General features: G+C 68.9%; 48 protein-coding genes (1 of these 48 running past the window's edge). 15 read left to right on the top strand and 33 right to left on the bottom strand.

Annotated features, from left to right (window positions below; translation table 11 throughout):
- The 6 genes in view from tkt to MSZK_RS25870 are tightly spaced (at most 32 nt apart) and all read left to right on the top strand, a layout consistent with a single transcriptional unit that may run on beyond the window.
- Positions 1-1,497, top strand: the 3' portion of a protein-coding gene (tkt, locus tag MSZK_RS25895; protein ID WP_099251393.1) for a transketolase. The gene continues 597 nt to the left of window position 1, outside the view; only the last 1,497 of its 2,094 coding nucleotides appear in the window; its start codon lies beyond the left edge, outside the window; it ends in the stop codon at positions 1,495-1,497.
- 32 nt (positions 1,498-1,529) lie between these two features.
- A complete protein-coding gene (tal, locus tag MSZK_RS25890) occupies positions 1,530-2,648 on the top strand; it encodes a transaldolase (protein ID WP_099251392.1) in 1,119 nt (372 codons plus the stop codon).
- On the top strand, positions 2,645-4,216 hold the full coding sequence (zwf, locus tag MSZK_RS25885) for a glucose-6-phosphate dehydrogenase (protein ID WP_099251391.1): 1,572 nt from the start codon (positions 2,645-2,647) through the stop codon (positions 4,214-4,216). The genes tal and zwf overlap by 4 nt, the downstream gene beginning before the upstream one ends.
- Positions 4,213-5,124: a glucose-6-phosphate dehydrogenase assembly protein OpcA gene (opcA, locus tag MSZK_RS25880; protein ID WP_099251507.1), complete on the top strand. Its 912-nt coding sequence runs from the start codon at positions 4,213-4,215 to the stop codon at positions 5,122-5,124. Before zwf ends, opcA begins: the two co-directional genes overlap by 4 nt.
- 12 nt (positions 5,125-5,136) lie before the next feature.
- Positions 5,137-5,880, top strand: a complete 744-nt coding sequence (gene pgl / locus MSZK_RS25875; protein WP_099251390.1) for a 6-phosphogluconolactonase — start codon at positions 5,137-5,139, stop codon at positions 5,878-5,880.
- A 4-nt stretch (positions 5,881-5,884) separates the two neighbouring features.
- Positions 5,885-6,268 (top strand): ATPase, encoded by a 384-nt coding sequence (locus tag MSZK_RS25870; RefSeq protein WP_099251389.1) that lies wholly within the window; start codon positions 5,885-5,887, stop codon positions 6,266-6,268.
- Positions 6,269-6,385: 117 nt separating this feature from the next.
- Here MSZK_RS25870 and MSZK_RS25865 read toward each other — a convergent pair whose 3' ends face one another.
- Positions 6,386-6,898, bottom strand: coding sequence for a DUF309 domain-containing protein (locus MSZK_RS25865; RefSeq protein WP_099251388.1), 513 nt, complete (start codon positions 6,896-6,898; stop codon positions 6,386-6,388).
- A gap of 175 nt (positions 6,899-7,073) precedes the next feature.
- Positions 7,074-9,863: a phosphoenolpyruvate carboxylase gene (gene ppc / locus MSZK_RS25860; protein WP_099251387.1), complete on the bottom strand. Its 2,790-nt coding sequence runs from the start codon at positions 9,861-9,863 to the stop codon at positions 7,074-7,076.
- A gap of 124 nt (positions 9,864-9,987) precedes the next feature.
- On the opposite strand from ppc, the gene MSZK_RS25855 reads away from it, so the two are divergent.
- Positions 9,988-11,331, top strand: a complete 1,344-nt coding sequence (locus MSZK_RS25855; protein WP_099251386.1) for an HNH endonuclease signature motif containing protein — start codon at positions 9,988-9,990, stop codon at positions 11,329-11,331.
- 14 nt (positions 11,332-11,345) lie between these two features.
- Complete coding sequence (locus tag MSZK_RS25850; protein WP_099251385.1) at positions 11,346-13,007, top strand: amidohydrolase; 1,662 nt, start codon at positions 11,346-11,348, stop codon at positions 13,005-13,007.
- On the opposite strand, the gene MSZK_RS25845 is transcribed toward MSZK_RS25850, so the two are convergent.
- Positions 12,997-13,419: a MarR family winged helix-turn-helix transcriptional regulator gene (locus MSZK_RS25845; RefSeq protein WP_099251384.1), complete on the bottom strand. Its 423-nt coding sequence runs from the start codon at positions 13,417-13,419 to the stop codon at positions 12,997-12,999. The genes MSZK_RS25850 and MSZK_RS25845 overlap by 11 nt on opposite strands.
- A 75-nt stretch (positions 13,420-13,494) precedes the next feature.
- On the opposite strand from MSZK_RS25845, the gene MSZK_RS25840 reads away from it, so the two are divergent.
- The gene (locus MSZK_RS25840) at positions 13,495-14,433 is read left to right on the top strand and encodes a zinc-binding alcohol dehydrogenase family protein (protein ID WP_099251383.1); all 939 of its coding nucleotides are present in this window, start codon (positions 13,495-13,497) and stop codon (positions 14,431-14,433) included.
- Between the two features lie 18 nt (positions 14,434-14,451).
- Here the strand turns inward: MSZK_RS25840 and secG are convergent, their stop codons facing one another.
- The 5 genes from secG to MSZK_RS25815 form a co-directional block, all read right to left on the bottom strand.
- Positions 14,452-14,685: a preprotein translocase subunit SecG gene (secG, locus tag MSZK_RS25835; protein ID WP_099251382.1), complete on the bottom strand. Its 234-nt coding sequence runs from the start codon at positions 14,683-14,685 to the stop codon at positions 14,452-14,454.
- Between the two features lie 30 nt (positions 14,686-14,715).
- Positions 14,716-15,501, bottom strand: coding sequence for a triose-phosphate isomerase (gene tpiA, locus MSZK_RS25830; RefSeq protein WP_099251381.1), 786 nt, complete (start codon positions 15,499-15,501; stop codon positions 14,716-14,718).
- A gap of 7 nt (positions 15,502-15,508) precedes the next feature.
- Positions 15,509-16,726, bottom strand: coding sequence for a phosphoglycerate kinase (gene pgk / locus MSZK_RS25825; protein ID WP_099251380.1), 1,218 nt, complete (start codon positions 16,724-16,726; stop codon positions 15,509-15,511).
- Positions 16,727-16,731: 5 nt separating this feature from the next.
- Complete coding sequence (gap, locus tag MSZK_RS25820) at positions 16,732-17,754, bottom strand: type I glyceraldehyde-3-phosphate dehydrogenase (protein WP_099251379.1); 1,023 nt, start codon at positions 17,752-17,754, stop codon at positions 16,732-16,734.
- Between the two features lie 79 nt (positions 17,755-17,833).
- Positions 17,834-18,568, bottom strand: coding sequence for an ABC transporter substrate-binding protein (locus MSZK_RS25815; protein WP_099251378.1), 735 nt, complete (start codon positions 18,566-18,568; stop codon positions 17,834-17,836).
- An 80-nt stretch (positions 18,569-18,648) separates the two neighbouring features.
- Here MSZK_RS25815 and MSZK_RS25810 point away from each other — a divergent pair, with 80 nt between their 5' ends.
- Positions 18,649-19,317: an MOSC domain-containing protein gene (locus MSZK_RS25810; protein ID WP_099251377.1), complete on the top strand. Its 669-nt coding sequence runs from the start codon at positions 18,649-18,651 to the stop codon at positions 19,315-19,317.
- Here MSZK_RS25810 and whiA read toward each other — a convergent pair.
- From whiA to MSZK_RS25775, 7 genes are all read right to left on the bottom strand, one after another.
- Positions 19,289-20,266, bottom strand: coding sequence for a DNA-binding protein WhiA (whiA, locus tag MSZK_RS25805; RefSeq protein WP_099251506.1), 978 nt, complete (start codon positions 20,264-20,266; stop codon positions 19,289-19,291). The genes MSZK_RS25810 and whiA overlap by 29 nt on opposite strands.
- A complete protein-coding gene (gene yvcK / locus MSZK_RS25800; protein WP_099251376.1) occupies positions 20,263-21,324 on the bottom strand; it encodes a uridine diphosphate-N-acetylglucosamine-binding protein YvcK in 1,062 nt (353 codons plus the stop codon). Before yvcK ends, whiA begins: the two co-directional genes overlap by 4 nt.
- Positions 21,321-22,211 (bottom strand): RNase adapter RapZ, encoded by an 891-nt coding sequence (gene rapZ, locus MSZK_RS25795; protein ID WP_199203499.1) that lies wholly within the window; start codon positions 22,209-22,211, stop codon positions 21,321-21,323. The genes yvcK and rapZ overlap by 4 nt, the downstream gene beginning before the upstream one ends.
- A 23-nt stretch (positions 22,212-22,234) precedes the next feature.
- Positions 22,235-24,235, bottom strand: a complete 2,001-nt coding sequence (gene uvrC, locus MSZK_RS25790; RefSeq protein ID WP_099251374.1) for an excinuclease ABC subunit UvrC — start codon at positions 24,233-24,235, stop codon at positions 22,235-22,237.
- Between the two features lie 65 nt (positions 24,236-24,300).
- Entirely contained in the window at positions 24,301-24,765 is a 465-nt protein-coding gene (locus MSZK_RS25785) for a PH domain-containing protein (RefSeq protein ID WP_099251373.1), read from the bottom strand.
- Positions 24,762-25,241, bottom strand: a complete 480-nt coding sequence (gene ribH / locus MSZK_RS25780; protein WP_099251372.1) for a 6,7-dimethyl-8-ribityllumazine synthase — start codon at positions 25,239-25,241, stop codon at positions 24,762-24,764. Before ribH ends, MSZK_RS25785 begins: the two co-directional genes overlap by 4 nt.
- A 1-nt stretch (position 25,242) precedes the next feature.
- Positions 25,243-26,514, bottom strand: coding sequence for a bifunctional 3,4-dihydroxy-2-butanone-4-phosphate synthase/GTP cyclohydrolase II (locus MSZK_RS25775; protein ID WP_099251371.1), 1,272 nt, complete (start codon positions 26,512-26,514; stop codon positions 25,243-25,245).
- 277 nt (positions 26,515-26,791) lie between these two features.
- On the opposite strand from MSZK_RS25775, the gene mgtE reads away from it, so the two are divergent.
- On the top strand, positions 26,792-28,177 hold the full coding sequence (gene mgtE / locus MSZK_RS25770; RefSeq protein WP_099251370.1) for a magnesium transporter: 1,386 nt from the start codon (positions 26,792-26,794) through the stop codon (positions 28,175-28,177).
- Positions 28,178-28,184: 7 nt separating this feature from the next.
- Here mgtE and MSZK_RS25765 read toward each other — a convergent pair whose 3' ends face one another.
- The 3 genes from MSZK_RS25765 to MSZK_RS25755 all read right to left on the bottom strand — a co-directional run bounded on the left by MSZK_RS25765 (position 28,185) and on the right by MSZK_RS25755 (position 37,497).
- On the bottom strand, positions 28,185-31,991 hold the full coding sequence (locus MSZK_RS25765) for an Ig-like domain-containing protein (RefSeq protein ID WP_142390009.1): 3,807 nt from the start codon (positions 31,989-31,991) through the stop codon (positions 28,185-28,187).
- Positions 31,992-32,325: 334 nt separating this feature from the next.
- Positions 32,326-36,579, bottom strand: coding sequence for an Ig-like domain-containing protein (locus MSZK_RS25760; RefSeq protein ID WP_099251368.1), 4,254 nt, complete (start codon positions 36,577-36,579; stop codon positions 32,326-32,328).
- A 300-nt stretch (positions 36,580-36,879) separates the two neighbouring features.
- On the bottom strand, positions 36,880-37,497 hold the full coding sequence (locus MSZK_RS25755; protein WP_099251367.1) for a riboflavin synthase: 618 nt from the start codon (positions 37,495-37,497) through the stop codon (positions 36,880-36,882).
- 130 nt (positions 37,498-37,627) lie between these two features.
- On the opposite strand from MSZK_RS25755, the gene MSZK_RS25750 reads away from it, so the two are divergent.
- Positions 37,628-38,326 carry an LppX_LprAFG lipoprotein gene (locus MSZK_RS25750; protein ID WP_199203491.1) on the top strand — a complete coding sequence of 233 codons (699 nt, stop codon included), beginning with the start codon at positions 37,628-37,630 and terminating at the stop codon, positions 38,324-38,326.
- A gap of 11 nt (positions 38,327-38,337) precedes the next feature.
- Positions 38,338-39,906 (top strand): MFS transporter, encoded by a 1,569-nt coding sequence (locus MSZK_RS25745; protein ID WP_099251365.1) that lies wholly within the window; start codon positions 38,338-38,340, stop codon positions 39,904-39,906.
- Here the strand turns inward: MSZK_RS25745 and lysA are convergent.
- From lysA to MSZK_RS25695, 10 genes are read right to left on the bottom strand one after another with little or no spacing between them, the layout of a single operon-like run.
- Positions 39,886-41,163 carry a diaminopimelate decarboxylase gene (lysA, locus tag MSZK_RS25740; RefSeq protein WP_099251364.1) on the bottom strand — a complete coding sequence of 426 codons (1,278 nt, stop codon included), beginning with the start codon at positions 41,161-41,163 and terminating at the stop codon, positions 39,886-39,888. The two genes, MSZK_RS25745 and lysA, sit on opposite strands and share 21 nt — an antisense overlap.
- Positions 41,160-41,888: a glucosamine-6-phosphate deaminase gene (locus MSZK_RS25735; protein WP_099251363.1), complete on the bottom strand. Its 729-nt coding sequence runs from the start codon at positions 41,886-41,888 to the stop codon at positions 41,160-41,162. The genes lysA and MSZK_RS25735 overlap by 4 nt, the downstream gene beginning before the upstream one ends.
- Positions 41,885-43,318: an FGGY-family carbohydrate kinase gene (locus tag MSZK_RS25730; protein WP_099251362.1), complete on the bottom strand. Its 1,434-nt coding sequence runs from the start codon at positions 43,316-43,318 to the stop codon at positions 41,885-41,887. Before MSZK_RS25730 ends, MSZK_RS25735 begins: the two co-directional genes overlap by 4 nt.
- On the bottom strand, positions 43,315-44,679 hold the full coding sequence (locus MSZK_RS25725) for an aspartate aminotransferase family protein (RefSeq protein ID WP_099251361.1): 1,365 nt from the start codon (positions 44,677-44,679) through the stop codon (positions 43,315-43,317). Before MSZK_RS25725 ends, MSZK_RS25730 begins: the two co-directional genes overlap by 4 nt.
- A gap of 31 nt (positions 44,680-44,710) precedes the next feature.
- Positions 44,711-45,895, bottom strand: a complete 1,185-nt coding sequence (locus MSZK_RS25720) for a M20 family metallopeptidase (RefSeq protein WP_158230648.1) — start codon at positions 45,893-45,895, stop codon at positions 44,711-44,713.
- Positions 45,892-46,914: an ABC transporter ATP-binding protein gene (locus tag MSZK_RS25715; RefSeq protein ID WP_158230647.1), complete on the bottom strand. Its 1,023-nt coding sequence runs from the start codon at positions 46,912-46,914 to the stop codon at positions 45,892-45,894. Before MSZK_RS25715 ends, MSZK_RS25720 begins: the two co-directional genes overlap by 4 nt.
- The gene (locus MSZK_RS25710) at positions 46,911-47,882 is read right to left on the bottom strand and encodes an ABC transporter ATP-binding protein (protein WP_099251358.1); all 972 of its coding nucleotides are present in this window, start codon (positions 47,880-47,882) and stop codon (positions 46,911-46,913) included. The genes MSZK_RS25715 and MSZK_RS25710 overlap by 4 nt, the downstream gene beginning before the upstream one ends.
- Positions 47,879-48,796 carry an ABC transporter permease gene (locus tag MSZK_RS25705; protein WP_199203490.1) on the bottom strand — a complete coding sequence of 306 codons (918 nt, stop codon included), beginning with the start codon at positions 48,794-48,796 and terminating at the stop codon, positions 47,879-47,881. The genes MSZK_RS25710 and MSZK_RS25705 overlap by 4 nt, the downstream gene beginning before the upstream one ends.
- Positions 48,793-49,761 carry an ABC transporter permease gene (locus MSZK_RS25700; RefSeq protein WP_099251357.1) on the bottom strand — a complete coding sequence of 323 codons (969 nt, stop codon included), beginning with the start codon at positions 49,759-49,761 and terminating at the stop codon, positions 48,793-48,795. The genes MSZK_RS25705 and MSZK_RS25700 overlap by 4 nt, the downstream gene beginning before the upstream one ends.
- Before the next feature lie 6 nt (positions 49,762-49,767).
- On the bottom strand, positions 49,768-51,411 hold the full coding sequence (locus MSZK_RS25695) for an ABC transporter substrate-binding protein (protein ID WP_099251356.1): 1,644 nt from the start codon (positions 51,409-51,411) through the stop codon (positions 49,768-49,770).
- A 194-nt stretch (positions 51,412-51,605) separates the two neighbouring features.
- Between MSZK_RS25695 and MSZK_RS25690 the strand changes: the two genes are divergently transcribed.
- A complete protein-coding gene (locus MSZK_RS25690; RefSeq protein WP_158230645.1) occupies positions 51,606-52,439 on the top strand; it encodes a GntR family transcriptional regulator in 834 nt (277 codons plus the stop codon).
- Between the two features lie 29 nt (positions 52,440-52,468).
- Complete coding sequence (locus MSZK_RS25685) at positions 52,469-53,020, top strand: type 1 glutamine amidotransferase domain-containing protein (RefSeq protein WP_099251354.1); 552 nt, start codon at positions 52,469-52,471, stop codon at positions 53,018-53,020.
- Between the two features lie 7 nt (positions 53,021-53,027).
- Here MSZK_RS25685 and ribD read toward each other — a convergent pair whose 3' ends face one another.
- The 5 genes from ribD to MSZK_RS25660 are packed head-to-tail and all read right to left on the bottom strand — an operon-like array spanning position 53,028 to position 57,669.
- A complete protein-coding gene (gene ribD, locus MSZK_RS25680) occupies positions 53,028-54,047 on the bottom strand; it encodes a bifunctional diaminohydroxyphosphoribosylaminopyrimidine deaminase/5-amino-6-(5-phosphoribosylamino)uracil reductase RibD (RefSeq protein ID WP_099251353.1) in 1,020 nt (339 codons plus the stop codon).
- Entirely contained in the window at positions 54,044-54,727 is a 684-nt protein-coding gene (gene rpe, locus MSZK_RS25675; protein WP_199203489.1) for a ribulose-phosphate 3-epimerase, read from the bottom strand. The genes ribD and rpe overlap by 4 nt, the downstream gene beginning before the upstream one ends.
- Positions 54,727-56,205 (bottom strand): RsmB/NOP family class I SAM-dependent RNA methyltransferase, encoded by a 1,479-nt coding sequence (locus tag MSZK_RS25670; protein ID WP_233211514.1) that lies wholly within the window; start codon positions 56,203-56,205, stop codon positions 54,727-54,729. The genes rpe and MSZK_RS25670 overlap by 1 nt, the downstream gene beginning before the upstream one ends.
- Positions 56,202-57,131: a methionyl-tRNA formyltransferase gene (gene fmt / locus MSZK_RS25665; RefSeq protein ID WP_099251352.1), complete on the bottom strand. Its 930-nt coding sequence runs from the start codon at positions 57,129-57,131 to the stop codon at positions 56,202-56,204. The genes MSZK_RS25670 and fmt overlap by 4 nt, the downstream gene beginning before the upstream one ends.
- A gap of 4 nt (positions 57,132-57,135) precedes the next feature.
- Positions 57,136-57,669 carry a LemA family protein gene (locus MSZK_RS25660; protein WP_099251502.1) on the bottom strand — a complete coding sequence of 178 codons (534 nt, stop codon included), beginning with the start codon at positions 57,667-57,669 and terminating at the stop codon, positions 57,136-57,138.
- Positions 57,670-57,671 lie beyond the last annotated feature (2 nt).

Raw genomic sequence — 57,671 nt, 5'->3', positions numbered from 1 at the left:
CTCATCGTGTTCTACGACAAGAACCACATCTCCATCGAGCACGACACCAACATCGCGCTGTCCGAGGATGTCGTGGCGCGCTATCGGGCCTACGGCTGGCATGTGCAGGAGGTCGACGGCGGCGAGAACGTCGTCGGCATCGAAGAAGCCATCGCGGCCGCGAAAGCCGTGACCGACAAGCCGTCGTTCATCGCGCTGCGCACCATCATCGGCTATCCGGCACCGACCAAGATGAACACCGGCGGGGTGCACGGCTCCGCGCTCGGCGACGACGAGGTCGCGGCCACCAAGAAGGTGCTGGGCTTCGACCCGGACAAGACCTTCGAGGTCAGCGACGAGGTGATCGCCCACACCCGCAAGCTCGTCGAGCGTGGCCGGGAGGCCAGGGCGAAGTGGGAGCCGACGTTCGCAGCATGGGCCGAGCGGGAACCGGAGCGCAAGGCGCTGCTGGACCGGTTGCTGGCCCAGGAGCTGCCCGACGGCTGGGATGCCGACATCACCTACTGGGAGCCGGGCTCCAAGGCGGTCGCCACCCGGGCCGCATTCGGTCAGGTGCTCAACGACGTCGCCCCCAAGCTGCCCGAGCTGTGGGGCGGTTCGGCCGACCTGGCCGGCAGCAACAACACCACCATCAAGGGTGTGAAATCGTTCGGCCCGCCGTCGATCTCGACCGAGGACTTCACCGCCGACTGGTACGGGCGGGTGCTGCACTTCGGCATCCGCGAGCATGCGATGGGTTCGATCCTGTCCGGCATCGTGCTGCACGGGCCGACCCGGGCGTTCGGCGGCACCTTCCTGCAGTTCTCCGACTACATGCGTCCGGCGGTCCGGCTGGCCTCGCTGATGGACATCGACACCATCTACATCTGGACGCACGACTCGATCGGCCTTGGCGAAGACGGCCCCACCCATCAGCCCATCGAGCATCTGGCGGCGCTGCGCGCGATCCCGAAGTTGTCGGTGGTGCGGCCCGGCGACCCGAACGAGACCGCCTATGCCTGGCGCAGCATCATCGCCCGCGGAAACGGCAGCGGCCCGGTCGGTTTCATCCTCACCAGGCAGGGCATTCCGGTGCTGGAGGGCACCAGCGCCGAGGGCGTGGCCAAGGGCGGCTACGTGCTGGGCGGCGGCAACCCCGCCGATGACGCCGACGTCATCATCATCGCCACCGGGTCCGAACTGCAGTTGGCCGTCGAAGCTCAGAAACTGTTGGCGGACAAGGACATCCGGGCCTATGTGGTGTCGATGCCGTGTGTCGAGTGGTTCGAGTCGCAGCCGCAGGAGTACCGCGACAGCGTGCTGCCTCCGGATGTGTCGGCTCGGGTCGCGGTGGAAGCCGGCGTGGCCCAGAGCTGGTACAAGATCGTCGGCGACACCGGCGAGATCGTGTCCATCGAGCACTACGGCGAGTCCGCCGACGACAAGACCCTGTTCCGCGAATTCGGGTTCACCGCCGAAAACGTTGCGGCCGCAGCGGAACGCGCAATCGACAACTGATCCCCCAACGACCAACAAGAGAGGCAACCGCCATGGCGCAGAATCCCAACCTCGCGGCGCTGTCCGCCGCCGGTGTGTCCGTCTGGCTCGATGACCTGTCCCGGACCCGGCTGAAGACGGGCAACCTGCAGGAACTCATCGACACCAAAAGTGTCGTCGGCGTCACCACCAATCCGTCGATCTTCCAGGCCGCGCTGTCCCACGGCGATGCCTATGACGCGCAGGTGTCCGAGCTCGCCGACCGCGGCGCCGACGTGGACGCCACCATCCGCACCGTCACCACCGACGACGTCCGGGAGGCCTGCGACGTGCTGCGGCCGCAGTGGGAGTCCTCCGACGGCGTCGACGGCCGGGTCTCGATCGAGGTCGACCCGCGGCTGGCCCACGACACTGACAAGACCGTCCTGCAGGCCATCGAGCTGTGGAAGATCGTCGACCGGCCCAACCTGCTGATCAAGATCCCCGCGACCGAGGCCGGCCTGCCGGCGATCACCGCGGTCCTGGCCGAAGGCATTTCGGTGAACGTGACCCTGATCTTCTCGGTGGAGCGCCACCGCGCGGTGATGGACGCCTACCTGACGGGTCTGGAGAAGGCCAAGGAGGCCGGTCACGACCTGGCCACGATCCATTCGGTCGCCTCGTTTTTCGTGTCCCGGGTGGACACCGAGATCGACAAACGGCTCGAGGCGATCGGCTCGGACGAGGCGCTGGCGTTGCGCGGGCAGGCCGGGGTGGCCAACGCCCGGCTGGCGTACGCCGCCTACGAAGAGGTGTTCGTCGGCGGTGAGCGCTTCGGCGCGCTGGCCGGCGCGGGCGCGCGCGTGCAGCGGCCACTGTGGGCCTCCACCGGCGTCAAGAACCCCGACTATTCCGACACCCTCTACGTCACCGAGCTGGTCGCCCCCAACACGGTGAACACCATGCCGGAGAAGACGATCGACGCGGTCGCCGACCACGGCGTGGTCACCGGCGACACGATCACCGGCACCGCGGCCGCCGCCCAGGAGGTCTTCGACAAGCTGGCCGCGATCGGTATCGACCTGACCGACGTATTCCTGGTCCTGGAGAACGAGGGCGTGGACAAGTTCGAGAAGTCCTGGCAGGAACTGATCGACGCAACCCAGGATCAGCTCGACGCCGCGGCCAAATGACCGGCACCGACCGTCCCGTGCCCGGGGTGGTGGCGCCCGCCCCGCCCACGTGGCACAACCCGCTGCGCGACAAGCGGGACAAGCGGATGCCGAGGATCGCCGGGCCGTGTGGTGTGGTGATCTTCGGCGTGACAGGCGATCTGGCCCGCAAGAAGCTGATGCCGGCGATCTACGACCTGGCCAACCGCGGCCTGCTGCCGCCGTCGTTCTCGCTCGTCGGGTTCGCCCGGCGGGACTGGGCCGACGAGGATTTCGGCGCGATCGTGCACGACGCCGTCTGCCAGCACGCCCGCACCCCGTTCCGCCAGGAGGTGTGGGACCGGCTGGCCGAGGGGTTCCGCTTCGTGCAGGGCACCTTCGACGACGAGGCGTCGTTCACCCGGCTGTCCGAGACGCTGGAGAAGCTCGACGTCGAGCGCGGCACCGGCGGTAATCACGCGTTCTATCTGTCTATTCCGCCGAAGGCGTTTCCGGTGGTGTGCGAGCAGCTCAAGAAGTCCGGGCTGGCCCGCCAGCAGGAGGGCCGCTGGAGCCGGGTCGTCATCGAGAAGCCGTTCGGCCACGACCTGCAGAGCGCGATCGACCTGAACAAGGTGGTCAACAGTGTCTTCCCCGAGGAGTCGGTGTTCCGCATCGACCACTATCTCGGCAAGGAGACGGTACAGAACATCCTGGCGCTGCGGTTCGCCAACGAGCTGTTCGAGCCGATCTGGAACAGCCACTACGTCGACAGCGTGCAGATCACCATGGCCGAGGACATCGGCCTGGGCGGCCGCGGCGGTTACTACGACGGGATCGGCGCGGCGCGCGACGTCATCCAGAACCACCTGCTGCAGCTGCTGGCGCTCACGGCGATGGAAGAGCCGGTCAGCTTTCACCCGCACGAGGTGAAAGCCGAGAAGATCAAGGTGCTCTCCGCGACATCGCTGGCCCAGCCGCTGGACCTGACCTCCTCGCGCGGGCAGTACACGTCTGGGTGGCAGGGCGGGGAGAAGGTCGTCGGCTTGCTCGACGAGGAGGGGTTCTCCAAGGACTCCACCACTGAGACGTTCGCCGCGATCACCCTGGAGGTCGACACCCGGCGCTGGGCCGGTGTGCCGTTCTATCTGCGGACCGGAAAGCGGTTGGGCCGCAGGGTCACCGAGATCGCGCTGGTGTTCAAGCGGGCCCCGCACCTGCCGTTCGACGCCACCATGACCGAGGAGCTGGGCAAGAACGCCCTGGTGATCCGGGTGCAGCCCGACGAGGGCATCACGCTGCGGTTCGGGTCCAAAGTGCCGGGCAGTGCGATGGAAGTCCGCGACGTCAACATGGACTTCTCCTACGGCTCGGCGTTCGCCGAGGACTCGCCGGAGGCCTACGAGCGACTCATCCTCGACGTGCTGCTCGGCGAGCCGTCCTTGTTCCCGGTCAACGCCGAGGTCGAATTGTCCTGGGAGATCCTCGATCCCGTGCTCGACTACTGGGCCACCCACGGCAAGCCGGACCCCTACGAGTCGGGCACGTGGGGTCCGGATTCGGCGTTCGAGATGTTGGCGCGATCCGGTCGGGAATGGAGAAGGCCATGATTGTCGATCTGCCGAACACGACCACCAACGACCTCAACAAGAAGATCACCTCGCTGCGTGAGGAGGGCGGGGCGATCACGCTGGGCCGGGTGCTGACGCTGGTGATCGCCCCGGACACCGAGGATCTGGTCGAGGACGCCATCGAGGCCGCGGTGGCAGCCAGCCGCGAACATCCTTGCCGCATCATCGTCGTGGTGCCGCAGGACCGGCTGGCCAGCGAACCCCGCCTGGACGGTCAGCTTCGGGTCGGCGGCGACGCCGGCGCCGGCGAGGTGGTGGTGCTGCGCATCGCCGGGCCGCTGTCCAACCATGCCAACAGCGTGGTGCTGCCGTTCCTGCTGCCCGACACCCCGGTGGTGGCGTGGTGGCCCGGGACAGCCCCATCGGTTCCCGCCGAGGACCCGCTGGGCCGGCTGGCCATCCGGCGGATCACCGATGCGACCACCGCCGAGGATCCGCTGGCGGCGATCAAGAGCCGGCTGCAGGGGTACACCGACGGAGACACCGACCTGGCCTGGAGCCGGATCACCTATTGGCGTGCCCTGCTGGCGTCGGCGGTGGACCAGGCGCCCTACGAACCCATCACGTCGGTGTTGGTGTCGGGCCTGGAAAGCGAACCGGCGCTGGACATCCTGGCCGGCTGGCTGGCCAGCCGGATCGACGGCACGGTCCAGCGCGCCGTGGGCGACCTCAAGGTCGAGCTGGTCCGCGCCTCGGAGACGGTGACGCTCAGCCGCCCGCAGGAGGGCATCACCGCCACGCTCACCCGGACCGCCCGGCCGGAAGCCCTGCTTCCGCTGCCCCGCCGGGAGACCCGCGAATGCCTGGCCGAGGATCTGCGCAGGCTCGACGCCGACGAGATCTATCACGAGGCGCTGGCCGGTATCGACAAGGTGCAATACGTCTAAAGGGAGTTCGAGTTGACCAGGATTGTCGAGACCTACCCCGATACCGCGGCCCTGGTCGCCGCCGTGGGCGATCGCCTGGTCGAGGCGATCACCGCGGCCGTCGCGGCCCGCGGCCAGGCGCACATCGTCGTGACCGGCGGCGGAACGGGTATCGGCCTGCTCGAACATGTGCGGGCCCACGGCGCGGCGATCGACTGGCCGAACGTGCACGTCTACTGGGGTGACGATCGCTTCGTCCCGGCCGAGGACGCCGAGCGCAACGACAAGCAGGCCCGCGAGGCGCTGCTCGACCATGTCGACATCCCGGCCGCGAACGTGCACCCGATGGCTCCCAGCGACGGCGAGTTCGGCGACGATCTGGACGCCGCGGCGCGCGGCTACGCCGACGTCTTGGCCGCCACCGCCGAACCGGGCGAACCCACACCGGTTTTCGATGTGCATCTGCTCGGGATGGGCGGCGAAGGGCACGTCAACTCGCTGTTCCCGCACACCCCGGCCGTCGCAGAGACCCGGCGCCTGGTGGTCGGCGTCGAGGACTCCCCCAAGCCGCCGCCCCGGCGGATCACGCTGACCCTGCCCGCCGTCACCCGCTCGCGGGAAGTGTGGCTGGTGGTGTCGGGTGCGGCCAAGGCCGACGCGGTGGCCGCGGCCATCGGCGGCGCCAGTGCCGATGAGGTGCCGGCGGCCGGCGCGGCCGGCCGTGAGGCCACAGTGTGGCTTCTCGACACCGAGGCGGCCGGCAAGCTGCCAGACTGAGCCCATGGTTGACAAGACTCCGCCCCGCACTGGCCGCGACCGGATCAAGACCCTGGCCCAGGCCGCGCTCAATGCGGATGTCACCGTCGACCAGCTCGACACCATCATCACCGGGATGAGCGATGCGCTCACCGACCTGAACAAGACCATGACCGGGATGAACGGCACCCTCGAGTACTTCGAGGAGACCCTGGGCGTGTTCAATTCCACGCTCACCCGCATCGACGAACTGGCGCCCCGGCTCAACGCGGTCGTCGAGCGCATGGAAGGGATCGTCGACCGGATCGAGCGCATCGTCGGCATCGGCGAGGCCGTGATGTCCCCGCTGGCCGCCACCGAATCCGCGGTGCGCGGGATGGTCAACGCGGTGCGGCGCGGCGGCCGCTAGCTCACCACCAGCCGTCGTCGGGATCGGCGACCGACCAATCGGCCAGCACCGGTGGCGCGACGGGCGGCAGCGGGCCGATCAGTTCTGCGGTGTTCTCCAGCGAGCAGTCAGGTTGTGTCATACCGGTTTTGACGGAGACGGCCCGATTTCGGTTCCGGTCTGGGTCAATCGGGGCCGCAGGCGCCGTGGCTCGATCTCTTCTCCCGCGCTGACATCGTCGGCCAGCGCCGCCCCCGCCGTGACGAGGCCCGCGACGTCGATGTCGTAGGGCGCCGCGGTGGTCTCGGCCAGCGCCGCCGAGGCCCGCCGCAACAGTGCCACCCCGCCCGCGTGATTGCCGCGCTGGACGTGGGTGATGCCGACCGCGAACTGCGCCAGTGCCTGCCACAGGGTGCACTCTTCGTCGGGTCCGTTCTTCCACGCCGCCTCGAAGACTTCGTGGGCGTGAAATGCCCTGCCTTGATTCAGCAGGTCCTGTGCGTAGGCCAGCGTCTCGGCAGGCGGTAGCCGAAGGTCGTCGGGGATGCGCGGCACTCCCGCCGCGCCCGGCGGTAACGGCCTGCCCAGGGCGTCGCGAGCCCGGGCATTGCGCGGGCGACCGGACTCGTCGCGGTCACGGTCGCGGTCCACCTCACCGACTCTAGCCAGCGTCCTGAGTCATTGATTCGCCAACCCGGGAATCGCCCGAATCGGCCCCCTTCGTGCGCCGAACGTGGGTGTTGTCGTTGATTTTTCGTCGATTCTCACCGACAACCCACACGCTCGGTGGTCGGGACCACTGCGAACGAACTAGCGACTCAGGACACTAGCCGCTGTTGCGCAGCGCCGAGGCCAGCCCGCTCATGGTCAGCAGGATGCCGCGCTGCACCAGCTCGTCGGTGTCCCCGGAGCGGTACCGGCGCAACAGCTCGACCTGCAGGTGGTTGAGCGGCTCCAGGTACGGGAACCGGTTGAACACCGAGCGGGCCAGTGCGGGGTTGTCGGCCAGCAGATCATCCTGCCCGGTGATCAGCGAATGCATGCGGATCGTGCGGTCGTGTTCGGCGACGATCTTGTCGAAGACCCGGTGCCGCAGCTCCTCGTCGTCGACCAGCCCGGCATAGCGAGCCGCCAGCCCCATGTCGGACTTGGCCAGCACCTGCGCCATGTTCGACAGCACCGTGGCGAAGAACGGCCACGTCGCATAGAGGTCCTGCAGCACCTCCAGCCGGCCGTCTCCCTCGGCGATCCACTGCTCGAACGCGGTGCCGGTGCCGTACCAGCCCGGCAGCATCACCCGCGACTGGCTCCAGGCCAGCACCCACGGGATCGCCCGCAGGTCGGCGATCGACGTGGTGGGTTTGCGTGAGGTCGGCCGACTGCCGATGTTCAGCGACCCGATCTCGCTGACCGGGGTGGATGCCTTGAAGTACTCGACGAATCCCGGTGTCTCATGGACCAATTCGGCGTAGGCGCGCTGCGCGCGGGCGGCCAGGTCGTCGAGCACCTGGTAGGCGCGTTCGGCCCGCTCGCCCAGTCCCTCGGTGTCGAGCAGGGTCGACTCCAGGGTGGCAGCCAGCAGCGTCTCGAGGTTGCGGTGCGCAATGCGCGGCTCGGCGTACTTGGCGGCGATCACCTCACCCTGCTCGGTCAGCCGCAGCGATCCGTTCACCGCCCCCGGCGGCTGGGCCAGGATGGCGTCGTAGCTCGGCCCGCCGCCGCGGCCGACGGTGCCGCCACGGCCGTGGAACAGCCGCAGCCGGATGCCGGTCTTGCGGGCCGAATCCACCAGATCCAACTCGGCGCGGTACAGCGCCCAGTTGGCCGCCAGGTAGCCGCCGTCCTTGTTGGAGTCGGAGTAGCCGAGCATGACCTCCTGGCTCTCCCCGCGGGCGTGCACCATCGCGCGGTACAGCGGCAGGTCGAGGATCGATTCCAGGATCGACGCCCCGCGCTGCAGGTCGTCGATCGTCTCGAACAGCGGCACGATGCCGACCGGGGCGTACGGATGTTCGCCCGAAACATCCAGCAGCCCGGCTTCTTTGAGCAGAATACCGGCCTCGAGCATGTCCGAGACCGACTGGCACATCGAGATGATGTAGTTGGGCACCGCCGCCGGGCCGAACACGTTCACCGCGCGGGCCGCCGCGAAGACGATGTCGAGTTCCTTGCGAGCCAGCTCGGAGAGCTCGGAGTCGTCGCGAACCAGCGGGCGCCGGGTGGCCAGTTCGGCCGCCAGCAACTCGACCCGCTCCGATTCCGACAGCGACGGGTAGTCGGGGTGCACTCCGGCCCAGGCCAGCAGTTCGGCGATCACCTGCTCGTGCACCTCGGAGTTCTGCCGCATGTCCAGGCCACTGAGGTGGAAGCCGAACACGTCCACCGCGTCACGCAGCCGGGCCAGCCGGTCGTCGGCCAGCAGCGAGCTGCCGTGGGCGCGCAGCGAGGTGTCGATGACGTCGAGGTCGGCCAGCAGTTCCGCCGGGGTCTGATAGGGCTGCAGCCCCAGGTCCAGCGTGTGCGCCGGGGTGCGGTCCAGGATGGCCTGACCGGTGGCGGTCAGCCGGGCGTGCACCACGCGCAGCGCTCGGCGGTACGGCTCGTCGAGGCGGGCCGGTTCGTGGCAGGCATCGGCCAGCGCGACGAGGTCGTCGGTGGTCTTCACCAGCCGCGCCGACATCGACAGTTCCTGCTCGAGCGTGGTCAGCTCGGCAAAGTAGTGCCCCAGCGCGGTGTAGGCGGCACTGCCGGTGGCCAGCCGCACGACGTCGGCGGTGACGTTGGGGTTGCCGTCGCGGTCGCCGCCGATCCAGGAGCCCGGTCGCAGGATCGGCTGGGCCAGCAGCGTGGTGCCCGGCCAGCGGGCTCGCAGGGCGTCACGCACCTGCGCGTTGACCTTCGGGATCACCTCGAAGAAGGCCGCCGGATAGTACCGCAGGCCGACTTCGATCTCATCCTGAATCTTCAACCGGGACAACCGGATCAGTGCGGTCTGCCACAGCGTCAGGATCTGCCTGCGCAGTTCGGTCTCCACCGACCGGCCGTCCTCGGTCTCGGCCTGCCCGTGCAGCCGCATCCGCATCAGCGCGGTGATGCGGTGCTGGGTGTCGAACACGGTCCGCCGACGGGTCTCGGTCGGGTGGGCGGTGATCACCGGCGACACCAGCGCGCCCGTGAGCGCGTCGGCGACGGTGGCCGCCGGCAGCTGCGCGGCATCCAGCTTGACGTAGGTGGCGGCCAGCGTGCTGTTCTGCGGCGGTTCGCCGGCGGCGACGTGGATGGCCCGGCGGCGTTCGCGGTGGATGTCCTCGGCGACGTTGGCCAACAGGGCGAAGTGGCTGAAGGCGCGGATCACCGGGATCGCCTGGTGGATGTCGATGCCGTCGAAGAGCTGCGCGAGTTCGGACCGGTCGATCTCGGAACGGCGGACCCGGAACGATTCGACGCGGGCCCGCTCGACGAGAGCGAACACCTCGTCGCCGTTCTGCTCGCGGACGGTGTCACCCAGGATCGCGCCCAACAACCGGATGTCCTCGCGCATCGGCTCGGTGGCCTCCCGCCCCACCTGGGTGCGGGTGACCGCGCCGATCGGCTCCAAGGACGCGTCTTCAGCCATCTGTTCAGTATCGGGGGCGCCGGTGGGGTCCGCAGAACGTGTGAATCTATCCACAGACCCGGGTTCGTCCACAGATCGGTTTTCGGACGGACTTATTCGAAACTATGTTCGATACCGTGGGATCATGACGTGCGAACCCCTCACCGCCCAGGCGGTACACGACCGGGTCCGCATCGAACTCGATCGGATCGACGCGGCACACGCCGGCCTGCGGTCCATCTGTACTGATCTGGCCGGCAACGCTTTTCGCATCGAGGTCGCGCAGCGCCTGGAAGACCAGCATCGGACCAACCGGGGCCTGTCCTACCGGATGTTCGGTGAGATCGCCGAACCGGTCGACGGCCCTGGGCAGCCGGCCGGGGTCAAGGTCCGCGACGTCGTTGCCGGCCGGTTGCGGCTGACGGCCGGGGAGGTCAGGCGCCGGTTCCGGGTCGCGGCCCGGATCCGGCCGGGCCGGTCGCTGACCGGGCCGGTACTGCCGCCCGAACTGCCGGAGCTGGCTGCGGCGGTCGAGGCCGGTGCCGTCGGCGAGGACCATATTTCCGCCGTGTGCCAGGCGCTGGACAGACTGCCGTCTGCGGTGGCACCGGCCGACCGCGAGGCCGCCGAGCGCGCGCTGGTGCGCCATGCGCGACAACAGGATTCGGCGTTCGTCGCCGCGATCGGAGTCGAGATCGGTGATTGCCTGAACCCGGATGGCACGTTCACCGACGCCGATCGTGCCCGGCGGCGCGGACTGCATCTGGGACGGCAGGGCGCCGACGGCATGAGCCGGCTGACCGGGTGGCTGGATCCCGAGGCCCGCGCGTACGTGGAGGCGGTGACCGCCGCGCAACGCCCGGGCCGCCACGTTCCCGACGGCACCGACGGGCGCGACACCCGCTCCCCCGAACAGCGCTGCCACGACGGGCTGAAGCTGGGCTTGAAGGCCGCGGTGGAATCCGGGGGGCTCGGACAGCACCGCGGGCTGCCGGTCACCGTGATCGTGTCCACGACGCTGAGTGAATTGGAGCAGGCGGCGGGGTGGGCGCGAACCGGCGGAACGGGCCGACTGCCGATGCGCGACGTCATCCGGATGGCGAGCGAGGCGATCCACTACCTCGCGGTGTTCGAGGACCACTCGGCCCGGCCGCTGTACCTGGGCCGCGCCAAACGCCTGGCGACGGCCGATCACCGGATCATCTGTTACGCCCGGGATCGCGGCTGCACGAAACCGAACTGCTTCGAACCGGGCTATCACAGCGAGGTGCACCATGCCGTGCCGTGGAGCGAGGGCGGCCCGACGGACGCTGACAACCTGTACTTCGGCTGCGGCCCCGACCACACGATGGCGACCGAGGGGACATACGCCACGACCGTCACCGACGACGGCCGGATCGCCTGGAGCGACGGCACCGGTCCGCCGCGCGTCAACGACGCGCACCACCCCGAGCGGCTGCTGAATCAGGACGATGACCAGCCGGGCTGAGGCAGGATCAAGTCATGGCGATCTCACCGACGACAGTCTTCGCGGCGCGGCGGGTGATCACCATGGACCCAGATCTACCCGATGCGACGGCGGTCGCGGTGGCGGACGGACGTGTCGTGGCCGTCGGTTCCGTGGCCGAGTTGCGAGACATCGGGACGGTGGACGACAGCTTCGCCGATGCGATCGTCTGCGCGGGATTCATCGATCAGCATCTGCACCCGATCCTGGGCGCCACCACGCTGATGACCGACGTGATCGCGATCGAGGATTGGGAGCTGCCCGGTGCGACCTACCCGGCCGCGCATTCCGCCGAGGAGTATCGCCGGCGACTTTCCGAAGCTGCGCAACGGTTTTCGGAGCCCGACGAGTGGCTGTTCTCCTGGGGCTACCACGAGCTCTGGCACGGCGCGCTCGACCGGCACGCGCTCGACGAGATCAGCACCAGCCGGCCGATCGCGGTGTGGCAGCGTTCATGTCACGAGTGGTTTCTGAACTCGGCCGCGATCGATGCGCTGGGGCTCACGGCAGAGGACGTGAGCGGCCCGGCCGCCGGCATGGTCGATTTCGCCGCCGGCCACTGGTGGGAGACCGGGATGAACCTGCTGCTCCCCCACCTCGCCCCGGTGTTCATGAGCCAGGACCGCCTGACGAATGGACTGCATCAGCTGGTCGACTACCTGCGCCACAACGGCGTGACCGCCATCAACGAGCCCGGCCTGATGTGGGCGCTCGAACCGTGGTCGCTGTACCACGACATCCTCGGCGATCCGGCGACGCCGTTCACGTCGACATTCCTGGTCGATGCCCGCAGCCAGGCCGATGGCGGGATGGATCCGGCGGACGCGGTGGCCGACGCACAACGCCAGGTCGAGTCGGCCTCGACCGGCAAAGTCCGGCTGCTCCCCAAGCAGGTCAAGCTGTTCGCCGACGGCGCGATCATCAGCCAGCTCATGCAGATGCGCGATCCCTACCTCGACGACGACGGCCATCCCGACCTGTGCCACCATGGCGAGTGGATGATGCCACCCGATACGTTCCGGGCGTTTGCGGAGGTGTACTGGAACGCGAACTGGCAGTTGCATATTCACGTCAACGGGGACGCGGCGCTGGATCTGGTGCTCGACACCGTCGACGAGTGCATGGCCGAACATCCGCGCACCGACCATCGCACGGTGATCGTCCACTTCGCCAATTCGTCCGAAGAACAGATCGACCGGATCGCGCGACTGGGTTGCATCGTGTCGGCCAACCCGTATTACCCGGTCGGATTCGCCGATCAGTACGCCGCCCACGGCTTGGGCGCCGACCGGGCAGACGTGATGGTGCGCGCCGCCTCGGTGCTCCGCCGGGGCATCCCGCTCTCGCTGCACTCCGACCTGCCGATGGGACCGGCGGCACCGCTCACGCTCGCCTGGTGTGCGGTGAACCGGCGCACCCCGAGCGGACGAACAGTCGCGCCGGAACAACGGATCTCGGTACACGACGCACTGCGGGCGATCACCATCGAGGCCGCCCACTCCTGGCGACTGGAGGGCGAACTGGGCAGTATCTCCCCGGGCAAACTGGCCAACTTCACGATCTTGGCCGACGACCCCTACGTCGTCGAACCGCTGGCACTCAAGGACATTCCGGTGCTCGGCACCGTCTTCGAGGGCAGGTGGTTCCCTAACGAGTGACCGGCGGCGCCTGGTCCAGCATCTCCGACAACAACGCACCCAACCGCTTCTGCTCAGCGGCGCTGAGGCGAGTGGTCATCTGGGCCAGCAGACCGGCCACCTTCTCGGCGACCTCAGCGCTCCGGCGCTGCCCCTCCGCAGTGAGGGTGACGTGCACCGAGCGGGCGTCCTCGCGACCCGCGCTCTTGCGGGCCAGCCCACGGCGCACGGCACGGTCCATCAATCCGCTCACCGAGGACCGCTCCAACCCCAGGTAGTCGGCCAGTTCGGCCATCGTCGGCTCGCGATCGCGCAGGATCGCCAGCGCACGCAGCTGCGTCAGCGACAGGTCGTTCTCGGCGGCGACCCGGTTGAGCACCGCCATCACCGCGAACGAGGTGCGCACAAGGTCCTCGAGCAGCGCTTCATTCATGGCGCTAGCGTAGCACCGTTAGTTCGTATTACCATCTATTTTAGTTCGTAATACCATCTATTATTGGAGCCTCTCATGCACGCAGCCGTCGTCAACGACTTCACCAGACCACCCGCCTACCAGAACTTCCCGAAGCCCACCGCGACCGCCGACAGCGAAGTCGTCGTCGACGTCGTCGCCGCCGGGCTTCATCCGCTGGTGCGCTCCCGCGCGGCCGGAACGCACTACACCAGCACCGGCACCCTCCCGCTCGTCCCCGGTATCGACGGCGTGGGCCGCGCGCCCGACGGCACCCTGCGCTATTTCGTGGTGGCCACCGACCTGGGCGCCATGGCCGAGCAGACACTCGTCGACCTGCGCCGCAGCGTCGTTCTACCCGATGAGGCCGATCCGGTTGCGATCGCCGCGGCGATGAACCCGGCCATGTCCTCGTGGGTGGCGCTGCGGCGTCGCACCACCCTGCAGCCCGGCCACACCGTGGTGGTTCTCGGCGCGACCGGTAGCGCAGGGCGCCTGGCCGTCCAGGCCGCCAAACATCTGGGCGCGGGCACAGTGATCGGGGTCGGGCGGGATCGCCGGCAACTGGACGCACTGCCCGCGCTAGGGGCCGACCAGACCATCGCGCTCGACGCACTCGACACGAACCTCGACCAGGTGCTGGGCGCCGACATCGTCATCGACTACATCTGGGGCCCGCCCGCCGCCGAGCTGATGGCCGGCTTCGCGCGCGACCGTCACGATTCGAGCCGGCCGCTGACCTGGATTCAGATCGGTTCGATGGCCGGCGTCAGCGCCGACATCCCGTCGGCAGCGCTGCGATCCATGCCGCTACAGATCGTGGGCAGCGGTATCGGCTCGGTGCCGGTTGCCGACATCGTGGCCGAACTGCCGCAGCTGGCCGCCCTGATCGCGAACGGCACGCTGCGGACACAGCCACGCGCGGTCCCGCTCAAAGATGTGGAACAGGTCTGGCAGGAGCCGGAAGACGGTCAGCGGGTCGTCTTTACAACCTGACGGTCACGCCCTGGGTGCTCAGCTGTACTTGATCTGCAGCGCCATGCCGACGATGGACACCACCCAGATGCCGGTGACGAACAACGTCAGCCGGTCGAGGTTCTTCTCCACCACGGTCGACCCGGACAGGCTGGACTGCACACCGCCGCCGAACAGCGTCGACAGGCCGCCACCCTTGGCGCGGTGCAGCAGCACCAGCAGCACCACCAGCACGCTGGTGACCACCAGGATGATCTGCAGAGTCAAAACCATGGCGACCAGACTACCCGGTCACCGCGGCGATCACGGCAACGGCCCACCTGCGGCGATGGCCGACAGGGTGGCGAATTGCTCGCCGTCCAGCGAAGCCCCGCCGACCAGCGCGCCGTCGATGTCCTTCTGCGCCACGATCTCGCCCACGTTCTTGGCATTCACCGACCCGCCGTAGAGCACCCGCACGCCATCGGCCACCTGCGGCGACGCGATCTCGCCCAGCTCGGCGCGAATGGCACCGCACACTTCCTGCGCGTCGGCGGCGCTGGCCACCCGGCCGGTGCCGATCGCCCACACCGGCTCGTAGGCGATCACCACCTGTGCCACCTGCTCGGCGGTCAGCCCGGCCAGCGAACCACGCAACGACGTCACATTGAACTCGACGTGGTTGCCCGCCTCGCGGACCTCGAGCTGCTCGCCGATGCACACGATCGGGGTGATCCCGTGCTTGAGCGCCGCGGCCGCCTTCGCCGCGACGAGCGCGTCGTCCTCGTGGTGGTAGGTGCGACGCTCGGAGTGCCCGACCACCACGAACGTGCAGCCCAGCTTGGCCAGAAACGCGCCGCTGATGTCGCCGGTGTACGCGCCCGAATCGTGCTGCGACAGGTCCTGCGCACCGTAGGTCAGCCGCAGCTTGTCGCCGTCGACCAGGGTCTGCACACTCCGCAGATCGGTGAACGGCGGGATGACCGTGACATCAACCTTGTCGAAGTACTTGTCGGGCAACGAGAACGCGATCTTCTGGACGAGCGCGATGGCCTCGAAGTGGTTGAGGTTCATCTTCCAGTTGCCGGCGATCAGCGGTTTACGTGGCACAGCACTCCTAGGACGATTCGAGGATTTCAATACCGGGCAGAGCTTTGCCCTCAAGGTATTCCAGCGACGCGCCGCCGCCGGTGGAAATGTGCGAGAAACCGTCCTCGGGCAGCCCGAGCTGACGCACCGCGGCTGCCGAATCGCCGCCGCCGACGACGCTGAACGCACCCTTGGCGGTCGCCGACACGATCGCCTCGGCCACTCCCATCGTTCCCGCCGCGAACGCCGGGAACTCGAACACGCCCATCGGCCCGTTCCAGAAGATGGTGCGCGCGTTCGACAGCAGCGCGGTGAACCGCTTCACCGACTCCGGGCCGATGTCCAGGCCCATCTTGCCTTCCGGAATCCGGTCGGCGGCAACGGTTTCGGCGGGCGAATCGGCCGAGAACTTCTCGGCGACGACGATGTCCACCGGCAGGTGGATCACGTCACCGTATTTCTCGAGCAGGTCCCGGCAGGTATCCAGCATCTCTTCCTGCAGCAGCGACGTGCCCACCGAAACACCTTGCGCGGCAAGGAAGGTGAAGCACATGCCGCCGCCGATGATGAGGCTGTCGGCCTTCGTGGCCAGATTCTCGATGACGGCCAGCTTGTCCGACACCTTGGAACCGCCCAGCACCACCGCGTAGGGCCGCTCGGTCGAGCTGGTCAGCTGCTCGAGCACCTTGACCTCGGTGGCCACCAGCGTGCCCGCGTAGTGCGGAAGCAGCGTGGCGACGTCGTACACCGACGCCTGCTTGCGATGCACCACGCCGAAGCCGTCGGACACGAAAGCACCGTCGTCACCGACCAATTCGACCAGCGCCTGGGCCAGTTTGCGCCGTTCGGCATCGTCCTTGCTGGTCTCCCGCCCGTCGAAGCGGATGTTCTCCAGCAGCAGGACGTCACCGTCGGTCAGGCCTTCGGCCCGAGCCAGCGCATCGGTGCCCACCACGTCGCCGGCCAGCTGGACATGTCTGCCCAACTGCTCCCCCAGCGCCACGGCAACCGGCGCCAGCGAGAACTTCGGCTCCGGGCCGCCCTTGGGCCGGCCCAGGTGTGCGGTCACCACGACCTTGGCCCCGGCATCGGCCAGCGCCTTGAGCGTCGGCACCGAGGCGATGATGCGGCCCGGGTCGGTGATGTGCCCGTCGTCGTCGAGCGGGACGTTGAGATCGGAGCGCACGAGAACGCCCCGACCCTCAACGCCCTCGGCCAACAGGTCAGCGAGAGTCTTGACGGCCATCGCTGTTACAGGGACTTACCGACCAGCGCGACCAGGTCCACCAGGCGGTTGGAGTAACCCCACTCGTTGTCGTACCAGGACACGACCTTGGCCTGATCGTCGATGACCTTGGTCAGACCCGAGTCGAAGATGGAGCTGTGCGGGTCGGTGACGATGTCGCTGGAGACGATCGGTGCGTCGTAGTACTTCAGGATCCCCTTGAGCGGGCCCTCGGCGGCGGCCTTCATCGCGGCGTTGATCTCCGCGGCGGTGGCCTTCTTGCTCAGCTCCGCGGTCAGGTCGGTGACCGAACCGGTGGGGATCGGCACGCGCAGCGCGTAGCCGTCGAGCTTGCCCTTCAGCTCCGGAAGCACCAGGCCGATGGCCTTGGCCGCACCGGTCGAGGTCGGCACGATGTTCAGCGCGGCGGCACGCGCCCGGCGCAGATCGCTGTGCGGGCCGTCCTGCAGGTTCTGGTCCTGGGTGTAGGCGTGGATGGTGGTCATCAGGCCCTTGACGATGCCGAACTCGTCGTTGAGGACCTTGGCCAGCGGGCCGAGGCAGTTCGTCGTGCAGGACGCGTTGGAGATGATGTTCTGGCTGCCGTCGTACTTGTCGTCGTTGACGCCGAGCACGATCGTGATGTCCTCGTCGGTGGCCGGCGCCGAGATGATGACCTTCTTGGCACCCGCGTCGAGGTGGCCCTTGGCCTTCTCGGCCTTGGTGAAGATGCCGGTTGATTCGACGACGATGTCGACGCCGAGATCGCCCCACGGCAGTTCAGCCGGGCCGGCCTTGACCTCGAGAGCCTTGATCTTGGTGTCGCCGACGACGATGGTGTCCTCGCCTTCGAGACTCACGTCGTACGGCAGCCGGCCCAGGATGGAATCGAACTTCAGCAGGTGCGCGAGAGTCGCGTTGTCGGTCAGGTCGTTGACCGCGATGATCTCGATATCCGTGTTCTTGCCCTGCGCCTTCTGCGCGTCGAGAGCCCGGAAGAAGTTGCGTCCGATGCGGCCGAAGCCGTTAACGCCAACCCGGATGGTCACGTTGTCTCCTCTAGTAGCTTCTCAGTACCCGCGCCCAGCCTAGTGTCCTGCTCACCGGCGTGCGCGACCGCCTGGAATGTCACCCGGGGGTCCCCCCGATTCGGGGACCGCTCTGGTCGGCGCGCGGCGATCCCGTCCACCGTTCCCGGATCTCGGGCAGCGTGCCGTCCTGCTCGGCGGCGGCCTGCGCGACGTTGATCCGGCCCAGCAGCGCGGTGGCGCTGGTCGGCACCGCAACCGCGATCTTCTCCGAGGTGATGCCGCGTTGGACCACCGCGACCCCGGGCATCGCACCGGTCAGTCGGGTCAGTACCGGTTCCAGGTACAGCACCGCGTCGCACCGACCGGTGGACAGCTCGCGCAATGCGCCGCGGATCCCGCCGTAGGGATAACGCCGCACCCGGGCGACCTTGCCGTCGGCCAGCAGCCGGTTGGCGATCGGCTGGCCGGTGTCGCCCGCCAGCACCCCGATGGTCAGCCCGTCGAGATCGTCGATCGAAGCCACCTCGGGCAGCCGGCCGGCATCCACCGCCAGCGCCTGGCCGGAGATCAGGTAGGGATCGCAGAACGCCGCCTTCAGCGCGCGGGAACCGGTGACCGCGATCCCCGAGGCCACACAGTCGAAGTCGCCGGAATCCAGCGCGTCGAGCATCTCGCTGACGTCGCGGCCCCGGTAGTGGACGAACCGCACCTCGGCGCCCAGCCGCCGGCCGATCGCGGTCATCAGGTCGGCGTCCAGACCGGTGTCGCCCGACTCGGTGAACGGCGGATCGGAAAACGCCACACCGACGCGCAGAACCTCACCGCCGGACATCGGACAACGGTAACCCTGCCCGCCACAGAGCAATTCGGGGGCGGCGGGCTGGGCGGCCCGATCGCCATTACGCTGTTGCGATGGCACGCGTCTTGTCGGTCAACCTGGCCCGGGTCCGCGCGAACCCGGACGCACCGTCGAAGCGGACCGGCATCGACAAGGTGCCCACCGACGGGGCCGTGCCGGTACGCGCGCCCGGTCCGATGCGCCAGGGTCTGGGCAGCGGTCTGGTCGGCGACACGATCGGCAACCAGAAGCTGCACGGCGGCGACGATCAGGCCGTCTACGCCTACGCCCGCGAAGACCTCGACGAGTGGGAAACCCGGCTGTCGCGGCCGCTGACCGGCGGCATGTTCGGCGAGAACCTCACCACCGCGGGCGTCGACGTCACCGGCGCGCTCATCGGCGAACGCTGGCGGGTGGGCAACTCCGGGCTGGTGCTCGAAGTCTCCGCCCCGCGTACCCCGTGCCGCACCTTCGCCGCGTTCCTGGACATCGACAACTGGATCAAGACGTTCACCGCCGCCGGCAAACCCGGCGCCTATCTGCGGGTGATCTCGCCAGGGACCGTCCGCGCCGGCGACACCATCGAGATCGAGCACCGGCCCGACCATGACGTCACGATCAACCTGGTCTACCGCGCCAAGATGTCCGAACCCGCCCTGCTGGCCCAGTTGCTGCCCGCCGACGCGCTGTCGGCCGAACTCAAGGCCTACGTGGCTAAGCGTCTTCGAGCAGATCAGGGGTGACGGCCGACTCCGTGTCGGGAATGCCGTCCTGCTTGGCCTTGCGGTCGGCCATCGACAGCAGGCGCCGAATACGGCCGGCCACAGCGTCTTTGGTCATCGGCGGATCGGCCAGCCGGCCCAGTTCCTCCAGCGAGGCCTGCCGGTGTTCGACCCGCAGGCGCCCCGCCGCGGCCAGGTGATCGGGCACCGTGTCGGCCAGGATGTCCAGCGCCCGCTCGACGCGAGCGGCGGCCGCCACCGCGGCGCGGGCCGAGCGGCGCAGGTTCGCGTCGTCGAAGTTGGCCAGCCGGTTGGCGGTGGCCCGCACCTCGCGGCGCATCCGGCGTTCCTCCCACGTCAGCCGGGTGTCCTGAGCACCCATCCGAGTCAACAGGGCGCCGATCGCCTCACCGTCGCGCACCACCACCCGGTCGGTGCCCCGCACCTCGCGGGCCTTGGCGCTGACGCCCAGCCGGCGCGCGGCGCCGACCAGAGCCAGGGCGGCTTCCGGTCCGGGACAACTGACTTCGAGCGCTGAGGAGCGCCCAGGCTCGGTCAGCGAGCCATGGGCGAGGAACGCGCCCCGCCAGGCCGCCTCGGCGTCGCCGACGCTGCCACCGACCACCTGGGCGGGCAACCCGCGCACCGGCCGGCCACGCATGTCGAGCAGCCCGGTCTGGCGGGCCAGCGCCTCCCCGTCCTTGGCGACCCGCACCAGATAGCGGGTGCTCTTGCGGATGCCGCTGGCCGACAGCACGTGCACCACCGCGTTGTAGCCGTAGAGGTCGTAGATGTCCTTGCGCAGCCGCCGGGCGATGATCCCGAGGTCCACCTCGGCCTCGACGACGACCCGGCCGGACACGATGTGCAGCCCGCCGGCGAAACGCAGCAGGGAGGCCACCTCGGCACGGCGGGCGGATACGGAATTGACCGTCAACCGGCTGAGTTCGTCCTTCACCTCAGCAGTCATCGCCACGGGTCGTCACCTCTCGGTCCGTTGCCAGCTGGTCCCTGCACGCCGTCCCCCTGTCGAGTCCCGCCGGCCTGCATGGACGCCGCCGACGGGCGGGACGACGGCGCGGGAACCGTGTTCCGGGCGCGTACACCGTCAAGCGCTGCAGCCAGCTTCGCCGGGTCATGTAAAGGTGTACCAGGTCTGGAGACGTCGGCAAACCGAACCGAGGCTTCCAGCAGGCTTGCGGTGCGGCGAAGTTGGTCACGTTCCCGGTCAGATGGGACGCACGACGAATCGACGATGATCTCGTCGACGACGAAGCCGGGCGCGTGCTGGGCCAGCACGTGGATATGACGCTCGGAGGAGAAACCCGCGGTCTCCCCCGGCTCGGCGGCCAGGTTCAGCACCAGAGCCCGGCGCGCGGTGGTGGCGGTCAGCGCCGCCGCCAGCTCCGGCACCAACAGGTGCGGGATCACGCTGGTGAACCACGAACCCGGACCGAGCACCACCAGGTCGGCGGTCATGATCGCGTCGATCGCCTGCCGGGTGGCCGGCGGATCGCCGGGTGACAGGCGCACCCGCCGCACCTTGCCCGGTGTCGTCGCCACCGCGACCTGACCGCGAATCACCCGGCTCATCCGGGGGTCGTCGTCCAGGCCGGCGACGTCGGCCTCGATCTCCAACGCGATCGGACACATCGGCAGCACCCGGCCCTTGACGCCCAGGATGCGGCCCAGTTCGTCGAGCGCGGCCACCGGATCGGCCAGCAGTTCGTTGAGCCCGGCCAGGATGAGGTTGCCGATCGGATGTCCGGCCAGCGCACCGCTGCCGCCGAACCGGTGCTGGATGATGGTGGCCCACAACCTGCCGTGCGGACTGTCGGAAGCCAAGGCCGCCAACGCCATTCGCAGATCACCGGGTGGAACGACGTCGAGTTCGTTACGCAGCCGGCCGGACGACCCGCCGTCGTCGGCGACGGTGACCACCGCGGTGATATGTGGGGTGAGCCGGCGTGCCGCGGACAGCGTCGCATACAGACCGTGCCCGCCACCGAGGGCGACGATCCGGGTCATTCGCGACCCAGATCGCGATGCAGCACCCGGACTGCGAGGTGCTCGTTGTGCTCGAGCAGCCCGGCAAGGGCCTCGGCCATGGCGACGCTGCGGTGCTTGCCGCCGGTGCAGCCGATGGCCACGGTCATGTATCGCTTCCCTTCCCGGCGGTAGCCGTCGACGACGAGTCTCAGCAGCTGATGGTAGGTCTGCAGGAACTCCCCGGCGCCGGGTTGACTCAGGACGTAATCCCGCACCGCCGCGTGCTGGCCGGTGTGCGGCCGCAGTTCGTCCACCCAGTGCGGGTTGGGCAGGAAACGGACGTCCATCACCATGTCGGAATCCATCGGCAGCCCGTACTTGAAGCCGAACGACTCCACGGTGACGCTGGTCTGCGCGACGGTCTCGCCGCCGAAGGCGCGTTCGATGCTGTCCCGCAGGCCGTGCACCGACAGGGTCGAGGTGTCGATGACCAGATCGGCGGACGCCCGCACCGGGGCGAGCATCGCTCGTTCGGCGGCGATGCCCTCGGCCAGGGTCTGGTTGCCCTGCAGCGGATGGCTACGCCGGTTGTTCTCGTAGCGCCGGACCAGGATGTCGTCGGAGGCTTCCATGAACAGCACCCGCGAGTGGATGCCACGGGTCGCCAGCTCGTTGCGCACCCAGTCCAGGTCGCCGGTGAAACCGCGGGAGCGCACGTCCATCACCACCGCCAGCTGGGTGATCCGCGAGCCCGCCGCCAGGCCGAAATCCACCATCCGGGCGATGAGCTCGGGCGGCAGATTGTCGGCCACATACCAGCCGAGATCCTCGAGTACCTTTGCCGCGGTGCCCCGGCCGGCCCCGGACAGACCGGTCACCAAGACCACGTCGATACCCGATTCCTCGCCGGTCTGGCCGGTGCGCATGTGTTCGCCTGTGCTGTGATCTGTCATCGCGTCGCCTGTTCAGCAGACTGATCTTTGCCGACGGGCTCGGCCTGCGCAGCCGATCCCGTCGAATCCACCGTCACGCCTAGTGCTTCCAGCACCGCGGTGGCCGTCGCGGCACCGATGCCGGGCACCGCCGTGATCTCCGCGACGCTCGCCTGCCGCAGCCGCGCCAGCGACCCGAAGTGGGTCACCAGCGCCTTGCGCCGGGTCTCCCCCAGCCCGCGCACCGAGTCCAGCGCCGAGGCCGTCATCCGCTTGGACCGCTTGCTGCGGTGGTAGGTGATGGCGAAGCGGTGCGCCTCGTCGCGGACTCGCTGCAGCAGGTACAGGCCCTCGCTGTTGCGGGGCAGGATCACCGGGTCGATCTCCCCGGGCACCCACACCTCCTCGAGCCGCTTGGCCAGACCGATCACCGCGACGTCGGTGACCCCGAGGTCGTCCAGCACCGCCTGGGCCGCGTTCACCTGCGGTGCGCCGCCGTCGACGACGTACAGGTTGGGCGGGTAGGCGAACTTGCGGGATTTGCCCTCCGGGGAAAGCTCCTCGAGGGGCTGCTGCTGCTCGTGAACATGGCGGGCGAAGCGCCGCCGCGTCACCTCGGCGATCGAGGCCACGTCGTCGGAGCGGCCCTCACCGGCGGCCTCCCGGATCGCGAAATGCCGGTAGTCGGACTTGCGCGGCAGACCGTCCTCGAACACCACCATCGACGCCACCACATCGGTGCCCTGCACATGGCTGATGTCGACACACTCGATGCGCAGCGGCGCGTCAGCCAGCCCCAACGACTCCTGAATGTTCTGCAGCGCAGCCGATCTGGCGGTGAAGTCGCCGGCGCGCTTGAGTTTGTGCTGTTGCAGCGCCTCCTGGGCGTTGCGATGCACCGTCTCGGCCAGCGCCTTCTTGTCACCGCGCTGCGGCACCCGCAGCGCCACCCGCGAGCCCCGCAACCCCGACAGCCAGTCGCCCAGCTCGTCGGCGTTCGGCGGCAGGCACGGCACCAGCACCTCGCGCGGTACCGGATTGGTGGCCTCGTCCGCGGCCCCGTCCAACTCGGCCTGGTCGCCGTAGAACTGGGTGAGGAACTGCTCGACCAGCTGAGCCTCCGCGGATTCGCTTGGATCGCCGGGCTTTTCGACCACCCAGCCACGCTGACCACGGACCCGGCCGCCGCGGACGTGGAAGACCTGCACCGCGGCCTCCAGGTCGTCGTCGGCGAACGCGACGACGTCGGCGTCGGTGCCGTCACCGAGCACGACGGCCTGCTTCTCCAGCGCGCGCTTGAGCGCCGCGATGTCGTCACGCAGCCGGGCCGCCCGCTCGAAGTCGAGTTCGGCCGAGGCTGCGTTCATCTGGTGTTCCAGCTCACGGGCGAACCGGTCGGTCTTGCCGGACAGGAAATCGCAGAAGTTCACGACGATGTCCCGGTGTTCTTGGGCTGTGACCCTTCCCACGCACGGCGCCGAGCACTTGTCGATGTAGCCCAGCAGGCACGGACGCTCGATCTGGCTGTGCCGCTTGAACACTCCGGCCGAACACGTGCGGGCGGGGAACACCCGGGTCAACAGGTCCAGGGTCTCCCGGATGGCCCACGCATGCGAGTACGGCCCGAAGTAGCGGACCCCCTTGCGCCGCGGGCCGCGATAGACGAACAACCGCGGATACTCCTCGCCCAGCGTGACAGCCAGCACCGGGTAGGACTTGTCGTCGCGGTAGCGGACGTTGAACCGCGGGTCGAACTCCTTGATCCAGTTGTATTCCAGCTGCAGGGCCTCGACCTCGGTGGTGACCACCGTCCACTCGACCTTCGCCGCGGTGGTCACCATCTGGCGGGTTCGCGGATGCAGCGCGGAGATGTCCTGGAAGTACGAGGTCAGCCGGCTGCGCAGGCTCTTGGCCTTGCCGACGTAGATGACCCGGCCATGCGGATCCCGGAATCGATAGACACCCGGCTCGACCGGGATCGACCCGGGCGCAGGTCGGTAGGTCGCGGGATCGGGCACGCTCTCCAGCCTAAGGTGTGCCAGATGGCCGCCGTGACACCTCCGGGGTCGCCGGAAGCCGGGTATCAGGATCCAGCCAGGTCGGGCCGGTAAGTGGCCAGCGAGGTGCGCAGCGTGTCCATCGCCGCCACGGCGCGCTCGCCGTCGACGGACTGGATCGCGAACACCGGAAGGTATTCGTAGTGGGCCAGATCCACCCGCGCCCATCGCGCGCCCTCCGGGAAGGACACGCCCATCACCTCGTTCCACGGCACGACCCGCTCGACCAGGACGTTGCGCACCCCGATGCCGGCCGGACCGATACGCATCCGCGGCATCGCCAGCAGCAGGATCGCCCCGGCCAGGATCACTCCGAGGGCGCCCATCGCCACCTGATCGGCGGTCTGGATGATCGCCCCGGTATAGCGGATCTTCAACAGGAACCCGACCACGATGCCCGCCGTCGCGATCACGAACGCCGCGGTGTAGGCGACGTACGGCATGCGGCGCGGCCGCACCACGACATCCCAGCGCTCGTTCGCCGCGGTCATGCCCCGCGCAGGTGCCGCAGGGTCAACGCCGTCGACAACGCGGCCGCGGCGGCCTGGGCACCTTTGTCCTCTGCCGAACCGGGCAGCCCGGCCCGGTCCAGCGCCTGTTCCTCGTCGTTGGTGGTGAGCACCCCGTTGGCCACCGGCGTCGACGCGTCCAGCGACACCCGGGTGAGCCCCTGCGTGACGGCATCGCAGACATAGTCGAAATGCGGCGTCTGGCCCCGGATCACCACCCCGAGCGCGACGACCGCGTCATGGGTGCGGGCGAGTTCTTGTGCCACGACCGGGATTTCGATGGCGCCGAGAACTCGCACCACGGTCGGGCTCGGCACCCCGGCGTCCTCGGCCACCCGCCGGGCGCCGTCGAGCAGCGCATTGCAGATCTTCGAATGCCAGGTACTGGCCACGATCGCCAGCGACACGTCGGAGGCGTCCATCTCCGGAAAGTCGGGAACGCCTGCGCCACCACTCATATCAGAGGGCCCCGCCGAGATCGCCCGGCACGGCGTCGTCGTAGTCCTCGAGGCCGGTCAGGTCGTGACCCATCCGGTCACGCTTGGTCATCAGGTAGCGGATGTTCTCGGCGTTGGCGCGCACCGGCAGCGGCACCCGCTCGATGATGTGCAGCCCGTAGCCGTCCAGACCCACCCGCTTGGCCGGGTTGTTGGTCAGCAGCCGCATGGAGCGGACGCCGAGGTCCACCAGGATCTGCGCACCGATGCCGTAGTCGCGCGCGTCGGCAGGTAACCCCAGCTCCAGGTTCGCGTCGACGGTGTCGGCGCCGGCGTCCTGCAGCTGGTAGGCCTGCAGCTTGTGCATCAGGCCGATGCCGCGACCCTCGTGGCCGCGCATGTAGAGCACGATGCCGCGGCCCTCGCGGGCCACCATCGCCAGCGCCGCATCCAGCTGTGGACCGCAGTCACACCGCCGCGAGCCGAACACGTCACCGGTCAGGCACTCCGAGTGCACCCGCACCAGCACGTCATGACCGTCGTTCTCCGGCCCCGCGATATCGCCCCTGACCAGCGCGACGTGCTCCACCTCTTCGTACATGCTGGAATAACCGACCGCCCGGAACTCGCCATGGCGGGTCGGGATCCGCGCCTCGGCGATCCGCTCGATGTGCTTCTCGTGCTTGCGCCGCCACTCGATCAGGTCCGCGATCGAGATCAGGGCCAGGTCGTGTTCGTCTGCGAACACCCGCAGCTCATCGGTCTGGGCCATCGAGCCGTCGTCCTTCTGACTGACGATCTCGCAGATGGCGCCCGCGGGCTGCAATCCGGCCAGCCGGGCCAGGTCGACGGCGGCCTCGGTGTGACCGGGTCGGCGCAGCACCCCGCCGTCCTTGGCGCGCAGCGGCACGACGTGGCCCGGCTTGCTGAAATCCTCGGCGACGCTGGTCGGATCGGCAAGCAGTCGCATCGTGGTGGCCCGATCGGCAGCCGAGATACCAGTTCCCACACCGTTTTTCGCGTCCACCGTGACGGTGTAGGCGGTGCCGTGCTTGTCCTGGTTGACCGCGTACATCGGCAGCAGGCCGAGCTTGTCGCAGATCTCACCGGACAGCGGAACACACAGGTAACCGGAGGTGTAGCGGACCATGAACGCGACCAGCTCCGGTGTCGCCTTCTCGGCGGCGAAGATCAGGTCACCCTCGTTCTCGCGGTCCTCGTCATCGATGACGACGACGGCCTTGCCCGCCGCGATATCGGCAACCGCCCGTTCGACGGTGTCCAGCCTCGTCATCTCTGCCGCCTACCCATGTCCTGATGCTGCTTGTAGACAGTATGAACCACCGCGCCCTGGCGAATATTGCCCGTCCTGGTCAACGGTCGCCCGCCGGCCGGTTCGGCGCCGCCGACCGCCGATATCCGCAGGCCAGGTGCGCGGTGTGACGTACGTGACAGGACGGGACCCTGAGGTGAACCCCAGATGAACTCATGGTGGGTCCGGCCCGCTCGGCGGGCTCGATGCAGCGCGGGTGCGATCTGATACCTGCGACCCCACAACCCTGAGGAGTGCGATGAGGGGACTTGGTCTCGATGTCGGCGTGCTCGGCGTCCTGCCGGTGCGCGCCGGCGAGCTGAACTCACCCGAGGCGGTCGGCCAGTGGTTGCGCTCGGTCGGATCCGTCGAGCGAAGCCGCCAGGTCGGTGCGATCTCGCGGGAGAAGCTGACCACCTTCGTCTCGCTGCTCGACGCCGAAACGGGCCCGGAGCTGCTCGGGTCGGTCGACGCCGACCTGGCGCACCGGATCGTGCAGGCGGCCGACACCGCGCAGTCGGCACGGTGGCTGGCGACGATCGACACCGACGTGGCCGCCGAAATCCTTCGGCGACTGCCGAATTCGGCCCGCGAGACGCTGCTCGACCAGATCGGCGCAGCACAGGCCGACGTGCTGCGCGAGGTTCTGACGTGGCCGCCGACGTCGGTGGCCGCACACATGCTGCCCGACGTCTTCACCATCCCGGACGCCGTCACCGCCGTCGACGCCGAGGCACTGGTACGTGCCCAGAGCGCGCAGATGCGCGGCCGAGCCCGTCCCGGTGCGCTGATCTACGTCACCGACGCCGACCGCCGGCTGATCGGATTCCTGGAGTTCCAGGACCTGGTGCTGGCCCAGCCGGAGCAGACCGTCGCCGAACTGACCAGCCTGGACCCCGTCTGGGTGGGTCCGCTGACCGGCGCCGAGCAGGCCGCCCAGTCACTGGTGGACTACGACCTGGCCGCGCTGCCCGTGGTAGACGATCAGCGCAGGCTGCTCGGCGTTCTGACCGCCGACACGGCGGCCGACATCATCGACGCCGAGGCGACCAGGGACGCCGAGCGACAGGGCGGGTCGGCCCCGCTGGAAGTCCCCTATCTGCGGGCCTCGCCATATCGCTTGTGGCGCAAGCGAATCGTCTGGCTGCTCGTGTTGTTCGTGGCCGAGGCCTACATCGGCACCGTGCTGCGCGCGTTCGAGGACGAGCTGGAAGCCGTCGTTGCGTTGGCGTTCTTCATCCCATTGCTCATCGGGACCGGTGGCAACACCGGCACCCAGATCACCACCACGCTGGTGCGGGCGATGGGAACCGGCCAGGTCCGGCTGCGTGACGTGCCCAAGATCCTGGCCAAGGAGGTGTCGACCGGCTTCCTGATCGCCGCGACCATGGCGCTGGCCGCGGTCATCCGCGCCTGGACCCTCGGCGTCGGCCCCCAGGTGACCATCACGGTGTCGTTGACGGTCGCCGCGATCGTGCTGTGGGCCTCGATCGTGGCCTCGGTTCTGCCGCCGCTACTCAAGAAGCTGCGGGTCGACCCGGCGGTGGTGTCGGGGCCGATGATCGCGACCATCGTCGACGGCACCGGGCTGATCATCTACTTCCTGATCGCCCACGCCACCCTGCCCCAGCTCGCGGGGCTCTAGGGAGGCGTCAGCTCCACGACTTCGAGGTGCTTGCCACGATCTTGTTCCCGCTACCGTCAACCGCGATCGTGCCGTCCGCGTTGGTGAGGTAATAACCATCCCGGACTGTGATGGTGAGAGTCCCCGAGCCGAATCCGTAACTCGCACCGCCGGTATCCAGGTTGCCGGTGATGTTGCCGCCCTTGCTGTTGTCGTAGCCGGGGGTGCCGCCACGGTTGGTGCCGACAAGGTCACCGTCGATATCGTCGACGTTGAGGTTCCACACGACCTTCGTGCCGGACAGGCCGGTGACGTAGGAACCGGACGCGAACGTCGGTGCACTGTTCACCGCGAAGACCGGCACGTTCACCTTGACCGTGCTGGTACCGCCGTACGCATCGGTGACCGTCAGGTTGAACCAGTCCGTCGTGGTGGTGCCCGAGGCACCGATCTTAGCCGCGGCGTGGTAGTACGCCGCGTTCTTGGTGATCGAGTACGACATCGTCCCGTTGGAGTTCACCGTCACCGTGCCGCCGTTGGCGGTGGTGATGGTGCCGCCACTGGCCAGCGCGAAGGTGGTACCGCTGCCGTCGTACTTGTTGTTGACGTAGAGCGCATCCCCGTCGGAGTCGCTGACTGCGAAGGTGATTCCGTTGATCGTCTGCACATAGCTGGACGAGTTCAACGACCCGGGCGAGGTCAGGTTGACCGTCCCGGTGCCACCGTTGACGGTCACCGCAGGCGCGTTGTTGCTGATCGACGGGGCGACGTTGATCGTAGCGATGATCACCGACTTGCCGGTGGCGTCGGTGGCCCTGATGGTGAACGAATCGTTCGGGGTCGTGGTGTGACCCAGGCTGCCGTTGCGCGTGTAGCTGTAGGTGCCGTCGGCGTTGACCACCACGGTGCCCTTCGACGGACCGCTGCCCAGGCTGTAGGTCAGCCCAAGCCCGGTATCGCCGCCCGGGACGTTCAGTGAGCCGGTGGTGGAACCGGCCACGCCGTTGGTGTTGGTCTGCGGCGACGGTGTGGTCAGGCCGTTCAGTGTCACCGTCGCGGTGGTGACGCCGCCATGGCCGTCGTCGACCTGCACCTGGAACGAATCCGTGGTGACCCCCACCTTGGGGATATAGGTGAACGACGTACCGCTCATCGTGACGATGCCGCCGTTGGTCGTGTACGCCGATCCACCGCTGGTGTTGAGCAGGCGGTAGGTCAGGCTGTCGCCGTCGTTGTCGGAGCCACCAGAGATGGTGCCGCGCACCACCCCGAGGCCGCTGGTGCTCGAACTGGCGACACCGCCGCTCAGCGTCGGCGTCGCGTTCTGCTTCTCGATCGGAATGCCGTAGGTCACCGCGGTGGTGCCGCCGAACCCGTCACTGACGTTGATGGTGAACGTGTCACCGGGGTCGCCCGCGACAGCATGGTCATGCCAATAGCTGTCCGAGACACCGAACCACGCGTACTTCTGGTTCGTGTAGGTGAACGCCCCGTTGGCAGCAACCGTGATCGACCCGCCCTGAGCGGTGCTGTATGTGCCGGCGGCCCAGGTCACCGGATCACCGTCTGCGTCAGTCGCTTTCAGAGTTCCGGTCGTGGTCTGCTTGTCGTTCGGACCGACGATCCGCTCCAGTTTCGAACTGCCCACTGTCACACCGTTGCCCACCGGCGCACTGTTGCCGATCGTGGCGTCGACGTTGACCACGGCGATGGTGACTGTCTTCCCGGTGCTGTCCGTGCCCAGGATCGTGAACGAGTCCGTCGTGGGCTGCGATCCGGCCGTCGCCGACCTGGTGTAGACGAAGGTGCCATCGGCATTCACCGTCACCGTGCCCCTGGCGGCGTTGGGAGCGGTGCCCAGCGAGTAGGTCATCAGCCCGGTATCGGCACTGCCGGTGGGGATGTCCAGATTGCCGGTCACAGTGCCGGTCCGGGTGTTGAATGTCGCCACCGGTGACACCGAACTCACCGGTACCGATACCGACGTGGTGTAGGTGTGGCCGAAGGCGTCGGTGCTGACCACCTGGAACGAATCCGTCGTGGCACTCGAGGCCCGATTCGGGATGTAGGTGTAGGCGCCCGTGGTCGCGTTGAGCTTGACGATGCCGCCGTTGGCGGTGTAGGCCGATCCCCCACTGGCTCCGCTGAGCGCGAAGGTCGTCGGATTGTCCGAGTTCTGCGGCACGCTGATGGATCCGCGAACCACGCCCAGCCCCGAGGTGCTCGTGACCGTATTGGTCATCGTCCCGATGGCCTGGTTGTAGTAGACGGTCACCGTGACGGTTTTTTGTGTCTCGTTGCCGTTCGGCATGTACGGCTTCGACACGCTGATCTGGCCGTCCCCCTGCGCCAAGACCGTCAGTGTGAACGTCAGCGTCTTGGGAGTCGTGGGCCCCAGCGGATTCCAGTCCCACACAGTCCAATTCATCCGCCCGTTGGTGCCATCGACCACGGTGACGGTGAAGCGGCTGTCGTTGGGTTCGGTGAATCCGTATGAGGTGATCGGGTCGCCGTCGGCGTCGTAGAACTGGACGTAACCCGACACGGTGGTGCCGCTGGCGCCCGGCAGATGCTGGCTGGTCTGCTGCATGTCGGTCACCACGGGCCCGTGATCGGTGGCGACGTCGGCGAACCGCCGGAAAATCGTGACCACGACGACGTACATCATCAGCGACACCGGATTCGGCGCCGGACCGATGTCGATGGTCATGTCCAGAACGCTCGCGGGGGCGAGGAAGGCCGCCCTGGCCGCCCCGATGACGCCGTCCAGGTCATTCGCGGTGAGCCCGTTGATGACCGGGTTTGCGGCAATATCCTGCAATGCTCCGGCGATGCTCACCGCTTCTTCGATCCAGTGCTGGATGTCGACGGTCTGCGAAGTGTTGAACAGCACGATCGCACCCGCGAGCACCGCGGCGGTCACCGATGCCTGCGTGATCGTCGACGGCGCGCCGTCGACCATCTTGAACGGAGGCACGAACTGGTCGATGAGAGTGGCCAGGCCATTGAGGCCGTAGGACAGCCGGTCGACCACGATCGAGGGCTTGAAGAACGCGTTCAAGAACGTGACCGGGAACTTGAGCCACCCATTGGCCGCGGTCAGCGGGGCCGCCATCAACGCGTCCAGCTGGGCGGCCCAGGCGTCGAGCGAGGTCTGGATGGCGTATTGCGCCGGGGTGGTGATCGGGCCCGCGCCGGCCTGAACGGCCGCCGTGTCCCCGGAATTCGGCCATACCGCGGCGGACGACGTGGCCGCCGCGGCGGCGGCCTTCGCCGAGGTGGCCTTCCGAACGGGGATCGTCGTCGTGGGCGCCGGTGTCTCGGCAGGCGTTTCTGTCGCGGTGCCGTCGGTGGCGGTTGCCGCCGGCGTCGCGGGATCGGTCTCGGCAGGCGAGGCCGAGGAATCGGCCGCAGTCGTGGTGGTGGTGCTGGTGGTGGTCGTGCTGGTGGTGGTCGTGCTGCTCGCAGCCGGTATCCGGCTTGAGCCCACCGACCGGACCGCTACCGCGGAACCGCTGTTGGAGTCCGCGGCCGGTTGCTTGCCGGTCGGGCGGGGGCGCGCAGGTCCGGCGGTGCCGGCCTTGCGGGTGGAGTTCGCGGAAGGGGCGGAGTTGCTCCCGGAGTTGCCGGCCGCGGTCTTGGCGGATCCGGAATCCGAGGAGGAACCGTCGGTGCTGGCCGCGGCGACGCCGTGGCCGACACCGACCGCGAGACCGACCCCGAGTGCGGCGGCGAAGATCCCGTTGCGCGCCGCGCTCGTCCGGTTGCGGGCAACGCGCTTGCGATGGCGCCCGGCCTGCTTTCTGTGGCGAGCCGCGTGCTTCTTGGAACTCAACGGATCTCCCGACACGTCCGATTGTGACGAGCCTCGCACAGTCCAGCATGGGAGACCCGCGCCACTTCTTGGTTGGCCCGCAACGTAACATTGCGTACGGTATTTCTCCAAAGCTTGTTTCAGTCAAATTTCGAGGAAACGCATCTACCTGCACATTCTTCGCGAAATTCACATCCGCGTGTCCACTTCAACCGCTGAGCACTCGCCTAGCATGAGAGATGTAGCAAATGTGCACACGGGTAAGTCCTGATTGAGGTATAACGCCAGCGATCTCACCAGCCACAATTCCGGCAACGGCGGGCGTCCGTTACTCGGATCGACCGCGAAGCAGCACTCAGGCGACGGTGTAGTTCCTGGAATTGCTGGACAGGACACCGGTGACCACGCCGCCGGTCACGACGTAGTAGCCGTCGTACACCTTGATCGTGACCACCGTGCCGCTACTGGCGCCACTGGTCGACAGGGTCAGCCAGAACGAGTCGTAGCTCGCGGTGCCCTGCGTCGACGTGACGACGTACGACACGTCGTCACCGTCGCTGTCGCTGGCGTTACCCACGCCGGTCCAGTAGTTACCCCACCGGGTGCCGCCGGAGGTGGTGCCCGGTGCCGTGTTGCTCGCGTAGACCGGCACCTTCACCGCCAGCGTGGTCGTACCGCCATAGGCGTCGGCGACCGTGACGTCGATGTAGTCGTTCACGGCGCTGTCGGCGGCACCGACCTTGGCTGCGGCATGGGATTGGGCGTTGCTCACGGTGCGGGTGTAGGTGTAGGTCCCGTCGCCCTTGAGCACCACGGTGCCGCCGTTCCTGGTGGCCAGCGTGATCGTCCCGGCGCCGACCGGGGCGGTCTGGCCGTTGATCGTCAGCGCGTCACCGTCGGCGTCGCTCCAGGTGATCGCCCCACTGGTCGACTGAGTGGTCCCGGATCGCGTCCCCACCGCCGCCGGGGTGGCGACCGTGACCACCGGTGCGGCGTTCGCCACGTTGGGAGCCACGTTGATGGTCGCGACCGTCACCGTCTTGCCCGTGGCGTCGGTGGCCTGCACCGTGAACGAATCGTTCAGGCTCGTCGTGTGGCCCAGGGCGGCGTTCCGGACATAGGTATAGGTGTAGGTGCCACCGCTGTTGGTGAGCGTCACCGTGCCCTTGGCGGGACCCGTGGCCACGCTGTACGTCAGCCCCAGACCGGTCGTGTCGCTCGGAGACGGGATGTTCAGCGTCCCTGTCTCGGTACCGAGCGTCGTTCTCACCACACCCGTCGAGGTGCCCGGCGTGGTCAGCCCGGTCAGGCTCACCGTGGCAGTCGTGACGCCGCCATGACCGTCGTTCACCTGGACTTGGAACGAATCCGAGCTCACCCCCACCTTGGGGATATAGGTGAATGAGGTCCCGCTCATCGTGACGATGCCGCCGTTGGCGGTATAGGCCGATCCTCCGGAGGCACCCACCAGGCTGTAGGTGAGGCTGTCGCCGTCGTCGTCGGAGCCGCTGTTGATGGACCCCCGCCGCACGCCCAGCCCATCGACCGCCGGGGTGCCGTTCAGGGTGCCCGCCAACGTCGGCGCCGCGTTGAGCTTGGCGATCGGGACCGAGTAGGTCACCGCGGTGGTGGCGCCGAACGCATCGGTGACGTTGATCGTGAAGGTGTCGCCGGGGTCGCCGTCGACGGCGTGGTCGTGCCAGTAGCTGCTGTGGATTCCGAACGGAGCGAACTTGGACTGCGAATAGGTGAAGGTTCCCGACGCGGTGACGGTCACAGAACCACCCTGGGCGGTCGTGTAGGTGCCCGCAGCGTAGGTCACCGTGTCGCCGTCGGCGTCCGACGCATGCAGTGCGCCGGACGTGTTCTGCTCGTCGGAGGGTCCGCCCCACACGTTGTAGGTCGGCGCTCCGACGGGCGAGTCGGTGGTCAGACCGCTACCCACCGGTGCGCTGTTGACCACCGCCGGCTTGACGGCCAGCCTCAGGGTGACCGTGCGACCGGCGGCGTCGGTGGCGATCACCGTGACCACATCGCTGTTCGCCGTGGTGCGGCCTACGCTCGACGTGTACGTGAAAGCACCGGTGACCGGGTTGAAGGACGTCACTGTGCCCTTAGTCGGGCTGGCGCCCAGGGCGTAACTGGTGAAGATGCCGGCATCACCACTGGGGACCGGTACGGACCCCGTGACGACGTAGGGCGTCGAGGTGTTGAGATTGCCGGGGGTGATCGACGTGGTGTTGGGCACCGTGACCGTCGCGATGGTGGTGCCGCCGTGGCCGTCGGTCATCTGCACTTGGAAACTCTGCGTGGCGCCGGCGGTGGCCGAGGACACGTAGGTGAACGCGCCGGTGGTCGGGTTCAGCGTGACGATGCCGCCGTTCCCGGCGCCGTTCTTCGTATAGCCGGAGTTGTTGCTCAGCCCGTTGACCGAGGATCCGACCAGCGAATAGGTCAACGTGTCACCGTCGGAGTCGCTGCCGCCGACGTTGCCACGCACGACGCCGAGGCCGTCGGCTGCGCCCATCGTCGGCGACGCTGTGGGATTGGCGTTCGATCCGTCGATGATCTGGATCTTGAAGGTCACGGTGTATTTGACGCCGTCCGCGGAGGTCACCGGGATGTTCACCGTGTCGTATCTGTCGGCCTCGTTCTCGGAGGTCGAGCGGTGGAAGAACGCCTTGCCGGGAAGGGTGTTGGTGTAGGTGAATCCACCATCGCTGGTGTTGATGGTGACCAGCCCGCCACCTGCCGAGGTGTAGGTCCCGAGTAGCGACGTCCCGAAATCCACCGGGCGGCCGTCCGAATCGACCGCGTGGAAGGTTCCCGCCGCGTACTCCGAGCGCGTGCTGTCCCCGCCCAAGCTGATCGTGTACAGCCAACTGTCGTAGGTGGTGCTGGTGGTGAAGTTCGCGAGCACGGCGATCTGCTGGAATCGCTTGTAGATGGCGACCAGCGCGACGTAGGTCACCACCGTGAAGGGATTCACCTGGGCCGCGGTCCAGGTCGGCAGCGTCACATCCCAGGCCCTGGTCGGGTCGTAGAAAGCGCCACCGTCGCTGAGCCCCAACGTCAGGGTGGCGGCGGCCTGCGCCGCTGCGATCTTGGTTTCCAGGGAAGTGGGGTTGGTGAGATCGGCCCTGGTGACAACGGCCCCGGTTGTCGCCTTGATGACGTCGATCTCCCACTGGGCCGGGTCATAGACACCGTTGAGCATGTCCGTCAGGACCGTTGCCGTGCCGACCACTGCCGCGCCCATGATCTTGTACTGCGTGATGATGCCGAACGTGCCTGCGCCGGGGGCGATGTTGAACGGCGGCACGATCCGATTGAGGAAGTCTCCCCAGGCGTTGAAGGTGTCGCTGATCGTGTAGCTGGGGATCGCCGACTTGACGAACAGATTGAAGATGCCGACGAGGTCCGGAAGCCATCGCGCCGGGCTGCCCGGCGGGGCAGTGGCGAAAATGGCGTCGAGCTGATCGTCGAGGGCGTCGAGGCTCTGGTCGATGGTGTGGTTGGTCACGGTGACAAAGTTGTGCGGCGGACCGGGCCAACCGGCGAGCAGGTCGATGGCCCGCTGCAAGCTCCCCAGGAAATACCACGCCCCCGTCCCGGCCTCGGCCGTCGCAGCGGCGGTGGGTGTGGCTGAGGCTGCCACGCGCGCGGCCGCGCTGGGGGCCGCGCCGAGTCCGGGCGCCAGAAGGTCGTGCAGCTGCTCGGCGATCGGTGTCACCGACAGCCGAATAGAACGTTCGAGATCCCTTGTTGCATTGCGAATTTCGTGGTCGATCCCAGCGCTGATATGACGAACGGCCCGGGTCACGAACTCCGACAGATCACTCAGCAGATGTGTGCCGTCGACCGGCGCCATGAGAGAGCGCGGGTAACTGCGCGGAGTGACCACCGACTGCCGACCGGTGCGCTCCTCGTGGTTTCGGCCTGCGGCCAACCACATCGACTCCACCGGGCCGCCCGGAAGCGTCGGCAGCCGAACCGGGCCGCCGATCGGGCCGAGCCCCATCGAGTCCAGCGCATCGTTGATGGCAGTGAGGTAACCCGTTGGCCCCCGGTCACTCCCGGCGGGAGACTCGACACGCAGGGCCATGACCGCAGCGCTGCCGCGTGCCGCACCGGCTGGTACGGCCGACGGCGCGGACCCGGCGGCCGAAACAACACTCACCGCATTGACGACCGGCCCGGATCCCGCTGTCGGCAACCGGTCACCGGGCGCGACACCCGCAGCCGGCACCTTGCCCGGACCGGCAGGGTTCGCCGGCTTGAGCGCACCGGCCGTCGATGGCCGGTCACCGCGGCCGGCTCCGTGCTTCGGCACCTCCGACCGCCCGGCCCCCGAAGCGGGACCGCGCGGCGCGGCCGACGAACCGCGGTCGGACTTCGCATGGCCGGCACCCGAACCCGAATCGGCGGGATGTGACGAGTCGTCCGGAGCGGCCGACGCGATGCCCTGACTACCGACAATCGCCGCACCCAGCCCAACACCGACCGTGCCGACGCGCAACCACTGGGCGCAGCTCGAAGCCTCGAATGCCGACGGCTTGCGGTGGCGGCCGTGCGCCCGACGCGGTTTACGCGGACTGGTGGCCGCCATCTCACCTCCCTGTGTTCGAGTGTCTTCACGCCGACACAGTCACCCGGGCGGAACCCAATTCGGGCCAGCCGGGGACTCTGTGACACGACTCACACACATTGCTCGGGAGAGGCGCACCTTACGTACATCCGGCAACGTAACACGCGGCGCTGCTTTCGCAAAGGACAATTACAGCGCCGACAACGACTGATCCTTTGAACAGGGCGTTTGGCGCGATTAACTGCGAAGATTGGGCCGGATTAGCTTCACTTTGTCGGCGAACGCCCAACGATCCAGCAAACCCTCGTACTGATCATGCGATCAGGGATTTGCCCCGGGTAACCGCCCGCGATCGCTGAGCAGTCGCTCAACGTATTTGGCGATCACATCGACTTCGAGGTTGACCGGCGTGTCGACCGGGGCGCGGCCGAGGGTGGTCAGCGCCAGCGTCGTCGGGATCAAGGACACCTCGAACCAGTCATCGCCCAACCCGGACACCGTGAGCGAGATGCCGTCGATGGTGATCGAGCCCTTTTCCACCACGTAGCGGGACAGCTCGGGCGGCAGCGCGACCCGCACCACCTCCCAATGCTCCGACGGGGTGCGGGACACCACCTTCCCGGTGCCGTCGACGTGCCCCTGGACGATGTGGCCCCCCAGCCGGCTGTTCACCGCCGCAGCCCGCTCCAGGTTCACCGCGCTGCCGACGTCCACCGCGCCGAGGCTGGACCGGTTGAGCGTCTCGGCCATCACGTCGGCGCTGAACCGTCCGTCCGGCAGCACCTCGACAACGGTCAGACAGACACCATTGACCGCGATCGAGTCGCCGTGGCGGGCGTCGGCGGTGACCACCGGCCCGCGGATGACGAATCGGGCCGAGTCGGCCAGCTCGTCCTTGCCGACAACCTCACCTAGTTCTTCGACGATTCCGGTGAACACCCGCCCAATCTAGTCCGACCCCCGCGACACTCGCTTAGCCACACTAAAAACGCAGCTCAGCCCACCTACGGCCGGCTCGGGCCGACCTGGCGGCACCGGCGGAGTCGGGCCGACCCTCTACGATGCACCTATGCCGACGTGCCGCCGAATGTTTGCCGTCCTTGTCGCCCTCCTCGCCGCCGCAGCCCTGTTCGTCGCCGGCTGCTCCTCGCCGTCCACGCCGTCCGAGCCGCTACCGGACGCCGCCGGGCTGCTGCAGCAGTCCACCCAGGTCACCAAGGGACTCAAGAGCGCCCACCTGGACATCACGGTCGGCGGCAAGATCGAGGGCCTGCCCGTCAAGAAGCTGACCGGCGATCTGACCAACGTGCCCGCGGTCGCGGTCTCCGGAAACTCCACCATCACCATGGGCGGCTCCGATGTGGACATCCAGCTGGTGGTCCTGGACGGCACGCTGTACGCGGCGCTGACCCCGAACAACTGGCTGGACATGGGCCCTGCCAAGGACATCTACGACCCCTCGGTGGTGCTGAACCCCGACAACGGCTTGGCCAACTGGCTGGCGAGCATCACCGACGCCAAGTCTGAGGCCAGCGAGACCATCAACGGTGTCGACACGATCCGGATCACCGGCAAGGTCAGCGCCGACGCCATGAACAAACTGATCCCGCTCAAGGCGACCAGCCCGCTGCCCGCCACGGTCTGGATCCAGAAAGCCGACCCGCACCAGCTCGTGCAGGCCAAGGCCGACACCGGCAACGGCGGCAGCATCCAGATCACGCTGTCCGAGTGGGACAAGCCGGTCACCGTCACCAAGCCCGCCGTCTGACGGCACCGGTCATGGCTGAGTCTGTAGACACCGCCGCCCACCGCGCCCAGCACAGCGGCCGCAGCCGCCGGCTCGCGCTCGGCGCGGGCAGCCTCGCGGTCCTGCTCGGGGCCCTCGACACCTATGTCGTGGTCACGATCATGGTCGACATCATGTCGACGGTCGGCATCCCGGTGAACAAGCTCCAGCAGGTCACCCCGATCATCACCTGGTACCTGCTCGGCTACATCGCGGCGATGCCGCTGCTGGGCAGGCTGTCCGACCGGTTCGGCCGCAAACTCGTGCTGCAGCTGTCGCTGGCCGCCTTCGCGGCCGGATCGGTGGTGACCGCCCTGTCGACCGACCTGACCATGCTGGTGATCGGGCGGCTCATCCAGGGCGTTGCCGCGGGCGCGCTGCTGCCGGTGACGCTGGCGCTGGCCGCCGACCTGTGGGCGGCCCGCAGCCGCGCCACGGTGCTCGGCGGCATCGGCGCGGCCCAGGAGCTCGGCAGCGTGCTGGGCCCGCTGTACGGCATCGGGGTGGTATTGCTGCTCGGCAAGTGGCAGGACGTGTTCTGGATCAACGTGCCGCTGACCCTGATCGCGATGGTGATGATCCACTTCAGCCTGCCCGCCCACGACCGGGTCGCCAACCCCGAGAAGGTGGACGTGGTCGGCGGCGTGCTGCTCGCAGTCGCGCTGGGCCTGGCGGTGGTCGGCCTGTACAACTCCAACCCCGACGGCAAGCAGCTGCTGCCTCCGCACGGCCTGCTGCTGGTCGGCGGGGCGATCATCGCCGCGATCGCGTTCGCGGTGTGGGAGCGGTTCGCCCGCACCCGGCTCATCGAACCGGCCGGCGTGCGATTCGGGCCGTTCCTGGCCGCGCTGGGCACCTCGTTGTGTGCGGGCGCGGCGCTGATGGTCACCCTGGTCAACGTCGAGCTGTTCGGTCAGGGCGTGCTGGGCAAGGACCAGACCCAGGCCGCCTTCCTGCTCTTGCACTTTCTGATCGCACTGCCGATCGGCGCCCTGATCGGCGGCTGGGTCGCCACCAGGATCGGCGACCGGATCGTGGCGGTGGTCGGCATGCTGATCTCCGCGGGCGCCTACTGGCTGGTGTCGCACTGGGGCACCGACGTGCTCAGCGCGCGCCACGACCTCGGCTTCGTGTCACTACCGGTGATCGACACCGACCTGGCGCTGGCCGGCCTCGGCCTCGGCCTGGTGATCGGTCCGCTCACCTCGGCCGCGCTGCGGGTCGTGCCCGCCGCCCAGCACGGCATCGCGTCGTCGCTGGTCGTGGTCGCCCGCATGACGGGCATGCTGATCGGTGTCGCGGCGCTGACCGCGTGGGGCCTCTACCGCTTCAACCAGATCCTGGCCACGCTGCCCAGCCCGGGCGGAACCAGCCTGGCCGCCAAGCTGGCCGGCGAGGCGGAACGGTATCGCACCGCGTTCGCCATGCAGTACGGGTCGATCTTCTTCGTCACCGTGATCGTCTGTCTGGTCGGAGCCGCGCTGGCACTGTTCATCGGCGGTAAGCAGGCGCACCCCGACGACGAGCCGGCCGCCGAACCCTCACTGAACGCTTCGCGGTAGTTCCACATCGCGGGCCAGCAGGTCCGCCCAGGTGTCCCGGCGGACCACCAGCCGGGCGTCGCCGTCGGCGGCGAACACCACCGGGATCCGGCGCGCTCCGTTGTACTGGTTGGACATCGTGTAGCAGTACGCGCCGGTGACGGGCACGCCCAGCAGATCGCCGACCACCGGATTGTCCAGTGGCACACCGTCGATCAGCTGGTCGCCGGATTCGCAGTGCCGGCCGACCACGGTGACGCTCGCGCCGCCGCCAACCCGGTTCACCAGCGTGGCCTCGAACCGCTGCCCGTACAGCGACACCTCGAGGTTGTCCCCCATCCCGCCGTCGACCGCCACGTGGGTGACCGCACCGCGTTTGACCGTGGTGACGCGGTACACGGTGCACGCCGCGGCGGCGGTCATCGACCGGCCCGGCTCGACGATGATCCGCGCGCCGGCAGGCACCAGCCCGCGGGCCCGGTCGATCATGGTCTGGGCGTAGTCCGCGACCGACGGCGGCTGGTCGGCGTAGGTGTAGCGCACGCCGAGCCCGCCGCCGAAGTCGTAGACGTCGAAGCTGCCGAGTTCGGCGACCGGCGCCACGGCGGCCGCCAGCTGCTCGGCATCGAGCAGCTGGGAGCCGACGTGGGTGTGCACGCCGTCGCAGCGCAGCACCCGGCTGCGGCGGATCCGCTCGATCGCCACCCGCGCGTCGGCCGGCAGCAGGCCGAACTTCGAGCCGGCGTGCCCGGTGGCGACCGCGGCATGGGTGGCGGCCTCGATCCCGGGGACCACCCGCACCAGACAGGCCTGCCGCCGGCCCGGTGCGACGATGCGTTCCAGCCGGTCGATGTCGTCGAAGTTGTCGACGACGATCAGCCCGACACCGTTGCCGACGGCCAGTTCGAGTTCCTCGTCGGTCTTGGCGTTGCCGTGCAACAACATCCGGGCCGGGTCGGCGCCGGCGGCCAGCGCGGTGACGATCTCTCCCCCGCCTGCGACGTCGAGCAGCAACCCCTCCTCGCTGGCCACCCGCTGGATTGCCGTGCAGGGGAACGCTTTCGAGGCGAATGCGACGTCACTGCGCGGCCAGCGGCTGCGAAACGCGTTCAGATACTCCCTGGCCCGCCGGCGCAGCGCCCCCTCGTCGACCACCATCACCGGGGTGCCGAATTCGGCGGCCAGGACATCCAGCCGGCAACCGCCGACCGTCAGCACGCCGTCGCCGTCGACGTGGGAGCCGGGCGGGAACAGGTCGAGGACCGCGGGAACGCTCATCGGGACATCTTGCTGCACGCAGCCCGGTCCGCGATCACCGTGACGTCGCGATGGCGCTGCAGGAGGGACGCCGGCACGTCGGTGCCGACCGGCCCGTCCACCGCGGCGGCCAGTGCGCAGGCCTTCTCCGGTCCCGACGCCAGCAGCAGGATCGAGCGGGCCCGGCCGATCGTCGCCAGGCCCTGGGTGATCGCGCGGCGCGGGACGGCAGCCACCTGCCCCGAGAAGAATCGGGCGTTGTCCTGGCGGGTGCGCTGCGACAGCTCCACCACCCGGGTCGTCGAATCCGGCGGTGAGCCCGGCTCGTTGAAGGCCAGGTGGCCGTTGGACCCGATGCCGGCGATCTGGACGTCGACGCCGCCGATCTCGGCGATACGGGCCTCGAACTCCGCGGCGGCCGCCGCCGGATCGTCGCTGTCCCCCTGTGGCACGAACACATTGCCCGACGGGATGCCCAACGGCTCGGCGACCCGATCCCGCACGTAGGCGGCGTAGCTGTGCGGGTCGTCGGCGGCCAGGCCCACGTACTCGTCGAGGGCGACGACGAACGCGCCGGACAGGTCGATCTCCCCCGCGGCACTGCGGCGGGCCAACTCGGCGTACAGCCGCTGCGGGGTGCCGCCTGTGGCGACGCCCAACCGCGGGGCGCCGGTCGGCAGCAACCCCAGCAGTGCGTCGGCGGCCGCGGCGGCGAACACCTCGTCGTCGACGACGGTGAGGTTCATAGCGCACCCCGCTCGCGCAGCCGCGCCGCGTCGTGGCGGGCCAGGCACTCGGTCCACCAGTCGTGGTACTCCGGGCGCGGCCTGACCACGGTGGGCCGCCCGCTGCGCTCGACCGACGTGCCGAGCGCCTCGGCGGCGAACAGCGCCGCGCCGATCGCCGAATGGTCGGTCAGCGACAGGTCGACCCATACCTCCCGGCCGGTGGCGTCGGCGAGGTCGCGCCACATCAGTGGGCTGACCGCGCTGCCCCCGCCCAACCGGACCGGACCCGCGTGTCCCGTGGTCGCCGCCAGCACGTCGATACAGCGCCGCAGTTCGACCACGATCCCGGTCAACAACGCCCGGCCGATGTGCCCGACGCCCATCCCCAGGTGCAGGCCCTGCAGGGTGCCGGTCAGACTCGGATCCCACAGGGCGCCCTGCTCACCGGGTGTCAGGTAGGGCAGGAACAGCGGCGCCTGCTCGGCCGGGACGGCGCCGGCGGCGTCGAGCAGCGCGGCCGGACCGTCCAGGCCGAACAGTGCGGCGACCGCGTCGAACGCCGAACCCATTGCCAGCAGATCCATTTCGAGGCCCCAGCCCGGGCCGGCCAGCGGAGTGACGAGGTAGCGCTGCGCCGGGTCGCGGGTCGGCTGATCGGAGATGCCGAGCACGATCGCGCTGGTGCCCGCGATGACCCCGACATCGCCGTGGTCGACCGCGCCGACCCCGACGGCGCCGAGCACCGAGTCGGCCGCACCGAGGACCACCGGCAGCTCGCCGGGCACTGCCCAACGCTGCGCCCAGGCCGGCCGCAACGGCAGGGCCGTCCTGGCCGGCGCCACCTCGGGCAGCCCGCAGATCCCTGCTGCCGCAGCGATGTCGGCGTTCCAGCTGCCCTGCTCGATGTCGTAGGCCGCGCTGCCCGCCGCCGTGCTCGGATCGGTGAGCAACTGCCCGGTGAGCTCGCCGAACAAGGCGTCCTTGGCGCCGGCGAGGCCGGCACCGGCGCGCCCCAGCTTGCGCAGCCGGGCATGCATGGGTGCCAGGTAGCGCCCGTCGACCCGCTGCCCGGTGATCCGGTAGAGCGCGGCATCGCCGAACTCGTCGCGCAGATCGGTCGCCTGCTCCTCGGCGCGGGCGTCCTCCCAGGTGATCGCCGGCCCGGTCGGTGAACCGTCCGCGTCGAGTTCGACCAGCGTCGGCAGCATCCCGCTCAGGCCGATACCGCGCCAGCGCCGCGGGTCCACCGCCGCGGCGATCCGCTCTCCGGCGGTCCGCACGGCGCGCCACCAGTCCTGCGGATCCTGCTCTGCCGCTTGCGCTTCCGGCCGATGGGTCGGGTAGCCGCAGCGGGCGGCGGCGACGACGGCACCGTCGTCACCGACCGCGACGACCTTGACAGCCGAGGTGCCGAGGTCGACTCCGAGGATGACGGGCCCGTCGGTCACGACCGCGACGCCGGTGTGCGGCTGCGGGCGACGACGGTGAGCGCGTCGGCGGCGGCCTGCAGTGTCTCGTCGATGTCGCGGTCGTCGTGGACCAGCGACACGAACAGGTTCTCGAACTGCAGCGGATGGAACAGCACCCCGCGAATCACCATCTCCTCGTACCACCGGGTGAACAGGGCCTCGTCGGCCCGGGCCACCGCGTCGCGCCAGTTGTGGATCGGGCCGTCGGCGAACCACAGCTGGAACACCGTGCCCAGACCCTCACAGTAGGCGTCCAGACCGCGCTCGGCGGCGAGCTCGCCGAGACCTGCGGCCAGCCGGTGGCCGAGCGCCCGCTGCCGCTCATAGAGGCCCGGTTCGGCCAGCAGGTCCATCGTGGCCGAAACTGCCGCGCACTGAACCACATTGGCGTTGTAGGTACCCGAGTGCGAATAGCGGCCCTCGGCCACCAGGTGCATGGCCTCCGTGGAGCCGCCGACCGCGGCGACCGGGAACCCGCCACCGAGCCCCTTGGCCAGCGTCGTGAGATCCGGTGTGACGCCGAACCATTCCTGGGCCCCGCCGCGGGCGAACCGGAAACCGGTGATCACCTCGTCGAAGATCAGCAGGGCGCCATGCTTGCGGGTCTCGCTGCGCAGCAGTTCCAGATACCCGGGTTCAGGCAGGATGCACCCGGTGTTGAACACCGCGGGTTCGGTGAGCACGGCGGCGATCTCGTCACCACGCCGGTTCATCAGGTCGACGAAGCTGTCCGGGTCGTTCCAGGTCAGCACCACCAGGGTGTCCTCCAGTTCGGCGGGCACCCCCGGCCCCATCGCGACCGGCCGGGGATGGTCGGCGGGCCCGGCCAGCTCCGGGTCGACGTGGTTGGACCAGTACACGGTGTCCTGCCAGCCGTGGTAGTGCCCCTCGAACCGGACCACGATGCGCCGGCCGGTGGTCGCCCGGGCCAGCCGGACCGCCGTGCCCACCGCTTCGGATCCGGAGTTGGTGAAGCGCACCTGCTCGATCCCGGGCACGGCCGCCACCACCTTCTCGGCGGCCTCGATCTCCAGCTCGTAGGGCAGCCCGAAGCAGGTGCCCAGATCGCGCACTGCCTCGGTGACCGCGTTGGTCACCACGGGATGGCGGTGGCCCAGGATCATCGGGCCCAGCCCCAGCAGATAGTCGATGTAGGTGTTGCCGTCCACATCGGTCAGCCGCGATCCGCTGCCCTGCGCCATGAAGATCGGATAGGGCCGCCACCCGTTGCGCGGCAGCCGGGCCGTCGAGCCCGCCCCACCGGGGATCGTGCGCTTGGCCCGTTCGTACATGGTCGAGGTGGTGGCTGTGCGGGCGGCGTACGCGTCGGCGAACGACATCGGATTCTCTTTCGTTGCAGTCGTTGTCATGTCACTGAGGAGCGGAGACGGAGGTGCCCAGCAGGGTCACCAGTGTGCGGTGGAGGATTTCGGTGGTGGCGATCATGTCCGGGATGGAGACCCACTCCTGGGCGGCGTGATAGTTGCCGCCCTCGGGACCGAACAGCACGGTGGGGATGCCGGCACTCTGGAACAGGGCGGCGTCGGTCCAGGCGTTGAGGCCGGTCACCGGTGAGCGCACGCCGTTGACCGCTTCCGTCGCGTCACCCAGTGCGCTCAGCAGCGCCTCGTTGCCCTCGCCGGTGAAGGGATCGCGGTCCAGGCGGACGACAACCTCGCCGCGGAAGCGCGGCTCGGACTGCTTGACATCGGCGAAGATCGCCTCGATCTCGGCGACCCGGTCGGCCAGGGTCTCACCGGGCTGGGTGCCGATCTCGATGCCCAGCACCGCCTGGTTGGGGTAGGTGGCGTAGTCGGTGCCACCGCTGATGGTCCCGGTGTGGAACACGGTGCGGCCGTTCTTGGGATCGGGGTTCGGCTTCCAGCGGGTCTCGTCGAGCTGGTGCAGACGGGTCACCACCTCGGCCATGTGCACGATCGCGTCCACGCCCTTGTCGGGTGCCGACCCGTGGGCCGGCTCCCCGTGCACGACGATGTCGATCCAGCCGAATCCCTGGTGTTCGCCGTAGATGGTGTGCGAACCGTCGGGTTCGAGGTTGATGGCGAGGTCGATCTCGCCGGCATGGTGGGCCACCAGATGCTCGGTGCCGATGCTGATGCCCTCCTCGTCGATCACCAGCGCCACCAGCACGTTGCCGGCCAATTCCGTTCCCGAGCGCACCAATTCGCGCACCGCAAGCATCGCCGCGGCGCAGCCGCCCTTGTCGTCGGCCACCCCGAGGCCGATCATCCGGTCGCCCTCGATCACCGGCTGCAGGGCGGTGTCGGCCCAGTTCGCGTAGCCGACGGTGTCGCTGTGGGCGGACAGGCAGATCGTCGGGCCGGGTGCGCTGCCCCGCAGCCAGGCCAGCACGTTGGGCCGGCCGGGTTCGACCTCCTCCAGCGTCGCGTCCAGGCCCAGATCGGCCAGCCAGTCGCACATGAACCGGGCGACGTCACCCTCTCCGGCCCCGCCCGGGATCAGCCAGGGCGTCACGGAGTCGATTCGAACCATCGCCTCGAGCAGCTCGATCGCTTCGTCACGAGTGACGGTCATGTGGTGTTCTCCTTCGGTGTTGGTGATTCTTCGAGGTCCGAGAAATGGCATGCCACAGCGTGGTCCGGGGTGGCGGCGGCCAGGATGGGCTGCTCGGTGCGGCAGCGTTCGGGCTGACCCAGCTGCCGGTAGAGCGGACACCGCGGGGCGAAGCTGCAACCTGGCGCGGTGGAGGTGGCGTTCGGCGGCTCGCCGGTCAGCAGCGTGCGCGCCGCCCGCCTGCCCTCACCGGCCTTCGGCATGACGCCGACCAGCGCGCGGGTGTACGGGTGCCGGGGCGTGCCGATCACCTCGGCGGCGGGACCTTGCTCGACCACCCGGCCCAGGTAGAGGACCGCCACCCGGTCGGCGAACACGCCGGCCAGAGCCAGGTCGTGGGTGATGAAAAGGATTGCCACGCCGAGGCGTTCGCGCATGTCGAGCAACACCCTGATGACCCCGGCGCGCAGCGACACGTCGAGCATGGAGACCGGTTCGTCGGCCACCAGCAGCCGGGGCTCCAGCGCGAGCGCGGCCGCAATCGCCACCCGCTGGCGCTGACCGCCGGAGAGCGCGAAGATACGTCGCTGCGCGATCGCCGCCGCCGGGGTCAACCCGCACATCTCGAGCGCGGACAACGCCACCCGGCGCCGGGCCGCCGCATCCAGGTCGCCGCGGTGGATGGCAAGGCCCTCGCTGACGACGCCGAGCGCGGTGGCGTCGCTGGGCAGGCTCTCGAAGGGATCCTGGAAGATCATCTGGAAATCCCGGCGCTGCCGGCGCAGCGTGGCGCCGCGGGCATGGGTGATGTCGACCCCGCCCACCGATACCGATCCCGAGCTGGCCTCGACCAGCCGCATGATCGTGCGCGCGACTGTGGTCTTGCCGCAACCCGATTCACCGACCAGCGCCACGATCTCGCCCTCGTGGACGCACAGGTCGACGCCGTCGACGGCACGTGCGATCAGCCGTCGTCGGCCGTGCCGCACCGGGAAGTGCACGTGCAGGTCGCGCACCTCGGCGACCACCGGCTTGGTCATGCGGACACCCCCACCAGATGGCATGCCGCGACATGGTCGACGCCACCGGGCACCGGCCGCAGCGGCGGATCGTCGGTCGCGCAGCGGGCCAGCCGCTCGGCGCAGCGGTCGTGGAACCGGCACCCGGCCGGCGGGTGGGCGAGATCGGGTGGGCTGCCCGGGATCCCGCTGATCGATGCCTGCCCGGCAGCCAGCCGCGGGTAGCAGTCCAGCAACCGGCGGGTGTAGGGATGCGCGGGTGTGGTACCGGAGTTCAGGATCTGGTCGGCCGGCCCACGCTCGGCGATCCGCCCGGCGTACATCACCGCGACCCGGTCGCACAGTTCGGCGAGCACGGTCAGGTCGTGGGAGATGATCAGCATCGCCAAGCCCAGTTCGTCGGCCAGGCCGCGGATCAGCTCGAGGATCTGCGCCTGGGTCATGACGTCGAGTGCCGTGGTGGGCTCGTCGGCGATCACCAGATCGGGGCGGCACGCCAGCGCCATCGCGATCATCGCGCGCTGCTTCATCCCGCCGGAGAGCTGGTGCGGGTAGTCGGCGGCCCGGCCGGCGGGGATGCCGACCTGGGTCAGCAGCTCACCCACGCGCAGCCGCACGGCCTTGCGGTCGGTGCCCGGCTCGTGCGCGCGGATGGCCTCCCCGATCTGATCCCCCACCGTCATCACCGGGTTGAATCCGTTCATCGCGCCCTGGAACACCAGCGACAGCCGCCGCCACCGCACGGCGCGGAGTTCAGCTTCGGCGACGCTGCGCAGATCGGTTCCCGCAAAGCTCAGCTCGTCTGCGGTCGCAACGGCGCCGCGCGGCAGCAGCCGCGCCACCGCGAGCGCCAACGTGCTTTTGCCACAGCCGGATTCCCCGGCCAGCCCGACCACCTCACCGGCCGAGATGTCCAGGTCGACCCCGTCGACCGCGCGCACCCCGGCGCCGTAGGTGACGGTCAGATTGCGAATGCTCAACAGGGTCATTCGACCGCCGCCAGCCGGGGGTTGAGGATGCGCTCCAGGCTCTGGCCGACCAGTGAGAAGGCGAGCACCACCGCGACGATGCCGACACCGGGAGGCAGGAAATACCACCAGAAGCCGTTGCCGACCGCGCCTGCGGCGAAGGCGTTGTGCAGGATCTGGCCCCACGAGGTGCGGGTCGGGTCGCCGAGGCCGAGGAAGGACAGCGTGGCTTCGGCGAGAATCGACCCGGCGATCACCAGGACCGCGTTGGCGATCACCAGCGCCAGGACCCCGGGCAGGATCAGCCGCCACAGGATGCGGGTCGAGGACAGTCCGACGGTCTTGGCACGGGCCACCACTTCACGCTCGCGCAGCGCCAGGGCCTGGGAGCGCACGATCCGCGCGGTGCTGGGCCAGCTGGTGATCGCGATGACCAGCACGATCATCGGCAGGCTCTGCCCGATGATCGCCCCGAGCGCGATCATCAGCGGCAAATTGGGCAGCACCAGGAAGAAGTCGGTGATGCGCATCAGGACGGCGTCGACAAAACCGGTGAACCAACCGGCCAGCACGCCGACCAGCGTCCCGATCAGCACGGTGATCAGAGTGGCGATCAGCCCGATCTCCAGCGACACCGACGTGCCGGCCAGCACCTGACGCAAGATGTCCCGGCCGAGTTCGTCGGTGCCCAGCCAGTGGGCACCACTGGGCGGCAACAGGATTCCGGTACGTGACTCGGCGACGTCGGTGCGGTCGTAGGGCGCCAGCAGCGGGCCGAGGATCGCCACCAGCACGACGGCGGCGACGGTCAGCAGGCCGGTTCGGCCCATCGGGTCGGCCACGAGCTGACGCAGCACACCGCGCCAACCGCCGGGCACGTGCGCCGCGGCGGGCTCCTCGGGTTCGAGGCTGGGGTCGAGCAGCGGGCCGGTCATGTCAGCCGCACCCGCGGGTCGAGCATCCGGTAGACCACGTCGCTGGCGAAGTTGGCCAGCACCACCACTACCGCGAAGATCAGGAAGCAGGCTTCCATCACCGGGTAGTCGCGCCGGATCACCGACAGGTAGATCAGCTGTCCCATCCCCGGCCAGGAGAACACCGTCTCCACCTGGATGGTGCCGCCGACGGTGGCGCTGGCGTACAGCGTGGTAGCCGTCACCACCGGTAGCAGCGCATTGCGCACCCCGTGGCGCCAGAGCACCCGTCGCGGTGTCAGGCCCTTGGCCCGGGCAGTGGTCATGTAGTCCTCGGACAGGGTCGCCAGCAGGGAGCTGCGGGTGATCAGGACGAATTGGGCGATGTCCACCAGCACCATCGCGATCGTGGGCAGCACGAGATGGCGTGCCAGGTCGGCGATTCGAGTGAACGCCGTGGGATAGATCGCGTCGGCGGTGTACATCCCGGCAATCGGGAACCAGCCGAGCGAGACGGCGAAGACGAAGATCAGCAGCATGCCCACCCAGAATGTCGGCAGACTCCAGAACACCAGCGATCCGATCACCAGTCCGGAGTCGGTGCGCGATCCGCGCCGGGACGCGGCGAACACCCCGATCAGCACGCCGAGGATGATCACCAGCAGGGTGGAGATGGTGACCAGGATCAGCGTGTTGCCAAGGGCTTTGACCACGATCGGGCCCACCGCGGACTGATAGGTGTAGGAGAACCCGAGGTCACCCTTGACCAGGTTCTGCAGATAGGTGACGAATTGGGATGCCATGGGCTGGTCGAGCCCGTAGTAGCTGCGCAGCCGGGCGATCGCGTCGGCGTCCAGGTGCTGGCCGCGGGCGATGTGCGTCACCGGGTCTCCCGGCATCAGATGGAAGAGAACGAAATTCGTCGCCACCACCGCCACGAGGGTGAGCACCAGGTAGGAGATCTTCTGACCGAGGTACCGGAGCATCGAGTCTCAGGCCGGCTTCACGTCGAGGTAGTTCACCCGCGGGAAGTTCAGGATCATGCCGCCGTTCATCGGCTGCCAGCCGGTCCAGGTGTTGGTCCGGGTGCCGGTCAGCTTCTTCTGGTACCACATCACGATGTAGGGACAGGCCGCGTAGTGAATGGCCTGCATTTCCTGCACCAGCGCGACCCGGGCGGCGCGATCCATCGTGGTCGACTGCTGGTGGTAGAGCTCGTCGTAGCGAGGGTCGGTCCAGAAGGTGTCGTTGTTGCCGCCGATCTGGTCGGTGGTGGCGATGCCCAGCAGGTAGGACGGGTCGTAGAACGAGGAATCCCAACCCCAGATCATCACGTCCCAGTCCGGGGTGTCGGCGTTGTAGACCGTCGCGCCCATGCTGTCGGCGTCGGTGCTGGACAGCTTGAGGTTCACCCCGACGGCTTTGGCCGCGGTGACGAACAGGTCGGCGGCCTTCATGTCGACGGTGGTGTCGGCGATGACCAGCAGCCGGAACTCCAGGGGCGCACCGTCTTTGGATTCCCGGATACCGTCGCCGTTGCGGTCGGTGTAGCCGGCCTTGTCGAGCAGTTCCTTGGCCTTGGCCGGATTGTTGTCCAGCACCGCGTCGGGCGCGGGGACGAAGTGGAAGTCGCCGAAGGCCGGCGGCAGCAGATCGGTGCCGGGTTCTCCGTAACCGGCCAGCGCCAGCTCGACAAGTTGCTGACGGTTGACCGCGCACGACAACGCCTGGCGCACCACCGGATCACGCAGAATGGGGTTGCCCTTGGAGCCGGCGGCGGTCGAACAGTTGAAGCCGATCATGTGGAACGAGAACGACTCCATGGCAGTGGTTTTGACGTCGGCGGCATTCTGCAGGCCGGTGTAGATCGTCGGCGGGACCTCGGGCACGATGTCGATGTCGCCGGTGCGCAGCGCCTGCGTGACCACGTCGTCGGAGCCGAATTTGGTCCAGGTGACCTTCTGGGCCGCCGGCTTGGGTCCCCACCACGAATCGTTTCGGGTGACGGTGGCGACACTGCCCTTGTCCCAGGACACGAAGCTGAACGGGCCGGTGCCGACCGGCTTCTCGTTGGCGTACTTGGGCAGATCGTCTTTGGCGACCCCCTCCCACAGATGCTTGGGGGCGATCGGCATGATCACGCCGGGTTGCAGCGTCTGCGGCTGCGCGTAGGTCAGCCGGACCTGGTTGTCGCCGACCTTCACCACATCGGTGAGGTCTTTGAGGTAAGCCCCATAGGTGCCGTAGTCGTTGTCGCGCACCATCAGAAAGGTGAAGACGACGTCGTCGGCGCTGAAGTCCTTGCCGTCGTGCCACTTCACCCCGGACCGCAGGGTGTAGGTGAAGGTCTTGCCGCCGTCGGTGATCTGCACGTCGCTGGCCAGCGAGGGCGCGATGTTGAGCTGCGCGTCGTAGCCCATCAGCCGGTCGTAGACCAGTTGCAGGACGTCATCGGACTGGGTGGAGTCCGCGGTGAACGGGTTCAGCGAGTCGATGTCGGTGGTCGAGCCGACCCGCAACACGGTGCTGCTCGCCGTCTGCGGTGCGCAGGATGCGAGCGCCGCCGCGCCGCCGAGAGCGGCGGCAACCACCGCCGAGCTGCGGAGAAATGTCCGACGATCCATCGCTGATGCCATGGCAATCCCTTCTGAGACTCACTCTGTATACAGAGTAGTATGAGTGCTGGTGATTGCCGGGCTATTGCGCGATTGTTTCGGAAAGTTTTCCGATGCGATCGGGAAAGTCGCAGTTCCACAGCATGATTGCCGTAATACTGGATAACTGCATACTGAGTGGATCAACCTGTGGGATTCGGGAGGGGAACGCGACGATGCCGACGGCAAAGCGGGTCGATGCCGCGGGGGCGTCCACCGAGCGCAAGCTGCGCTACCAGCATGTCTATGACCTGGTGCTCGGCATCATGGCCGAGCGCGGCCTACAGCCGGGCGACCGGCTGCCCTCGACCACCGAGCTGGCCGAGATCGCCGACGTCAGCGGCATCAGCGTGCGGCGCGCCCTCGACGAGCTCGAGCGGGCCGGCAAGATCACCCGCCGCCAGGGCCTGGGGACCTTCGTCGCCGAACCGCGCATCGCCAGCGACCCGACCCGCCCGGGCGAACTGCTGCACACCCTGCTGGACAACGACGGCGGGCTTCCGGCGGTCAGCACGGAGCTGATCTCGATCGGCGTCGGGCTGCCCAGCAGCACGATCGCCACCGCGCTCGGAGTCGACCCCGGCCAACCGGTGTGGGAGATCTGGCGTAAACGCAGCATCGGCAGCACCGACAAGATCCTCGAGCGCGCCGTGCTGCCGCTGGGTCGGGTGCCCGCGATCGACCACGACCATCTGGCCGAGGGCGGGTCGCTGTACCGCTTCATCGAGGAGCGCTACCACCTCACCGACGAATACACCGAGCAGGCGTTCGAGGTCGACACCCCCAACAGCTGGGAGGCCGAGCACCTGGAGATACCGGCGGGTGACCCGATCGTCCGGGTGCGCGGGGTCAGTTTCGACGCCGACGGGCGCGCCTTCGACTGTTTCGAACAGTGCTACCGCGCTACGAAATTCACGTTCTACACCGCCGGCCAGACCCGCCACCGCATCCTCGGGCCGTCGGAGCTGTCGAACTGGTCGGTGGCACCGCTGACCAACCCGGGGTATTGAGCTCGCGGCCGGCGGGTACCCGACCGGCCATGAGCAACGAACTTTCCGGTAAGCGGATCGCATTCCTGGTCGCCCCCGAGGGCACCGAGCAGGTCGAGCTGACCGAGCCCTGGAAGGCTGTCGAGCGGGCCGGTGGGACCCCGGAGCTGGTCTCGACCGACATCGGCAAGATCCAGGCGTTCAACCACCTCACCGCCGCGGACACCTTCGAGGCCGACAAGGCCGCCGACACGGTGTCGGCAGCCGACTACGACGGGCTGGTGCTGCCCGGCGGCGTGGCCAATCCCGATCTGCTGCGCACCAAACCGGCCGCGGTCGGCTTCGCCAGGAGCTTCTTCGACGCCGGCAAGCCGGTGGCGGTGATCTGTCACGGGCCGTGGACGCTGATCGAAGCCGACGTCGTCGAAGGCCGCCGAATCACCTCGTGGCCCAGCGTGGCCACCGATCTGCGCAACGCCGGCGCCGACTGGGTCGACGAAGAGGTCGTGGTGTGTACCGGCGGAGTCAACACGCTGGTCTCCAGCCGCAAGCCCGACGATCTGCCGGCCTTCTGCCGCGAACTGGTCGCGGCCTTCGCCTGAGCCCGCGCTATCCCGGCACCAGGCTCAACAGCAGGTCGGGACCGATCCGGTCGACACCGTCGTAGCGCCAGCGCAGCGCCCGCGCGATGCTGGGCACACCGACGTCGTCGACGGCGGTGACCGGTCCGCCGAGCAGGATCGGCCCCACATAGGCCAGGATCCGGTCGATCACCCCGGCCCGCAGGAAGGCGCCGGCCAGCGTCGGGCCGCCCTCGAGGAGCACGTCGGTGCGATCCGACAACGCCCGGGTGACCTCGTGCGGGTCGTGGGTGCGGATCACCATCGTGCGCGAATCATCGTTGAGCACATTGGCTTCCGGGGAGATCTCGCGCATGCCGACGACCACCCGCAGCGGTTGACGCGGCGCCAGTCCACCGCCGGGCAGCCGGGCGGTCAGCGTGGGGTCGTCGATGAACACCGTGCCCGTGCCGACCACGATCGCGTCGCACGCCGCCCGGCGCACGTGCAGGTCGGCGCGGGCCGCCTCGCTGGTGATCCACTGCGACGAGCCGTCGGCGGCGGCACTGCGCCCGTCCACACTGGTGGCGAACTTCCAGGTGACATGCGGGCGGCCGGTGCGCTGTTTGTGCAGCCATTCCCGCAGCGGACCGCCGGCCACCTCGTCGGCGCACACCCCGGCGGTCACCTCGATTCCGGCGGCACGCAAGCGGTCGGCGCCGCCGGCGGCCACCGGGTTGGGATCGGCGACGGCGTAGACCACCGCGCTCACCTCCGCCGCGATCAGCGCGTCGACGCACGGCGGGGTGCGGCCGTGGTGGTTGCACGGCTCGAGAGTGACCACCGCGGTCCCGCCGGCCGCCAATCCCCCCGCCGCGCGCAACGCCACCACCTCGGCATGCGGTCCGCCGGCCGGCTGCGTGGCGCCGACACCGACGACCTCGCCGTCCGCGTTCAGGATGACCGCTCCCACAGGAGGATTCGGGTAGGTCGAGCCCTTCACCCGGTCCGCCTGGGTGATGGCCAGCCGCATCGCGGCGTCGAGCACCGCCGGTGCGGGTGCCGTCATATCCGCAGATGCTGCGAGGCAGTGGCCGCCTGCCGGCGCAGCGCCTCGACCGCGGCGGCCGGGTCGGCCGCGCCGTAGACCGCCGAGCCGGCCACAAAGCAGTCCACGCCTGCCTCGGCGGCCGCCTCGATGGTGTCGGCATTGATGCCGCCGTCGATCTCCACCAGGATCGTCAGCTCGCCGGAGTCGACCAGCCGCCGTGCCGTCGTCACCTTGGCCAGCACCTCGGCGATGAAACTCTGCCCGCCGAAGCCCGGTTCGACCGACATCACCAGCAGGGTGTCGAAGTCGCGCAGGATCTCCAGGTACGGCTCCAGCGGCGTGCCCGGCTTGACCGACAGGCCCGCCTTGGCGCCGGCGGCGCGGATGTCGCGGGCGACGGCCACCGGGTTGTCGGTCGCCTCGGCGTGGAAGGTGACGTTATAGGCCCCGGCCTCGGCATACCCGGGCGCCCAGCGGTCTGGGTCGTCGATCATCAGATGGCAGTCCATCGGGATGTCGGTGGCCGCCAGCAGGCTCTGCACCACCGGCAGGCCGAGGGTGAGGTTGGGCACGAAGTGGCCGTCCATCACGTCCACGTGCAGCCAGTCGGCACCCTCGACGGCGGCGGCCTCGTCGGCGAGGCGGGCGAAGTCGGCGGACAGGATCGACGGGGCGATCAGGGGTCGCATGGCAGTCATTAAACAGTCTTCTGCAGGGCCGCCGCGAACATGGCGTCGGTGCCGTGCCGGTGCGGCCACAGCTGCACATGCGGACCGTCGCCCAGTTGCTCGGCCGGCGCGAACAGCGGCCGGGTGTCCAGAGCGGTGACCGGATGGCGGCGCAGCGCGTCGGACACCACCCCGACCGTCTCGGCCAGATGCGGTGAACAGGTGGCGTAGAGCACCACGCCGCCGGGGCGAGTCAGCGCGATCGCGGCGGCCAGCAGCTCGCGCTGCAGCTTGGCCAGCATCGGCACGTCGGCGGGGGTACGCCGCCAGCGCGCCTCCGGCCTGCGTCGCAGCGCCCCCAGCCCGGTGCACGGCGCGTCGACCAGCACCCGGTCGAAACCCCCGGGCGGCAGGGCCGATTCGCGGCCGTCCACCCGCAGCACCTCGACGGGCAGGCCGCGGGTGTTCTGCTCGACCAGGTCGGCGCGGCGCGGCGCGGGTTCGATCGCGGTCACGCCGCCGCCGTACTGCGCGGCGATCGCGGCGATCAGCGCGGTCTTGCCGCCCGGCCCCGAACACAGGTCCAGCCAACGCCCGCCGTCGGCGCCGATCAGCGGGGCCAGCGTCAGCGCCTGGGCCACCAGCTGACTGCCCTCGTCCTGCACCAGGGCTTTGCCGTCGCGCACCGCAGGCAGCCGGCCCGGGTCTCCCCCGCCCAGGTACACCGCATACGGCGAGTACCGGCCGACGGTCCCGTCGACCTCGGCGGCCAACTCCGCCGCGGTCAGCACACCCGGGCGGGCCGCCAGATGCACGCCGGGACGGGCGTCGTCGGCGGCCAGGGCGGCGTCGAGCTCCCCGGCGGCGGGGCCCAGCGCGTCGGCGAACGCCTGGGCGATCCAGCGCGGATGGGCGTGCACGAACGCCAGGTGGCCGACCGGGTCGGCGTCCGCCGCGGGGGCCAGCTCGGCCAGCCACGAGGCCTCGTCGCGGCCGGAGATCGTGCGCAACACTCCGTTGACGAAACCAGCTCTGGCGCTGTCGAATTCGATACCCGCCTGCTCGACGGTGGTGGACACCGCGGCATGTTCGGCAACGTTGGTGCGCAGCAGCTGGTAGGTGCCCAGCCGCAGCAGATCCAGCAGCACCGGGTCGATCTGGTCGGTGGGACGCCCGGCGGCGGCCGCGATCACCGCGTCCAGCAGACCCAGGGTGCGGCAGCTGCCGTAGGCCAGTTCGGTGGCGAATGCCGCGTCGCGGCCCGCGATCCCGCGCTCGGCCAGCATCGCCGGCAACACCAGGTTGGCGTAGGCGTCGCGCTCCGACACCGCGCGCAGCACGTCGAAGGCGGCCTGACGGGCCGGATCCAAGGGGGTGCGGCGCGGTCGCCGCGGCGGCCGCTGCTGGGCGCGATCGCGACCCGGCGGCGACGCGCTCCGGTCGCGTTTCTGGCCTGACTGCCGAAACGGCTTGCCGCCATGCGGCTTTCGCTTTCCCGGCTCGTTCATGACGCTCGGGCTGTCTCGTCGAGTCGGGCGCCGCGCGCCCAGTCCGCGGCGGCCATCGGCTTCTTGCCCGGCGGCTGCACCTGGCCGAGCAGCACCGGCGCCGACCCGGTGCCCACCCGGACCCCGGCGCGGTCCACCGTGATCGTTCCCGGCGCCGACGCCGGCGCCGCCTCGTCGACGGTGACCGGGCCGAGTTTGACCCGCAGGTCGCCGATCATGGTCCAGGCGCCCGGGTTGGGTGTCACCGCACGGATCCGGCGCTCGATGACATGCGCGGGCAGTTCCCAGGACACCCGGGCGGCCTCGACGCTGATCTTCGGCGCCAGGCTGACGCCCTCGGCGGGTTGGGGCACCGGGGTCAGCGTCGCGTCGCCGATCCCGTCGAGCGTGGCCTCCAGCAGGCCGGCCCCCGAGTCGGCGAGCCGGGCCAGCAGGTCGCCCGCGGTGTCGGTGGGCCGCACCGTCTCGGTGACCACCCCGTACACCGGTCCGGAGTCCAGGCTCGGCTCGATCAGGAATGTCGTTGCGCCGGTGACGGTGTCGCCGGCGGCGATGGCCGCTTGGACCGGTGCGGCACCGCGCCAGGCCGGCAGCAGCGAGAAATGCAGGTTGATCCAGCCGTGGGCCGGCACCGCCAGCAGCGCCTGCGACAACAGCGCACCGTAGGCCACCACCGCGCAGCAGTCCGGCGCCAGGTCGGTCAGTTCGGCGACGAACTCCGGCGAGTTGGGCCGGGCCGGCCGCAGGATCGGGATGCCGGCCGCCTCGGCCAGTCGCGCCACCGGTGACGGGGCGGGCTTGCCGCGGCGCCCCGCAGCGGCATCGGGACGGGTGAGCACCGCGATCACGTCGTGGCGCGGCGAGTCGATCAGCCGCTGCAGCGACGGCAGTGCCGGTTCGGGTGTGCCGGCGAAAATGATTCGCATACTTCTACTTTGGCACCTGATAGAACTCGCGCTGCGACACCCCGGCCATCGGCGCGACGAACATCGTCGGGATCGTGGTGATCAACCGGTTCACGGTCGCCACGGCGTCGTTGTAGTACTGCCGCGCGAAGGCCAGCTTGTCCTCGGTGTCGGCCAGGTTCTGCTGCAGGTTGAGGAAGTTGTTCGACGAGTTCAGCTGCGGGTAGGTCTGACCAAGCGCGAGCACCTGCCCGACCGCGGTGTCGAACTCCTTTTCCGCCGAGGTGCGTTGCGCCACCGACTTTCCCGCGGTCGCGGCGGCCAGCGCCGTCTGCGCGTCGGCCACGTGGTCCAGGATCGCCTTCTCGTGGGCGGCGAAGGTCTGCACGGTGTGCACCAGCCCGGGGATCAGCGCGGCCCGCCGGGTGAGCTGCACGTCGATGCCACCGAGCGCCTCGTCGACGCGAACGTCGGCGGCGCGAACCTTGTTGTAGCCCAGCACGAAACCGATCAGCACCGCGACCGCGAGCACCAGCACCACGATCAGCACGACGCTCACCA

The sequence above is a fragment of the Mycobacterium sp. shizuoka-1 genome, from assembly GCF_002723835.1.
GTDB lineage: Bacteria > Actinomycetota > Actinomycetes > Mycobacteriales > Mycobacteriaceae > Mycobacterium.
Note: the sequence above shows the minus strand (reverse complement) of the source record. Positions and strands in the feature narration are given on the sequence as shown.

What these genes read in the sequence shown, in the direction of transcription:
- tal (WP_099251392.1), top strand. Translation starts at nt 1,530, where the DNA reads ATGGCGCAGAATCCCAACCTCGCGGCGCTGTCCGCCGCCGGTGTGTCC.
- zwf (WP_099251391.1), top strand. Translation starts at nt 2,645, where the DNA reads ATGACCGGCACCGACCGTCCCGTGCCCGGGGTGGTGGCGCCCGCCCCG.
- opcA (WP_099251507.1), top strand. Translation starts at nt 4,213, where the DNA reads ATGATTGTCGATCTGCCGAACACGACCACCAACGACCTCAACAAGAAG.
- MSZK_RS25870 (WP_099251389.1), top strand. Translation starts at nt 5,885, where the DNA reads ATGGTTGACAAGACTCCGCCCCGCACTGGCCGCGACCGGATCAAGACC.
- ppc (WP_099251387.1), bottom strand. Translation starts at nt 9,863, where the DNA reads ATGGCTGAAGACGCGTCCTTGGAGCCGATCGGCGCGGTCACCCGCACC.
- MSZK_RS25855 (WP_099251386.1), top strand. Translation starts at nt 9,988, where the DNA reads ATGACGTGCGAACCCCTCACCGCCCAGGCGGTACACGACCGGGTCCGC.
- MSZK_RS25850 (WP_099251385.1), top strand. Translation starts at nt 11,346, where the DNA reads ATGGCGATCTCACCGACGACAGTCTTCGCGGCGCGGCGGGTGATCACC.
- MSZK_RS25845 (WP_099251384.1), bottom strand. Translation starts at nt 13,419, where the DNA reads ATGAATGAAGCGCTGCTCGAGGACCTTGTGCGCACCTCGTTCGCGGTG.
- MSZK_RS25840 (WP_099251383.1), top strand. Translation starts at nt 13,495, where the DNA reads ATGCACGCAGCCGTCGTCAACGACTTCACCAGACCACCCGCCTACCAG.
- secG (WP_099251382.1), bottom strand. Translation starts at nt 14,685, where the DNA reads ATGGTTTTGACTCTGCAGATCATCCTGGTGGTCACCAGCGTGCTGGTG.
- pgk (WP_099251380.1), bottom strand. Translation starts at nt 16,726, where the DNA reads ATGGCCGTCAAGACTCTCGCTGACCTGTTGGCCGAGGGCGTTGAGGGT.
- MSZK_RS25815 (WP_099251378.1), bottom strand. Translation starts at nt 18,568, where the DNA reads ATGTCCGGCGGTGAGGTTCTGCGCGTCGGTGTGGCGTTTTCCGATCCG.
- MSZK_RS25810 (WP_099251377.1), top strand. Translation starts at nt 18,649, where the DNA reads ATGGCACGCGTCTTGTCGGTCAACCTGGCCCGGGTCCGCGCGAACCCG.
- whiA (WP_099251506.1), bottom strand. Translation starts at nt 20,266, where the DNA reads ATGACTGCTGAGGTGAAGGACGAACTCAGCCGGTTGACGGTCAATTCC.
- yvcK (WP_099251376.1), bottom strand. Translation starts at nt 21,324, where the DNA reads ATGACCCGGATCGTCGCCCTCGGTGGCGGGCACGGTCTGTATGCGACG.
- rapZ (WP_199203499.1), bottom strand. Translation starts at nt 22,211, where the DNA reads ATGCGCACCGGCCAGACCGGCGAGGAATCGGGTATCGACGTGGTCTTG.
- MSZK_RS25785 (WP_099251373.1), bottom strand. Translation starts at nt 24,765, where the DNA reads ATGACCGCGGCGAACGAGCGCTGGGATGTCGTGGTGCGGCCGCGCCGC.
- ribH (WP_099251372.1), bottom strand. Translation starts at nt 25,241, where the DNA reads ATGAGTGGTGGCGCAGGCGTTCCCGACTTTCCGGAGATGGACGCCTCC.
- MSZK_RS25775 (WP_099251371.1), bottom strand. Translation starts at nt 26,514, where the DNA reads ATGACGAGGCTGGACACCGTCGAACGGGCGGTTGCCGATATCGCGGCG.
- mgtE (WP_099251370.1), top strand. Translation starts at nt 26,792, where the DNA reads ATGAGGGGACTTGGTCTCGATGTCGGCGTGCTCGGCGTCCTGCCGGTG.
- MSZK_RS25760 (WP_099251368.1), bottom strand. Translation starts at nt 36,579, where the DNA reads ATGGCGGCCACCAGTCCGCGTAAACCGCGTCGGGCGCACGGCCGCCAC.
- MSZK_RS25750 (WP_199203491.1), top strand. Translation starts at nt 37,628, where the DNA reads ATGCCGACGTGCCGCCGAATGTTTGCCGTCCTTGTCGCCCTCCTCGCC.
- MSZK_RS25745 (WP_099251365.1), top strand. Translation starts at nt 38,338, where the DNA reads ATGGCTGAGTCTGTAGACACCGCCGCCCACCGCGCCCAGCACAGCGGC.
- lysA (WP_099251364.1), bottom strand. Translation starts at nt 41,163, where the DNA reads ATGAGCGTTCCCGCGGTCCTCGACCTGTTCCCGCCCGGCTCCCACGTC.
- MSZK_RS25735 (WP_099251363.1), bottom strand. Translation starts at nt 41,888, where the DNA reads ATGAACCTCACCGTCGTCGACGACGAGGTGTTCGCCGCCGCGGCCGCC.
- MSZK_RS25725 (WP_099251361.1), bottom strand. Translation starts at nt 44,679, where the DNA reads ATGTCGTTCGCCGACGCGTACGCCGCCCGCACAGCCACCACCTCGACC.
- MSZK_RS25720 (WP_158230648.1), bottom strand. Translation starts at nt 45,895, where the DNA reads ATGACCGTCACTCGTGACGAAGCGATCGAGCTGCTCGAGGCGATGGTT.
- MSZK_RS25715 (WP_158230647.1), bottom strand. Translation starts at nt 46,914, where the DNA reads ATGACCAAGCCGGTGGTCGCCGAGGTGCGCGACCTGCACGTGCACTTC.
- MSZK_RS25710 (WP_099251358.1), bottom strand. Translation starts at nt 47,882, where the DNA reads ATGACCCTGTTGAGCATTCGCAATCTGACCGTCACCTACGGCGCCGGG.
- MSZK_RS25705 (WP_199203490.1), bottom strand. Translation starts at nt 48,796, where the DNA reads ATGACCGGCCCGCTGCTCGACCCCAGCCTCGAACCCGAGGAGCCCGCC.
- MSZK_RS25700 (WP_099251357.1), bottom strand. Translation starts at nt 49,761, where the DNA reads ATGCTCCGGTACCTCGGTCAGAAGATCTCCTACCTGGTGCTCACCCTC.
- MSZK_RS25695 (WP_099251356.1), bottom strand. Translation starts at nt 51,411, where the DNA reads ATGGCATCAGCGATGGATCGTCGGACATTTCTCCGCAGCTCGGCGGTG.
- MSZK_RS25690 (WP_158230645.1), top strand. Translation starts at nt 51,606, where the DNA reads ATGCCGACGGCAAAGCGGGTCGATGCCGCGGGGGCGTCCACCGAGCGC.
- MSZK_RS25685 (WP_099251354.1), top strand. Translation starts at nt 52,469, where the DNA reads ATGAGCAACGAACTTTCCGGTAAGCGGATCGCATTCCTGGTCGCCCCC.
- ribD (WP_099251353.1), bottom strand. Translation starts at nt 54,047, where the DNA reads ATGACGGCACCCGCACCGGCGGTGCTCGACGCCGCGATGCGGCTGGCC.
- rpe (WP_199203489.1), bottom strand. Translation starts at nt 54,727, where the DNA reads ATGACTGCCATGCGACCCCTGATCGCCCCGTCGATCCTGTCCGCCGAC.
- MSZK_RS25670 (WP_233211514.1), bottom strand. Translation starts at nt 56,205, where the DNA reads ATGAACGAGCCGGGAAAGCGAAAGCCGCATGGCGGCAAGCCGTTTCGG.
- fmt (WP_099251352.1), bottom strand. Translation starts at nt 57,131, where the DNA reads ATGCGAATCATTTTCGCCGGCACACCCGAACCGGCACTGCCGTCGCTG.